Source organism: Cellulomonas aerilata (assembly GCF_007991755.1).
Classification (GTDB): Bacteria; Actinomycetota; Actinomycetes; order Actinomycetales; family Cellulomonadaceae; genus Pengzhenrongella; species Pengzhenrongella aerilata.
The window spans coordinates 1-57,671 of record NZ_BJYY01000023.1 but is presented as its reverse complement, the minus strand read 5'-3'; the positions used below and the strand labels follow the sequence as shown (position 1 = coordinate 57,671).

Sequence of the window (57,671 nt, the reverse complement as noted above, 5' to 3'; positions counted from 1 at the left end):
CGTCGTACGTCGTGGCGGCGACGAGCAGCTCGTCGGCGCGGGTGCGGTCCACCAGGTCCTGCAGCTCGTCCACCGCGCGCTCGGTCGTCGTGGCGATCTGGGTGCCCGGGAGCTGGGCGAGGACCTGCTCCAGTGCGCTGCCCTCCAGCTTTTCCAGCACCTCCGCGGCGGTGTCCGGGTCGGTGATCGGCCCCAGCCGACCGGTGCGCAGACTCAGCGCCATCACCCGGCTCGGGCCCGCGAGGTACCGGGCCTCGTCCTCCGAGTCCGCGATGATGACGGACGCGCTGATCATCGCGTGCGGCGCCGCGAGCTGGGCCGACGGCCGGAACTCGGCGCGGTACGCCGCCATCGCCTCCATCGTCTGGGTGGCGCCGAAGTGGTGGGCGTAGGCGAACCGGATGCCCAGCGCCGCCGCCAGCCGGGCGCTGAACGTGCTCGAGCCCAGCAGCCACACCTCGGGCGTGGAGCCCTGGACCGGCGTCGCGGAGAACCGGCGCACGAACGGCGACGGCGCGCGGCCGGTCTCCTCCTCGTGCTGCTGACCGAGCAGGCCGAGGACGTCGAGCAGCTCACGCGGGAAGTCCTCCGCGCCCAGGCCCTCGGTGGTGCGGCGCAGCGCCGCCGCGGTCGACGGGTCGGTGCCGGGTGCGCGCCCGATCCCGAGGTCGATGCGGCCGGGGTGCAGCGCCTCGAGCATGGCGAAGTGCTCGCCGACGACCAGCGGCGGGTGGTTGGGCAGCATGACCCCGCCGGACCCGACCCGGATGCGCTCCGTCGACGCGGCGAGGTGGGCGATGAGCACCGCCGGGGACGTCGACGCCACCGCCGGCATGTTGTGGTGCTCCGCCACCCAGAACCGGTGCAGGCCGAGCCGGTCGGCCGCGCGCGCCAGCTCGGTGGTCGCCAGCAGGGCGTCCCGGCTCGTGCCGTCGTCCGAGACCGGTGACAGGTCCAGCACCGACAGGGGCACGCGCGTGGCGGCGGACGGCGACGAGGGAGCGGTGGAGGCGAGCGGCGAGGCGAGGTCGTGGGTCACGACAGGGCCAACACGCCGGGCCGCCACCTCCTTCCCACCGGCACCGGCTCACCGGCACCTTCCCACCGGCACCGGCACCGGCACCGGCACCGGCACCGGCACCTTCCCACCGGCACCGGCTCACCGGCACCGGCACGGGCTCACCCGCCCGCCGCCCCTGTCACGGGTACAGCCCGCGGATCTGGTGCGCCTCGGCGACCCGTCGGACCCCGATGACGAGGGCGGCGTCGCGCAGGCTGAGGCCCTCCGCCCGGGCGACGTCGGCGACCGCGGCGTAGGCCGTGAGCATCCGGTGCTCGAGCCGGTCCTCGATCTCCTGCTCGGTCCACCAGTACGCCTGGTTCGCCTGGACCCACTCGAAGTAGGACACGACCACGCCGCCGGCGTTGGCGAGGATGTCCGGCACGACCACGACGCCGCGGTCGCGCAGCACGCGGTCGCCCTCCGCCGTCGTCGGCCCGTTCGCGCCCTCCACGACCCATCGCGCCTTGACGGTCTGCGCGGTGGTCTCGTCCAGGACGCCCTCCACCGCCGCCGGGACGAGGACGTCGACGTCCAGGGCGAGCAGCGTCGCGTTGTCGATGGGGTCCGCGTCCGGGAAGCCGGCGAGCCGTCCGGTGCGCGCCAGGTGCTCCATGAGCGCGGGGACGTCCAGGCCCTCCGGGTCGTGCACGCCGCCGTACTGGTCGCTCACCGCGACCACCTTCGCGCCCGCCTGGGCGTAGAAGCGCGCCGCGTGCGACCCGACCTTGCCGCAGCCCTGGACCGCGACGCTGACCTCGGCCAGCCCGACGCCGGCGTCGGCCAGCGCGGCCCGGGTGGCGTGCACGACCCCGCGCGACGTGGCGGTGGACCGCCCCAGCGAGCCGCCCATCGCGAGCGGCTTGCCGGTGGTGACCGCCGGGATCGTGTACCCCCGGTTGACCGAGTACGTGTCCATGACCCACGCCATGGTCTGCTCGTCGGTCCCGATGTCGGGCGCCATGATGTCCCGCTCGGGACCGATCATCGGCATGATCTCGCTGGTGTAGCGGCGGGTGACGCGCTCCAGCTCGGTGCGCGAGTACCGGCGCGGGTCGATCGTCACCCCGCCCTTCGCGCCGCCGTAGGGCAGCTCCACCACCGCGCACTTCCAGGTCATCCACATCGCCAGGGCGCGGACCTCGTCCGGGTCGACGCTCGGGGCGTACCGCAGCCCGCCCTTGCCCGGCCCGCGCGAGATGTTGTGCTGGACGCGGTAGCCGCTGAACAGCTCGGTCGTGCCGTCGTCGCGGCGCAGGGGGATCGCCACCGTGATCTCGCGGCGGGGGGTGGCGAGCATCGCGTGCAGCCCGGCGTCGTACCCCAGCAGCTCGACCGCGGTCGCGAGCTGCGCGCGCGCGGTGCCGAGCGGCGACTGGTCGGGGGACGTGCGAGAGGGATCGGTGAGGGTCATGGTCGTACCCGCGCCTTTCAGCGTGCGACCCGGCGCCGACGTCGTCGTCAGCCGGCCGGGGTCCATCGGCCCACACCCTGCCACGCGCCACCGTCACGCCGCACGAGCCCCCGGCGCACGTGCCCCGGACGTGCGACGGCGCCCCTCCACCGGGGAGGGGCGCCGTCGCGCGAGCGGGAGAGCCGGGCCGTCCGCGGTCAGAGGACCGTGCTGAGCCCGTCGATCCGGGCCACCTCGTCCTCGCTGAGCGTGAAGTTCGCCGCCTCGAGGTTGGAGTCGATGCGCTCCGGCGTCGTCGACTTCGGGATGACGACGATCCCGTGCTCGATGTGCCAGCGCAGGACGACCTGCGCGGTGCTCACGCCGTGCTCCTGGGCGATGGCGGTCAGCGTCGGGTCGTCGAGGTTCGTCCGCTTGAACGGGCTGTACCCCTCCAGCACGACGCCGCGCTCGGCGTGCGCCGCGACGAGATCGGCGTCGTAGTCGGCCGGTGACCACGGGATCTGGTTGAGGGCCGGCGCCTCGCCGGTGGCCTCGATCAGCTCGTCGATCTGCGCGACGGAGTAGTTCGACACGCCGATCGCACGCGTCAGGCCCTCGTCGCGGAGCGCGACGAACTGCTTCCAGGTCTGCGGGGTCGCCTGCTTGTTCGGCGGCCAGTGCACGAGCCACAGGTCCACCTGGTCGACGGCGAGGTCCCGCAGCGACGCCTCGAGCGTCTCGCGCTCGCGGCCGGCGCGGTCCGGCGGCAGCTTCGTGGTCACGAACACCTCGCCGCGGGCGACGCCGGACGACGCGAGCCCGCGGCCGACCTGGGACTCGTTGCCGTACGCGGTCGCCGTGTCGATGTGCCGGTAGCCGGCCTGCAGGGCGTGGTGGACGGCGCGCTCGGCGTCGTCGCCCTCGGACTGCCAGGTGCCCAGGCCGAGCACGGGGATCTCCGCGCCGCGCAGGGCGATGGTCAGGATGGTGGGGGGTGTCATGCGTCCATCCTCACCCGGCCTCACCGGCGGGTCGACCGGAGCGGCCCCGCCCGGATCTGCGGCGGAACTGGGCGGGGGTCTCCCCGGTGAGCCGGCCGAAGGTGCGCGTGAAGGCGGCCTGGTCGTAGAAGCCGCACGCCGTGGCGACGTCGGCGATCGGCCGGTCGGTGGAGGTCAGCAGCGACGCGGCGTGGTCGATCCGGGTGCGCAGCACCAGCTGCTGCGGGGACAGCGAGAACACCTTGCGGATGCGCCGGTCCAGCGTGGACGGCGAGCACCCCGCGGCGCGGGCGAGGTCCGCGATCGACACCGGCTCGGTGAGCCGCTCGTGCACGAGCGCGACCACCCGGGCCAGCGAGTTCACCGTCACGTCCCCCGCGTCGTGGGTGCGCAGGTCCTCCGACACGCTCAGCAGGCCGACGACGACGCCGTCGACCCGCACCGGGACCTTCGACGTCAGGTACCACCCGGGGACGCCGCCCGGACGCCGGATGAGCTCGAGCACGCCCCGCAGCGCCTGGCCGGTCGACAGCACCTCGTGGTCCTGGCGCGTGTAGTGCTCGGCGAGCTCGGGGACGAACAGGTCCTCGGCGCGGCGCCCGATCACCGTGCGCCGCGACCGCTCGCTCGTTCGGTCGACGAACACCTGGTTCACGGCGACGTACCGGCCGGTGACGTCCTTGGCGCAGAACATGGTCGCGGACAGGTCGTCCATCAGCGCCAGCATCTCGGGCGCCAGCGCCGCCAGGAGGGCCGCCGCCTCCGGGCGCACGTCGTCACGCGGGCGGACGTCGGCACGCGGGCCGGCTCCGGGCCGGACGGCGTCGTCGCGCGGGCGGTCGCCGGTGTGGACGGCGTCGTCGCGCGGGCCGTCGCCGGGCTGGACGACGTCGTCGCGCGGGCCGCGGTCGGGCGGGCGGCCGGCGGTGGGGGCGGGCGCGACGCCGGGCCCCGGGTCTGCGGTCAGGTCTGCGGTCATGTCAGCACGGGACGCTACAAGCCCGGCAGCCCGCCCCGGGGACCGGATCCGTACAAGACGCGCGGCGTCCCGGCCGCGACGATGACGCCATGTCGACCGACGCCCTGCCCACCGACGCGCCCACCGACGCGCCCACCGACGCGCCCACCGACGCGCCCACCGACCTCGCGTCCGTGACGGACGCCGCCCTCGCGCTCGCGGACCGGTGGGTCGCGGCGACCGCCGCGGGGGAGACGCCGGCCGAGCGGCGCACGACCGGGCGCCTGGCCGCGCTCGTCGCCGACCCGGCCGGGCTCGAGCTCGCCATGCACTTCGTGGACCGGGTGGCCCGGCCCGAGGACCTGCGCGTCGCCGCCCGCGAGCTCGCCGGGCTGGCGCAGGGCGCGTCCGCCGCGCGCGGGTTCCTCGGCCCGGTCGACCTCGCCCTGCTCCAGGTGGGCGCCCGGGTGGCGCCCGTGCTCCCCGGCGTCGTCGTTCCCGCGGCCCGGCTGCGCCTGCGCCAGCTGGTCGGGCACCTGGTCGCCGACGCCGGGCCGGGGCTCGGCCGGCACATCGCCGCGGCGCGGGCCGAGGGCTTCCGGCTGAACCTCAACCTGCTCGGCGAGGCGGTCCTCGGCGAGGCGGAGGCGACCCGCCGGCTGGACCGGGTGTCCGCGCTCGTGCGCCGCCCCGACGTCGACTACGTGTCCGTCAAGGTGTCCGCGGTCGCCAGCCAGCTGTCCACCTGGGACACCGCCGGCAGCCGCGACCGCATCGTCGCCAAGCTCCGGCCGCTGTACGTCACGGCCGCCCGGCACGGCACGTTCCTCAACCTCGACATGGAGGAGTACCGGGACCTGGCGCTGACGGTGGAGGTCTTCGAGGCGCTCGTCATGGACCCCGACCTGCTCGCCGCCGAGGCCGGCATCGTGCTCCAGGCGTACCTGCCGGACTCCCTCGCCGCGCTCGACGAGCTCACCGAGCTCGCCGCCCGCCGCCGCGCCGCGGGCGGGGCCCGCATCAAGGTCCGGCTCGTCAAGGGTGCCAACCTCGCGATGGAGCGGGTCGAGGCCGAGCTGCACGGGTGGCCGCAGGCACCCTTCGAGACCAAGGCCGAGGTCGACGCGCACTACGTCCGCCTCGTCGACCGCGCCCTGCGCCCCGACCGCACCCGTGACGTGCGGATCGGCGTCGCGAGCCACAACCTGTTCCACGTCGCGCTCGCGCACCTGGTGGCCGAGCGGCGCGGGGTGTCCGAGGCGCTGGACGTCGAGATGCTGCAGGGCATGGCGCCGTCCCAGGCGCGGGCCGTGCGCGACACGGTGGGCGGGGTGCTGCTCTACACCCCCGTGGTCGCCCGGGCGGACTTCGACGTCGCGATCTCCTACCTCGTGCGGCGCCTGGAGGAGAACGCCGCCCCGCAGAACTACCTGCACGCGCTGTTCGCCGACGACGCCTCCGCGCACGGCCTGGACCGGCAGCGCGAGGCGTTCCTCGCCTCGGTCCGGGACTCCACGCTGCCGCCGCCCGCGCCCCGGCGCGTCCCGCGTCCCGCCCCGGTCGAGCCCGAGCCGGGCGAGCCGTTCCGCAACGCCCCCGACACCGACCCGGCGGTCGCGGCGTCGCGCAGCTGGGCGGCCGAGGTGATCGGTCGCCGGGTCGCCGTCCCCGAGGCGGTGACCGTCACCACCACGGCCGACGTCGACGACGCCGTCGCCCGCGCGCAGGGGGTCGCCGCCACCTGGGCCGGCACCGACCCGTCCGCCCGCGCCGCGCTGCTGCGCCGCGCCGCCGTCCGCCTGGAGGAGGCCCGCGGCGACCTGGTCGCGACGATGGTGCAGGAGGCGGGCAAGACGGTCGCCGAGGCCGACCCGGAGGTCAGCGAGGCGGTGGACTTCGCGCGCTACTACGCCGACCGCGCCGAGGAGCTCGCCGACGGCCGCGTCCCGGGTGCGGTCTTCCGCCCCGACGGGCTGACGGTCGTCACCCCGCCGTGGAACTTCCCGGTCGCGATCCCGGTGGGGTCGGTCCTGTCCGCGCTCGCGGCGGGCTCTCCGGTGCTGGCCAAGCCGGCGCCCGCCACGCCGCGGTGCCTCCAGGTCGCCGCGGGGGCGATCCACCGCGCGACGGACGACCTCGGCGTCCCGCGCGACGTCCTGCAGGTCCTCCTGTCGCCCGAGGGCGACGTCGGCCGGCACCTCGTGACGCATCCCGCCGTCGCGCGCGTCCTGCTCACCGGGTCCATCGAGACCGCCGAGATGTTCTCGTCCTGGCGCGCGGACCTCGACGTGCTGGCCGAGACGTCGGGGAAGAACGCGCTGGTGGTGACGCCGTCGGCCGACGTCGACCTCGCCGTCGCCGACGCCGTGCGCTCCGCGTTCGGGCACGCCGGGCAGAAGTGCTCGGCCGCCTCGCTGCTGATCCTCGTCGGGTCGGCCGGACGGTCCCCGCGCATCGCGCACCAGCTGGTCGACGCCGTCCGGTCCCTGCGCACCGGCCAGCCGACCGACCTCGCCACGACCGTCGGCCCGCTCACGGAGCCGGCGAGCGGCAAGCTGCTGCGCGCCCTCACGACGCTCGAGCCCGGCGAGCGCTGGGTGGTGCAGCCCCGGCGCCTGGACGACGAGGGCCGGCTGTGGACGCCCGGCGTGAAGGACGGCGTCGCACCCGGGTCGTGGTTCCACCGCACCGAGGTGTTCGGTCCCGTGCTCGGCATCATGCGGGCCACGACGCTGGACGAGGCGATCGACCTGCAGAACGCCGTCGCGTTCGGGCTGACCGGCGGCCTGCACTCCCTCGACGAGGCGGAGATCGCACACTGGCTGGACCGCGTCGAGGTGGGCAACGCCTACGTCAACCGGCACATCACCGGGGCGATCGTGCAGCGGCAGCCGTTCGGCGGGTGGAAGGCCTCGGTGGTCGGCCCCGGCGCCAAGGCGGGCGGCCCGCACTACGTCGCCGGCCTGGGCCGGTGGGCCGACGCGGCGGACCTCCCGGCCGACGACGCCGGCTGGCTCGCGTGGGCGCGCGCCGACGACGAGCGCTGGTGGGGCGCCGAGCTCGCGGAGGAGCACGACCCGAGCGGGCTGGCGGTGGAGTCGAACGTGCTCCGGTACCGCCCGGTGCCGGACCTGACCGTCCGCGTCGGCGCGGGGGCCCGGCAGCGGGAGGTCACCCGGGTGCTGTCCGCCGCCGAGCGTGCCGGCGTCCCGGTGACCGTCAGCACGGTCGCCGACGAGGACGACGACGCGTTCGCCGGCCGCGTGCGGTCCGGCGCGGTGTCCGGGCGGGTCCGTGTGGTGGGTGCGGCGCCGGGTCTTCGCGAGGCGGCGCGCACCCGGGTGGGTCACGTGACGGTGCTCGACCACCCGGTGCTGGCGAGCGCGCAGCGGGAGATGCTCACGGTCGTCCGCGAGCAGGCGGTCAGCCGCACGAGGCACCGGTTCGGTCACCTGCCCGCGGAGCGCTAGGCGCGGCGGAGCAGCGCACCCCCTGGTGCGGCAGCCCGGCGCCGCAGGCGTCAGTCGCTGTTGCGGAACCAGATGGCCTCGGTGAGCGCCGTCGCGAAGACGGTCCACGCCAGGTACGGGAGCAGGGCGGCGCCGGCGGCGCGGTCGTGCCGACCGACCGCCCGGATCAACGACACGGTCGAGGCGTCCAGCGCCAGGGCGGTCCCGACCGCGAGCCCGGGCCGCCGGGCCCGGAAGAAGGTCCAGGTCCAGCCGGCGTTCAGCACGAGGTTGCGGCCGAGGGTGGACGCGACCGTCGCGCGTCGGCTGACCGGGGCGCGGTTCAGCGCACGCGTCGACGCCCACGCGATCGTGGCGTACAGCGCCGTCCACGCGATCGGGAACGCGGCGTCCGGCGGGTACCAGGCGGGCTTGCGCAGCGAGCGGAACCACGCGGTGTCCGCCCGCACGCCGACGGACCCGACCACGGCCGTGGCCACCACGGCCCCGGTGACCAGGACGGCGGTGCGACGGCGGCGCCGGCGCTCGGTCGGGGTGCCGGCGGGACGCCCGTAGGGCTGGAACGCGAGGTCCATGGCGCGACGCTACGCCGGTCGGGGTCGCCCGGTCGCGGCCGGGCGCCGCTCAGGCGGACTGACGCCGCACGAGCTCGGGCGGGAAGATCACCGGGTCCACGGCGACGGGTCGGCCGGCGAGCTGGTCGAGCAGCAGCTCACCGGCCCGTCGGGCCATCGCGACGACGGGGTTGACCACCGTGGTCAGCTGCGGCTTCGTCGACTCCGCGACCCCGAGGTTGTCGTACCCGACGATCGCGACGTCGCCGGGAACGGTGCGCCCCCGCTCGGCGAGGACGCCGAGCGCGCCCACCGCCATGAGGTCCGACGCGGCGAAGATCGCGTCGAGGTCGGGGTGCCGCTCCAGCAGCTCGGTCGCGGCCGCCGCACCCCCGGCCGTGGTGAAGTCGCCGAACGCGACGGCGTCGTCGGGCAGCCCGGCCTCGCGCAGCACGTCGCGCCAGCCACCGAGCCGGTCCAGGCCGGCGGCCATGTCCTGCGGGCCGGCGATGGTCGCGACCCGCCGTCGTCCCAGCCGCACCAGGTGCTCGGTGGCCAGCCGGCCGCCGAGGGCGTTGTCGAGGTCGACGTGCCGGACCTCCCGGTCCCGCTCCAGGGGGCGGCCCACGAACACGTGCGGCAGTCCCGAGTCGGCCAGCGCCCGGTCGAGGGAGTCGTCCTGGTGGTGGGACACCACGATGGCGCCGTCGACGTGCCCGTGGCGCAGGTACCGCGTGGCCCGGGCGTTGTCCCCGGGCCGGACGATCAGCAGCACGAGCTGCAGGTCGGTGCTGGACAGCGCCGCCGAGAGCCCGTTGAGCGTCCCGGCGAAGAAGGGGTCGGTGAGCACGCGCTCGTCCGGCTCCGGGATGACCAGCGCGACCGAGTCGCTGCGCCGGGTGACCAGCGACCGCGCCGCCCGGTTGGGCGTGAACCCGAGCTGGGCGATGGCGGACTCGACCGCGGCCTGGGCCTCGGGGGAGACCCGCAGCCCGCCGTTGATGGCCCGTGAGGCCGTCGACCGCGAGACGCCGGCCAGCTCGGCGACCTCCTCGAGGGTGGGCGCCCCACCCCGGCCGCCCCGGGGACGCGGGCCCCCGCCCGCTGCGGACGCGTCCGGCGAGGTCGGCGGCGCCGCTGCCGGCATCGTGGCCGTGCTGTCGGTCATGGCGGTCATCTCCGGGGCGCCGGGCGGGAGGTCGGACGCGTGCTCCGGAGAATACCCACCCTCGTGCCCGCCCCCCGCCCGGCGTCGTGGCTCACTCGCGCGGGGCCAGCGCGTTGTCGCCGGCGACCGTCGCGTACCAGCGAGCGCTCGCCTTGGGCGTGCGCTCGAGGGTGTCGTAGTCGACCCGGACGATGCCGAACCGCTTGTGGTAGCCCCATGCCCACTCGTAGTTGTCCAGCAGCGACCAGGCGAAGTAGCCGCGGACGTCGACGCCGCGGCGGACCGCCTCGTGCACCGCACGCAGGTGCAGGTCGAAGAACTCCAGCCGCTCGGTGTCCTGGACGTAGCCCTCCACGTCCGGGACGTCGTCGTAGGCGGCGCCGTTCTCCGTGACGTAGAGCGCGACCCCGGCCGGCCCGGTGTACTCCTCCTGCAGGCGCAGGAGCAGGCGGGTCAGGCCCTCGGGCTGGACCTCCCAGTCCATGCTGGTCACCGGCAGGTCCCGGGGGTGGTTGTGCACGCCGTCGGCCGCGGGGAACGGGCTCGACGTCGGGCGCTCCACCGGCGCGTCCCCGCGCAGGGTCGCCGGAGCGGGCTGCGCGCTGACCATCTCGCCGTGGTAGTAGTTCACGCCCAGGGAGTCGATCGGTGCGGAGATGACCTGCAGGTCGCCGTCCCGCACGTGGTCGAGCAGGCCGTACTCCGCGACGTCGTCGAGCACGTCCTGCGGGTAGGACCCGCGCAGGATCGGGTCGAGGAAGAACCGGTTGAACTGGCCGTCGATGCGGCGCGCGGCGTCGACGTCGGCCGGGTCCTGCGGGTCCACCGGGTCCGTGACCGTGAGGTTCAGCGTGATGCCGAGGTTGAGGTCGGCGTCGCGCGAGCGCAGGGCCTGGACGGCCAGGCCGTGGCCGAGCATGAGGTGGTGGGCCGCCGCGAGCCCGTCCGGACGGCTCTGCCGGCCCGGCGCGTGCACCCCGGCGGTGTAGCTGAGGAAGGACGAGCACCACGGCTCGTTGAGCGTGGTCCACACGTCGACCCGGTCGCCCAGGGCGTCGTGCACGCTCAGCGCGTACTCCGCGAACAGGTACGCGGTGTCGCGGTTGGCCCAGCCGCCGCGCTCCTCCAGGGCCTGCGGGAGGTCCCAGTGGTAGAGCGTCAGCCACGGCTTGATGCCGTTGGCCAGCAGCTCGTCGACGAGCCGGGAGTAGAAGTCGACACCCAGGGGGTTGACCGCCCCGCCGTCCGGCCGCACGCGCGCCCACGAGGTGGAGAACCGGTACGAGCCGAGGTTGAGGCCCTTCATCAGGGCGGCGTCCTCGCGGTACCGGTCGTAGTGGCCGCAGGCCACCTCGCCGTCGTGCGCGTCCAGGACGGCGCCGGGGACGCGGGCGAAGGCGTCCCAGATGGAGTCGGTCCGGCCGTCGCGGTGCGCCGCGCCCTCCACCTGGTACGCCGCGGTCGCCGCGCCCCACAGGAAGCCGGGCGGGAAGGTCAGCGCGCCCGGGTCGAGCGTGACGCCGGGCCCCGTGAGGAGGTCCGTGCGGTTGTCGGTGAGAGAGCTCATCCCTTGACTGCTCCTTGCATGATGCCGGTCACGAGCTGACGGCCCGCGACGATGAAGACCAGGACCAGCGGGATCGTCGAGACGACGACGCCGGCCATGATCAGCGAGTAGTCCTTGAAGTACGTGGCCTGCAGGAGCTGCAGCGCCACCGGCAGAGTCGGGTTGCCCGACCCCAGCACGATGAACGGCCAGAAGAAGTTGGTCCACGACCCGACGAACGTGAAGAGCGCCAGCATGGCCGCCGCCGGCCGGGCGGCGGGCAGCGCGACGTGCCAGAACGTCCGGATCATCGAGCACCCGTCGACGCGGGCGGCCTCGATCAGCTCGTAGGGCAGCGCCTCCTCCAGGTACTGGGTCATCCAGAAGACCCCGAAGGCGGTCACCATCCCGGGGATGATGACGGCCGCGAGCTTGCCGGTGAGGTCCAGCTTCGACATGACGATGAACAGCGGGACGATGCCGAGCTGGGTCGGGACTGCCATGGTGGCGATGACGAACACCAGGAGCGGGCCCCGGCCGCGGAACCGCAGCTTGGCGAAGGAGAAGCCCGCCAGCGTCGAGAAGACCACCACGGACAGCGCCGTCAGCGTCGAGACGATGATGCTGTTGATCAGCGCCGGCCAGAACTGGATGTCGGCGGTGAGGACCCGGCCGATGTTGCCGAAGAGGTTGCCCTCCGGCAGCAGCGAGGGGATGGGGTTCTGCGCGATGGTGATCGCGTCCGACGACGCCAGGAGGACGGCGTAGTAGATCGGGTAGGCAGCGACCGCGAGGGCCACCCCAAGGAACAGGTAGGTCACCCAGCCCGGCCGGCGGTTGGCGCCTCCGGTCAGGCCTCGCCTGCGGGCGGCGGCGCGCGCGGCGCCGGCTCCGGCGGTCTGCCGGATCATGGGGACCGAGGTGGTCATCGCGAGCCTCGCTTCGGCTTCTGGGTGGATCCGGTCGACGAGATCCGGCGGGTGATGGCGAAGTTGAGCAGCCCGATCAGCACGATGATCAGGAACAGGATCCAGGCGACCGCCGCGGCCCGTCCGAAGCTCTTCTGGGCGCCCCAGCCGAGCTCGTAGAGGTACATCGTCACCGTCATCCACTGACGGTCCGAGCCGCCCTGGCCGAGCTGGTCGAACATGCGCGGCTCGTCGAAGATCTGCAGCCCGCCGATGGTCGCCGTGATGACGATGAAGATGATCGTCGGCCGCAGCATCGGCACCGTGATGGAGAAGAACTGGCGCAGCCGGGTGGCGCCGTCGATGACGGCGGCCTCGTAGAGGTCGCGCGGGACGGCCTGCATGGCCGCGAGGAAGATCAGGGCGTTGTAGCCGGTCCACCGGAAGTTGACCATCGTCGCGATCGCGAAGTGGCTGGCGAACGGGTCGGCGTGCCAGCGGATCGCGTCGACGCCGACGGTCCCCAGCAGCGCGTTGATCATCCCGGACTGGTCGGCGAACAGCTTGGAGAAGATGAGCGAGACGGCGACCGGCGCCACCACGTAGGGCAGCAGGACGCCCATGCGCCAGAACGTCTTGGCGCGCAGGTTCGCGTCCAGCACCGCCGCGATCACGATCGCGAGGATCACCTGCGGCACCGAGGACAGCAGGAAGATGCTGAAGGTGTTGCGCAGCGCGGTCAGGAACCGCGGCTGCTGGACGACGTCGACGAAGTTCTGGAAGCCGACGAAGTCGCCCTGCCCGCCGATGAGGTGCCACTCGTGCACCGAGACGTAGGCCGTGTACACGAGCGGGAAGAGCCCGGTGACGGCGAAGAGCAGGAAGAACGGGGAGACGTACAGGTACGGGGAGAGCTTGACGTCCCAGCGGCCGAGGCGCTGGCTGAAGCCGACGCGGCGGGGCTGGGCGGCTTCCGGGGCCCGGGAGGGCTTCGGCGGGCTGATCACGGACATGCGACACCCTCTCGGGACGGACGAGCGACGATGGTCGGCCGGGCTGCGGTGCGTGCCGGGGTCGGGCGGGCGTGGCGCCCACCCGACCCCGGCACGTCGACGCGGGTCGGTCAGCTCAGGCCGAGGGACTCGTACGCGTCGAGCGCCTTCTGCCACGAGGAGGCGGCGTCGTCGGTCTGGTCCACGTCCACCCGGGTCAGGGCGTCGGAGACCGTCGTGTGGATCGCGAAGTAGTTCGGACCCTTGAACGGCGTCGCGGTGACGGCCTCGGCGCGGTTGGCGAGGATCTCACCGGTCGGCGCGTTGTTGAAGAACTCGTTCGTCTGGGCCTTGAGGTCGTCGCTCTCGAGCGCCTCGACCTGGCTCGGGAACGTGCCCTTGGCCTGGAACGCCTTGATCTGCTGCTCCGGCGCGGTCAGCCACGCCGCGAGGGCCTTGGCCTCCTCCGGGTGCTCGCTCTGTGCGGGGACGGTCAGGTAGGACCCGCCCCAGTTGCCGCCGCCACCGGGGAAGACGTCGGCGACGTCCCAGCCGGCCACGCCGGCCGCGTTGCCCTCGACGACGCCGAGCATCCACCCGGGGCAGAGCTGGGTCGCGAAGGCGCCGCTCTGGAACCCGGCGGCCCAGTCGTCGCTCCACTGCAGCAGGTGGGCGGAGAGGTCCTCGTCCACGGACGCGGTCAGGACGTCGTTGTAGATGTCCTTGACGGTGTCGTGGTCGATGCCGAGGACGTCGCCGTTGTCCTCCTCGTAGGCGTTCTCGACCTGGTTGATCATGCCCTGGTACGTGGCGCCGGCCGAGTCGAACCAGGCGGCGTCCGACTTGGCGACGAACTCGCGGCCGACCTCGAAGTAGCGGTCCCAGTCACCCTCGAGCAGCGCGGCGACCTCGGTGCGGTCCGTCGGCAGGCCGGCGGCGGCGAACAGGTCGGAGCGGTAGCAGATCGCCTCGGGGCCGATGTCCGTCCCGTAGCCGATGAGCGCGCCGTCCTCGGTGGTGGCGGCCGCGGTCTTCCACTCCAGCCAGCGGTCCTCGATCTCGGCGTCCGACAGGTCGACGAACATGTCCGAGTACTGCATGAGCTCGGGGAGCCAGTCGACCTCGACGCCCTCGATGTCCGACAGGCCGGAGCCGGCCGCGAGGCGGGTGTTGAGGTTGTCGCGCGCCTCGTCGGAGGTGGCGGCCTTCTTGTGCTCGACCGTGATGTTCGGGTTGAGCTCCATGTACTCCTCGATGAGGCCCTCGTACCCGAACTCGTTGAACGTCGCGACGGACAGCGTGACCTTCTCGTCGCCGCTGCCACCGCCCTCGCTGCTCTCGCCTGCCGCGGTGTCGGAACCGCCGCCGCAGCCGGAGGCGAGGAGGGCGATGCCGGTGACCCCGGCCATGAGCGCCCAGGTCTTGCTCGTGCGTGTGCGCACTATGACTCCCTTGTCAGCTCGTCGGCGTCGTCGCCGTACGGGTTGCGCCGAAGCCCTCGACAGGACGGCGGCGTGGCCAGAAGGCCGGTGCAGGAGCGCTCCCACACCGAGGTGCGGGAGCGGTTCCACGTGAGGACGATGGTTGGGTGCGCGTCGTCCCGGTGTCAACCGCCGAGCAGGATGGAAGCGGTACCACGGGGCGTCTGTGCAGGTCAGAGGCCCGGGGTGATGATCCGCGTTACGGAATCGTTACGGGAAACCGTGTGCCGTCGCCCCCGCCAGGGGGACGTGAGGGTTTTCCGGGCACGCGCAGCGGGCGGCCGGTCAGCGGGCGGCGAGCCAGCGGGCGCCCGCGTCCTGCTCCGCCTGGAGCGCCGACCGCACGGCACCGGCCGCCGCCTGCTCGATCGCCGCGGCGAACAGCGGGACCCCTGCCTTGAGCTCGCCGTCGTAGGTGAGGACCGAGGCGTCCGGTCCGTCGGGCTTGAGCGTGACCGTGCCGGTCAGCCGCACCGGTGCGCCCGGGATCTCCACGACCACGGTGCCCCGGCGGGCGCCGTCGTCCGCGGTCGGGGCCTCCCACGCCTCGACCTGACGGACCTCCAGCGTGGACCCGACGAAGGCCCGGGCCTGGGCGGGGATCTGGTCGCTCGGCGTCGACCGGCGGGTGGTGACGGTGACCGCGCCCGCGGCGGTGCCGCTGACGTCGGCCTGCAGCACGCCGGCACCGCTGGCCTCGACCCGGGCCCGCGTGTAGCCGACGTCGGCCAGCATCGCGGCGACCGCAGGGACCGGCGCGGCGTAGCGCAGCTCGACTCGCACGTGCACGTGGACCTCCTGGAGCACCGGGGCGGGCCGGGCGGCCACGCGGTCAGCCGGTGTGCGTCCTGCGAGGCTATCCGAGCGGCCGTGCGATGCTCGGCCGGCTCCCTGGCGGGTGGCGCACGCCACGCTGTCTAGGCTGGCGGCCGTGTCCACGCTCAGCGACCTGGTCTCCCGCCACTGCGACATCGACGCCGCGGACGTGGAGTGGCTGCACCTGCTGGTGGGGGACTGGCAGGTGGTCTCCGACCTCGCGTTCGCCGATCTCGTGCTGTGGCTGCCCACCCGCTCGGGGGACTTCGTCGCGATCGCGCAGTGCCGGCCGAGCACCGGCGCGACGGTCCACTACGACGACATCGTCGGCTCCAGCGCCCCGGAGGGGCAGCGCCCCCAGCTCGAGCGCGCGCTGACCGAGCTGCGTCCGCAGCGCTCGCGCGAGCCGCGCTGGTTCGGGTCGTACGCGGTCCGCGAGGAGGCGACGCCGGTGGTGCGCAACGGCCGGGCCATCGCCGTCGTGGCGCGCCAGACGAACCTCGGCGGGGCGCGCACCCCGAGCCGGCTCGAGCTCAACTACGTCGAGGCCGCCGACGACATCATGAGCATGATCGGCCGCGGGGAGTTCCCGGTGGCGAACTCCGCGACCGGCTCGCGCCGCGGCGCCCCCCGCGTGGGGGACGGGCTGATCCGCCTCAACTCCGAGGGAGAGGTGCTCTACGCCAGCCCGAACGCGCTGAGCTGCTTCCACCGGTTCGGGGTGATGGGCAGCCTCGTCGGCCGCTCGCTGATCGAGGTCACCACCGACCTCGTCGAGCACCAGTCGCCGGTCGACGAGTCGATGCCGCTGGTCATCATGGGCCGTGCGCCGTGGCGCACGGACCTGGAGGCGCACGGGGTCTGCCTGTCGCTGCGCGCCGTCCCGCTCACGGAGAACGGCGAGCGGATCGGCGCCGTGCTGCTGTGCCGGGACGTGTCCGAGCTGCGCCGGCGCGAGCGCGAGCTCATCACCAAGGACGCGACGATCCGCGAGATCCACCACCGCGTGAAGAACAACCTGCAGACCGTGGCCGCGCTGCTGCGTCTGCAGGCCCGGCGGATGACGTCGCCGGAGGCCAAGGAGGCGCTCGAGGAGGCGATGCGCCGGGTCGCGACCATCGCCCTGGTGCACGAGACGCTCTCGCAGACGCTGGACGAGTCGGTGCCGTTCGACGCCCTGGTGGGGCGCAGCCTGCGGCTCACCGCCGACGTCGCCTCCGCCGGCGCCCAGGTGCGGACCCGGACGACCGGCTCGTTCGGGATGGTCCCGGCCGAGGACGCGACCGCACTGGCGCTGGTGCTGACCGAGCTGGTGACGAACGCCGTGGAGCACGGGCTGTCGAGCACCGAGGGCGGCACGGTGGAGATCGACGCCACCCGGGACGGCCAGGAGCTGCGGGTCGTCGTCGCCGACGACGGGGTGGGGCTGCCCGAGGGGAAGGGTGCCGGCACCGGCCTGGGCACCCAGATCGTGTCGACGCTCGTCGCCAACGAGCTGCACGGGTCGATCGACTGGCTGCCGCGGGACGGCGGCGGGACGCAGGTCGTCCTGGACGTCAAGCTGCGGCTCCCGCAGGCGTAGGACCCCGGACGCACGGATGCCCGGGCGAGGAGCTCGCCCGGGCATCGCGTGGGTGGTGCGGTGCCGCCGCTCAGCTGGCCCGACGCTGGCGCGCGGTGCGGCGCTTGAGGGCGCGACGCTCGTCCTCCGACAGCCCGCCCCAGACGCCGGCGTCCTGGCCGGACTCGAGGGCCCACTTGAGGCACGTGTCCACGACGGGGCAACGACGGCAGACGGCCTTCGCGTCGTCGATCTGCAGGAGCGCAGGCCCGGTGTTCCCGATCGGGAAGAACAGCTCCGGGTCTTCGTCCAGGCACGCAGCGCGGTGGCGCCAATCCATGACAGCTCCTAGGCACAGGTGGAGCCGACCCCCGCAGGGGTTGTCGGCTCGCGTTGAGGGTTCGAACAAAACCTGCGTCAAGGTTCACATCTGACCGCGTAGTCCACAAGAGGTCACGGTGAGGTTTCGACCCGATCACGGCTGAGGTCTTGATCACACCCTGGCCTGCAGTTCTGTCCTGTGAGGGTGCCGTCGCCGCGCGTAGGGTCGACGCGTGAGCCGCTCCGCTCGTCGCCCCTCGGACCGGTCGCCGGACGGCGTTCCTGTTCCGGACGACAAAACAGCAGCCGTGCCCGACAATCACTCTTCCCGACGTCGCCCCGCCGCCCTGACGGTGGTGTGCGCGCTGGTCCTGGTGCAGGCCGGGCTGCTGGTCGGGCTGGCCTCGGCCTGGGTCCTCGGGCTGGTCCGCGGCGAGAGCCGGCTGCCCGGGGCGGCCGTCTTCCTGGTCCTGTTCGCGCTCGGTGTCGCCGCCGTGCTGGTCCTCGGCGTCCGCGGGCTGTGGGCCGGGCGCCGGTGGGCCCGCTCGCCGGTGATGACGTGGCAGGTGCTCCTCGTGGTGATGAGCGTGGGGTGGCTCGGCGTCGAGCTGGCCCCGTGGGCCACGGGTGTGCTGGTCAGCGCGCTGGCCGTCGGCGTCGGTCTGCTGCTCCCGTCCGTCGTGGCCGTCACGGCCGAGCGGCCACCCGCCTGAGCGGACGGCCGCCGGGCCCGGAGCGCCCTCTGGCGGGACCGGATCTCGGGCGCCCTCAGGCGGCCCCGGGCGGGTGGGCCACCTGGACGGGCACCGTCCGCCGCCCGAGGACGACGACGCCACGACCGGGGTCGTGCGGCCGGGCGACGTCGACGTCCCAGGACAGGTCCACGCCGAACACCTCGGCGCTGCCCGGCTCCTGCGGGGTGAGCACGAGCCCGCGTCGCCCGGTCCGCAGCGCGCCGATCGCCCCCCGGAACGACACGCACGCGGCCGACGTGTGCGCCGAGGCGACCAGGCTCCAGGCGGCGGGCATGCCTGGGCCGCCGGGCGGCGCGGTGACGAGCCGTGCCGCGGCCACGGGGTCCAGCTGCTCCAGGGCGTCCAGGTCGTCCACCAGCACGACGACCCGGCGGTTCCGCCGGTCCGGACGCAGGTGCCCGTCCGGGTCACGACGCAGGGCGTCGATGACGGCGTCGACCCGCCCGGCACCGAACCCGCACGTGCGGTCGGGCAGCCGATGCTCGCCCAGGTCGCGGAGCGGTCCGTCGCGCGCGACGACCAGCACCTCGTGCCCGCGGGCCAGCATCCCGTGCGCGAGGACCGCCAGCGCGGTCGAGCGACCTGAGCCCCCGGGGCCGACCACCAGCGCACCGCCCTCGACGGGCAGGTGAACCGGTCCGGCGTCGTCCCCGCCCAGCCCGATCGGGACGGCGGACCTCGGGTGGGCGGACGTGGCGGGCGCCGGAACGGTGGGGGTCGGGACGGCGGAGGTGTCCAGCGCCGGGACGTGCCCGGCGCGCGCGAGGTCGTCGAGCGTGACGCGGTGCGGGAGCGGCAGCAGACGCACGGCGGCCTGCGGGGTGGGGCGGCCCGTGGAGCCGGGCTCCCCGGGTGGTGGCACCGCGACCTGGCACAGCACCGGACCGCCGGCCCCGTCCGCCCCGTCAGCCCCGGGCTCTGCGCAGGCCCCGGGAGGCAGCCACACGCCACGGCCGGGTGGGCGGCGACCGCCCGCCAGGTCGCTCGGGACGCCCGCCATCGTCTCGGCCGGCGCGTCCCCCACCCGCAGGACGAGCCGGTACCCGAACAGTCCGGCGACCGCGTGCGGCAGCGCAGGGGACGACGACGCCGCCACGCACACCCCGCGCCGGCGGCCGTCGCGCACCAGCTCGACCAGCCGGTCGGCGGCTCGCCCGCGCGCGACCGTGCCGAGGACCTCGAGCACGGTCTCGAGCCCGTCGACGAGCAGCAGGTGCGGGCCGGTCGTGCCGGTCCCGAGCTCGGGTTTCGTGGTGCCGGCGGCGCCGGTCGGGCCAGTGGTGCCGTCGGCGCCGGTCGGGCCGGTGCCGCCGTCGGCGCCGGTCGGGCCGCCGGTGCCGTTCCAGCCGCTGGGACCGGCACCCGGTCGACCGGCCAGCACGGTGAGCAGCCGCGCCATCAGCCGGGGGTCGTCCGTGGACGCCCAGGTCCCGGCCGTGCGTGACACCGTTCCCGGTCCGAGGCCGACCGGCGTCCCGGCGGAGATCGTGTGCACCTGCCACCCCTGGGCAGCGGCGCGGGCGGCGAGGCTCTGCATCGTCGTGGTGCGTCCCGAGCCCGGGGCGCCGACGACCAGCAGCCCGCCGTCCCGCGCCGGCCACGCCACCACGCTGCGTCGTTGCGCGGCCGGCTCGTCGGCGAGCGCGACCGCGAGCGCGGCGTCCGGGCCGGCGTGCCGGTGCTCGGGGTCACCGGGCAGGTCGCGGCCGGCGGACGCGGCGTGCGACCACGCCCCAGCACGCTCCCCGGTCCGCGTGTGCGCCGTCAGGTCCGCCCAGCTCACGGTGGTGGGCAGCGCGGGCAGCCACGGGACGTCCGGGGCCGGCAGGCCGGCGTGCCGCGCCGCGGCGACCGCGGCGGCGACCCACGCCTGGGTCAGGTCCGGACCGTCGCGCACCGCGACGCGCCCGGGTGCCTCACGGACGGCGGCCGGTTGCGCCCCCGTGGGTCGCCGCGCGCCGACGACGCGTCGGACGGGCTCGGCCGCGGTCGACGGACGCGCGTCCGCGAGCGCGACCTGCAGGGGCTCGGGGACGCCGGGGCCGCGGCGCAGGAGCGCGCGACCGGGCAGGCCCGGGGGGATCCGGGCGGCGTCCGGCACGTCGAGGACGTCCAGCGAGTCCGCCGCGTCCGTCACGCGCAGGCACACCCGCACGGCGAGGTTGGCCCGCAGGTCAGGACCGACGGCGCCGCCGGGCCGCTGCGTCGCGAGCAGCAGGTGGACGCCGAGCGAGCGTCCCTGCGCCGCCACCCGCAGCAGGCCCGGGACGAACCCTGGCAGGTCGTCGAGCAGCGCGCGGAACTCGTCGACCACGACGAGGAGGCTGGGCGGAGCCTCCTGCGGCGCCCGGTCGCGCAGGGAGGCGAGGTCGGGCGCGCCGTGGGCGGCGAGGAGCCGCTCGCGACGGCGCAGCTCGGCGCGCAGGCCGGTCAGCGCGCGCTGCGCCAGGGACGGGTCGAGGTCCGTCACCTGGCCCACCACGTGCGGCAGGCGCATGCACGCGCCCAGCCCGGCGCCACCCTTGTAGTCGACCAGCAGGATCGCGAGCGCCGCCGGCGAGCAGGTCAGGGCCAGCGACAGCACCCAGGTCTGGAGCAGCTCGGACTTGCCCGCGCCGGTGGTCCCGGCGACCAGCGCGTGCGGTCCGTCCTGCACGAGGTCCAGCAGGACCGGGCCGTCAGCACCGGCTCCCAGGTGCGCCGTGAGCCCGCCCGGCCGGCGTCCGTGCGCGCCCTCCCACGCCGCCAGCACGGCGCCCTCGTCGGGCAGCGGGATCCCGGGCAGGTCCGCGAGGGCGACGGCGCGGGGGAGCGCCGCGACGGGTGGTGCGGCGCCGTGCCCGGTCGCCGTGCGCTGCTGGACCGCCGCGAGCAGGCGCGCCTGCCGTTGCGCCCACGCCGTCGACACCCCGCTGACCGCCCGCCCGCCCCGGTGGTCCGCCGTCGTGCGGTCACCGTCCCCCCGCAGGTCCGCGACCCCGTGCACCGTCGCGGCGACCCCGTCGGCGTGCACCTGCACGCGGGTCCGGCACCACGCCGGCACGCGCGCGGGGTCGTCCTCGACGACGACGACGAGCGGCTGACGGTCGTGGGCCCGATCGTCGTGGGCCGGTCGGTCGGCCGGCCACGGGAGCCCGGGGGCGAGGCCGGCGGACTCCCGCGCTGACCGGTCGTGCGCGCCGTCGACGACCACCACCGTCGGCGCAGGCCCCGGCGCGGACCCCGGCGCCGACCTGGACGCGCCGACCCAGGCGCACCACGCCCACGCCTCGGCCGCGCCGGTGCGCGGCCGGACCTCGACGTCGACCGGCCTGCCGTCCCGAGCCGCGGCGGTGAGCTCGGCGCACACCAGCAGGCGGGACACCGCGAGCGCCGCCGGACGCGGTCCGACGACGGCCACGGGCGCCCGGTGCGCGGGCCGGTCCCGCGGCGGGATCCCGCCCGCTCGCCCGTCGTCCGGGGCCCGGGCCATGCCGTCGGTCGGGCCGTCCCGGCGCCGCGCCGACCCCGCGTCGTCACCCCCGTGGACCGCCAGGAGTGCCCTGGTGCGCAGGTCCGACGCGAGTGGCGCCCGGAAGCCGTCGCCCAGCAGGCCGTCGTCCGGCAGGCGACCTTCGGGCAGGCGGTCGTCGGGCAGGCGGTCGTCCGGGACCGCGCGGTCCGGCCGGCGACGACCGGTGGGCAGGCCGCGGCGGACGGGCGTGCCGGACCGGACCCGGCGGCGTCGACCCACCGCGCGGTCGACGAGACCCCCGAGGACGGCGGTCAGCGGGCCGACGGCGGCGAGGGCCAGCATGGACGGGCTGCCGGTGACCACCGCGAAGACGACGCCGCCGAGGGCGCCGGCCAGCCAGGTCGACGCCCCGGCCCGCGGCACCGGGGGTGCACCGCCGGTAAGTGGGCCGTTCCGGTCGGGCGTGATGCCCTCCGGCCATCCGCGCAGCCGCTCGACGTCCCGGCGCGTCCGGACCTCCAGCACCGTCCCGCCGAGCACGACCCGGTCACCGCGGCGCAGGCGCCGGCGTCGCCGGCCGACGCGTCGCGGCCGGCCTCGGCCGCCGGCCCGCAGCAGGACGGTGCCGTTGTGGGAGCCCAGGTCCCGCACGGTCGGGCCCGTGGCCCCTCCGGCGCGTCGTCCGGTGCGGAGCTCGACGACCACGTGCCGCACGGACGCGTACCGGTCGTCGACGTCCAGCCGCCGGACGGGCACGCCCGGGGCGCCGCGACGGGCCGGGCCCCGCGCACGGTCTCCGCGCGCACCCGGACCCGCGCGCCGCCTGCCCGGACGGACCGGGCCCCGCGCACGATCCCCGCGGCCGCCCCCGGGCGCGTCCGGCGCACCCGGCTCGCCCGGCGCCCGGCCCTCCTCCACCGGCACCGCCCCGCCCACCTCGACCCGCGCCGGGCGGCCGACCTCCACGGCCCCCTCCAGGGCGACCAGCGCCCCGCTGTCCGGGCCGCCGACCACCGCCAGGTGCCACGGGGACCGCAGCGCGTGCAGCTCGGGGTCCGGCGAGCCACGCCCCAGCCGCAGGACCGCGCCGGCGACCAGCGGGGCACGCCCGGTCCGCTGGTCGTCGTCGAGCACCGCGTTGTCCACCGCGAGGACGGCCACGGACGCGCCGGGCGCCCGGAGGGCGAGCTCGGGCCGCCCGGTCGCCGCGGCCAGGTGCGGGCGCAGGTCGCCGAGGCGGGCGCCGTCAGGGACCTCGACGTCGAGGTCGGGGGAGCCGGCGTGACCGGCCACGGTGAGTCGCACGGTCCCACGCTGGCGGCGGCCGCCGACCGGCGGGACGACGACGGGCCCGTGGCCCGGGACAGCTCCCCGTTCCACAGGCCCGTCGGTCGGGTCGGTGTCAGTCCACCGCGAGCGCCGCCACCGGGGAGGTGCGGGCGGCCGAGCGTCCGGGCAGCACCGAGGCGAGCAGACCCGCCGCGAGGGACACCGCGAGCACCGCCGCCAGGTCCACCCACGGGACGTCCAGGTGCACGTCGCCGACCACCCCGAGCACGGTCGCCGCCCCGGCCCAGCCGTACAGCACGCCGAGCAGCACCCCGAGGGCGCCACCGACCCCGGCGATGAGCACGCCCTCGATCGCGAGCGACGCGCGCAGCCGTCGCCGGGACAGCCCGATGACCCGCAGCGTGGCCGACTCCCGGCGGCGCTCGATGACCGACAGGGACAGCGTGTTCGCCACCCCGATCAGGGCGATGACGACCGCCACCGCGAGCAGGCCGACGACGACGGCGAGCAGCGTGTCGATGATGCCCTCGTACATCGCGCGCTCGACCGCGGCGCCGACCACCTGGACGGCGATCTCGGACAGCTCGTCCTGGACGGCCGGCACCACCACCGCGGGGTCGGCGTCCGGTGACAGGCGCACCCAGGCCTCGTCGAGGGTCCCGCCCGCCGGGTCGACGGCCGAGCCGTCGGCTGACGCCCCCGCCGCCTCCAGGGGCAGGGCGGCGGCCGTGCTCGGCGTCAGGACGAGCCCGGAGAGGGCGGTCACCACGACGGTGCGCGCGGTGGGCTCCCCGGTCGGGGACCCGTCAGCGCCCTGCACGGACAGCGTCAGCGAGTCACCCGACACGACCCCGAGGTCCTGGGCGAGGGTCTCGCCGACCACGACGGTGCCGTCGGCGAGCCCGTCCACCACCGACGGAGTCCGCACGAGACCCGTGGCGACGGACGGCTCGAGCACCCAGGCCGTCGTCGACAGCGTCGTCCCCACGTCCCCGTGCGCCGGCGCCCCGGCGCCGACCACCAGCGGCACGCTCGGCACCGTCACGACCTGCTCGACCCCGTCGACACCCTCCACCGCGCGGACGAGCGTGGGCGTCACGAGGTCCAGCGCGCCGCCGCCCGCCGTGATCTGCACGTCGACCGGGAACTCCTCGTCCAGCTGCCCGGCCAGCGTGACGCGGGCGGACGCGGCACCGGTGCTCATCATCGTCACCAGGGTCACGCCGATCAGCAGCGCGGTGCTCGTCGCCGCGGTCCGCCGGGGGTTGCGGACCGTGTTCGCGGCGGCCAGCCGGGCGCTCGTCCCGCTGCGTCCCACGAGCCGGCCGCACGACCCGACCACCCGAGGGACCCAGAACACCGTGCCCACCAGGACTCCCACGAACGACAGCGCACCGCCCAGGACGCCCAGCCCGAGCGCCGCCACGGGGTCCACCACCCGGCCCGCGACCACGCCGAGCGCCAGCAGCGCGGAACCCACGAGCGTCAGCAGGACCGCGAGCACCAGCCGAGGACGGCTGCCCCGGTGCGTCACGGCAGGGGCGTCCGCCGGCCGCAGCGCGGCGAGCGGGGCGACCCGGGTGGCGGCCCGCGCCGGGGCGAGCGAGGCCAGCACGGTGACCAGGGTGCCCACCAGCAGCGGCACCAGCACGACCGCCGGCGTGACCGTCACGGCGGACGGCAGCGGCACGTCCAGCGCCAGGCCGCCGAGCGCCCACAGCGCCACCTGCGCCACGACGACGCCCAGCACGACCCCCACCGTGGACGACGCCACCCCGAGCAGCCCCGCCTCGAGCAGCACGGACCGGCGCAGCTGGCGGCGGTCCGCCCCGACGCACCGGAGCAGGGCCAGGGTCCGGGTGCGCTGCGCGATCATCACCTGGAACGTGTTGGAGATGACCAGCGCGGCGACCAGGAGCGCCACCGCGGCGAACCCGAGCACGATCATCGTGAAGACGTCCGTGCCGTCGGTCAGCTCGGCCGTCATGGCCCGGGCCTGGTCGTCCTTGGTGCGGACCTCGGCACCCGGCACCGCGGAGGAGACGGCGGACGCGACCGCGGGCAGCGTCCCGGCCGGGTCGGTGCCGTCGGCCAGGACGAGCAGCGCGTCGTCGTAGGAGGGCTCGCCGTCGACGGCGTCCTGGGCCGTCCAGCGGCGCGCGTCGTCGGCCGAGAGCACAGCGGCACCGCCCGACTGGGCGAACGCCCCGGCCGGGTCGTCGGTCAGACCGACCACGGTGAGCGGCTCGGGCCGCTCCACCCACTCCGCGTCCGGGGCGTCCGCGGGGACCCACGCACCGCGCTGGGCGGTGACCTCGTCGCCCAGCCCGACGCCGAGCCGCTCGGCGACCGGGCCCGGCAGGGCCACCTCTCCCGGAGCGGCCGGGAACGCGCCGTCGAGCACCGCCTGGGCCTCCAGGCGCGGGTCCGAGGCCACCGCGGTGGTCGCGGTGACCACGCGGCGGCTCCCCGCCGTGAGCTCCACCCACAGGCCCGACCGGCCGTCGACGGCGCGGACGCCGTCCACCCGGCGCAGCGCGGCGAGGTCGGGCTCGGTCAGGTCCTCGCCGGGCGTGGTGACCACCAGGTCGGCGTCGGCGTAGGACGCCGAGACGGCGTCGAGGCTGGTCCGCGTGATGACCGCGCCGGCGATCAGCGTCGCGGCGACGAAGGCCGTGCCGATGGCGATCGCGACGCCGGCGGCGGTCAGCCGGCCCAGGCTGCGGCGCATCTGGGCCAGGGTCAGGCGCAGCATCAGCGCACCCCCGACCCGGGTGCGGCGGGGGCGCCGGCGACCGTGGCGTCCAGCGACCGCAGCGCGTCGAGCCCGGTCAGGACCGACTCGGGGGTGGGGTCGGCGATGTCGCCGGCGATGCGGCCGTCGGCCAGCAGGACGACGCGGTCGGCGTAGGCCGCGGCGGCCGGGTCGTGCGTGACCATGATGACGGTCCGTCCCAGCTCACGGACCGACTGGCGCAGGAAGCTGAGCACCTCCGCCCCGGCACGGGAGTCGAGGTTGCCGGTCGGCTCGTCGGCGAACACCACCTCGGGCCGGGCGATCAGGGCGCGGGCGATCGCCACCCGCTGCTGCTGCCCGCCGGACAGCTCCGCCGGCCGGTGGCCGAGCCGCGCGGTCAGCCCCAGCGTGCTCACCAGGGTGTCGAACCAGTCCCGGGCCGCGGCGTCGACCTTCACCCCGGCGAGCTCCAGCGGCAGCAGGATGTTCTGCTCGGCCGTGAACATCGGCAGCAGGTTGAAGGACTGGAAGACGAAGCCGACCCGGTCCCGGCGCAGCTCGGTCAGGGCGGAGTCGCCGAGCCGGGTGATCTCGGTCTGCCCCAGGAAGGCGGCGCCGGACGACGCAGTGTCCAGCCCGGCCAGCAGGTGCATGAGCGTGGACTTGCCGGACCCGGACGGGCCCATGATCGCGGTGAACGCGCCGGCCCCGAAGTCGACGTCGACGGCGTCCAGCGCCCGGACCGCGGACCCGCCTGAGCCGTACACCTTGCTCAGCGAGCGGGCGTGCACGGCCACCCGGCCGTCCGGGGACGCCGGGACGGACGTGGGCGCCGTGGGCTCCGTGGGCAGGGTGGCGGGCGCCGTGACCGGCACGGAACCGGCCGCGCCCCCGGACGGGAGGCCGCCGCCGGCACCGGGCGGGTCGAGGGGGCGGTACACGGTCGTGTCCATGGCTTGCTCCTGTGGTCAGGCGTCGGAAGGGATGCTCCGAACCTATGGACCCGCAGGTCAGCGCCGCATCGAGCCCCGGTCGGGCACCGAGGTCATCCCCCGGGTGGACCCGTCGGCGCGCGTCTCGTCCCGGGGGCCGAGCCGGCCGCGCCGGTGAGCGCCGGGGGTCGGCGCCGTCCCGCCCCGCGCCCCACTCAGTGCACCATCACGCCCGCGCCCCATCACCCCCGCGCCCGTCACGCCCGCGCGACCGGCCCACCGCTCACCGCTCACTGGCCGGGGTGCACGAGCCCGGTCTCGTACGCCGTCACCACGGCCTGCACCCGGTCGCGCGCGCCGAGCTTGGCGAGGATCCGCCCCACATGGGTCTTGACGGTCGCCTCCGCGACGAACAGGTCCCGGCCGATCTCGGTGTTGGAGCGGCCCCGGGCCATCAGCACGAGCACCTCCCGCTCGCGGTCGGTCAACGCCGCCAGGGCCGCCCGGGCCTGCGCCGCCGCACCGTCGTCCGGGCGGTCGTCGGGCAGCACGGTGACCAGGTGCTCGAGCAGGCGCCGCGTGCTCGACGGCGCGATGACCGCGTCCCCGGCGTGCACGGTGCGGATCGCGGCGAGCATCTCCTCCGGCGGGGCGTCCTTGAGCAGGAAGCCGCTGGCGCCCGCGCGGATCGCCGCGAGCACGTACTCGTCGAGGTCGAAGGTGGTGAGCACGATGACGCGCGGCACCGCCCGACCGGGGTCCGCGACCGACGCCGCGGTGAGCCGCGCCGTGGCCGCCAGCCCGTCCAGCCGCGGCATCCGCACGTCCATGAGCACGACGTCGACCCCGCCGCGGGTCGCCTGGGCGTCCAGCACCCGCAGGGCCTCCTCGCCGTCCCCCGCCTCGGCGACGACGGTGAGGTCGGGCTGGGAGTCGATGACCATCCGGAAGCCGGCGCGGACGAGCTGCTGGTCGTCGACCAGGGCGACCCGCACGGGCGCGCCAGGGGTCGCCGGGGACGGGTCGACGGGGGACGAGGTGCTCACGGTGCGGCTCCAGGGCTCGGGGGAGGAAGAGGTGAGGGGCGACGCCGGGTGGACGGACGGGCCGACGGACCGACGGACGGCAGGGCGGGCGGCCGACCGACGGGTGGACGCGTCACGTCCCCGCCGGCAGCGGCAGCTGCGCCCGGACGCGGTAGCCGCCCCCGGCCCGGGGACCGGCGGTCAGCGTGCCGCCGAACATGGCCGCCCGCTCGCGCATCCCGAGGACCCCGTTCCCGGCCCCGTCGTCGATCGCCGCGGCGCCACGGCCGTCGTCGCTGACCTCCAGCACCAGGTCCGACGGCGTCCACTGCACCAGGACGGTGACGGTCGGGTCCGGCCCGGCGTGCTTGAGGACGTTGGTCAGCGACTCCTGGCAGATCCGGAAGACGGTCAGCCCGGCGCCGGGGGGCAGCGTGCGCGGGGTGCCCATGCGGACCAGCGAGACCCGGACCCCGGTGGCGCGCACCTGGTCGACGAGCTGCTCGACGTCCCCGGCGTCCGGCTGCGGGACGAGGGCAGGGGTGGCCGGGGCGCCGGGGCCGCCGTCCCGGTCGTCGGAGCCGTCGCGCAGCACCCCGAGCAGGCGCCGCATGTCGGCCAGTGCCGCGCGCCCGGTCTCCGCGATCGTCCCCAGCGACCGCGCGGCGGCCGCGGGGTCCGCCTGGGCGGCGTAGCGACCGCCGTCGGCCTGCGCGATGACCACGGACAGGGAGTGGGCGACGATGTCGTGCATCTCGCGCGCGATCCGGGCGCGCTCGGCGGCGGTGGCGATCTGCGCCTGCTGGTCACGCTCCACGCGCAGGCGCTCGGCGCGGTCCTGCCAGACCAGCAGCGTCTCGCGCCGCGAGCGCTTCACCAGCCCGGACGCCCAGACGACCAGCGCCGCCATGCCGGTGAACACCGTCACCCCGGCGCCACCGCCGACCCCGTACGCGGTGTCCACCACCATGAGGGCGACGCCGAGGACCGCGCACCCCACCAGCCCGGTGGCGATCGCGGTGCGGTGCGCCCAGCGCGGTCCGTAGACGGTCACCGAGTAGAGGGCGATCAGCACGGCGAGGTCGGCCGGGACGAGCAGCGGCAGCCCCAGGACCGTGTGCGCGAGGCCGGCGGCGTAGACGGCGACCGCGGACGCGACCGGACGGCGTCGTCGCCAGGCCAGCGGGGCCACGACGAGCACGGACCACGCCACCGCGGTCCAGCCGCCGATCGCGGAGATCACCACCGTCACCAGGACCGAGACGAACGCGAGGACGACGGTGGCGAGGGTGTCGAGGGTGTGGGCGCGCGACTCCAGCCAGCGGTTCCACCGCTCCCACCACCCCATGGGGACGGAGCCTAGGCAACCGGCGGACCACGGTCGTCGGACCGCGGGGGGAGCAGGAGGGCCGAGCACGGCGTCGGGCGTCCGACCACGGGGGGACGCGGTCCGGCGGACGTCCACCTGGACTCTGCCGCGCCGTGGGCTGCGCGTGACCTAGCATGGCGCGATGACGCAGGTGCTGCTGGCTGAGGATGACCCCGCCATTGCCGAGCCTTTGGCTCGCGCGCTCACCCGTGAGGGCTACGACGTGACCGTGCAAGGCACGGGTCAAGGCGCCGTCGACCATGCCGGCGAGGCGGACCTCGTCGTCCTGGACCTGGGACTGCCGGACATGGACGGGCTCGACGTGGCCCGCGCCATCCGCAACCAGGGGCTGACCACCCCGGTGCTCGTGCTGACCGCCCGAGCGGACGAGGTGGACCTCGTCGTCGGGCTGGACGCCGGCGCCGACGACTACGTCACCAAGCCGTTCCGGCTCGCGGAGCTGCTGGCCCGCGTCCGTGCGCTGCTGCGACGCACGCACGGCGAGCCGGTCGACGAGGACGAGGTGCACGCGCAGGACGTCCGGGTAGACGTCGCCGCGCACCGCGCCTTCCAGGACGGGCGCGAGCTGCACCTGACCGCCAAGGAGTTCGACCTGCTGCGCGTGCTGGTCGCCGCGGCCGGCACCGTGGTGGCCCGCGAGACGCTCATGCGCGAGGTGTGGGGCAGCGACCCGCTCGGCTCCACGAAGACCCTGGACATGCACGTGTCCTGGCTGCGCCGCAAGCTCGGCGACGACGCCAACTCGCCCCGCTACGTCTCGACGGTGCGGGGGATGGGTTTCCGGTTCGAGACCGGCGCCGACGCGGCGGCGTAGGTCGTGCGCCGGCGCGTCCTGCAGGCCACCATCGCGGCGGTCACGGTCGCCGTCGTCCTGCTCGGCTTCCCGCTGGCGTTCTTCGGGGCGCAGTACGCGCGTGACAACGAGGTGCGCGAGCTGGAGTCGCGGGCCGAGCAGCTCGCGTTCGCCGTCGACTTCCGGGTCGAGCGGGAGATCGAGCTGACCCAGTCCACGCTCGAGGCCTACACCGGTGGACGGACGTCCCAGGCGGCCGAGGTCACGGTCATCCAGCCGGACGGCACCCGCCTGCACGCCGGGGAGCCGATCGACGGACGACGCATCGAGACGCGCACGACCGCCCAGACCGGTGCGGTCGTCGAGCTGGTCATCTCCTGGTGGGACGTGTTCTGGCTCAGCGCGCGGGTCGTGGCGCTGGTCGTCGCGGCCGCGGTGGTGGCGTTCGGCGCCGGGATCGCGACCGCGATGTGGCAGGCCAACCGGCTGGCGGCGCCGCTGGTGTACCTGGCCGCGTCGGCCGAGCAGCTGGGGTCCGGGCAGGTCCGGCCGCAGGTCGAGCCGTCCGGCGTGGAGGAGATCGACCTCGTCGCGGCGGAGCTGGCCCGCAGCGCGGACCGCATGGCCGGGCGGCTCGCGGCGGAGCGGCAGTTCGCCGCCGACGCCTCCCACCAGCTGCGGACCCCGCTGACCGCGCTGTCCATGCGGCTGGAGGAGATCCACGACGCGACCGAGAAGCCCGAGGTCCGCGAGGAGGCCCGGATCTCCCTGGAGCAGGTGGAGCGGCTGGTCACCGTGGTGGACGACCTGCTCACCCGCTCGCGGCGGGCCCAGGGCGGGACGACCGAGGCCCTGCGCCTGATCGACGTCGTGCACCAGCAGGAGGAGGAGTGGGCGCCCACGTTCGCCGCCGCCGGACGCGAGCTGCGCATCGACGTGTCGCAGAGCGCGCACGTGCTGGCCACGCCCGGCGCGCTCGCCCAGGTGCTCGCGACGCTCATCGAGAACTCCCTCAAGCACGGCGGCGGGCGCACCACCGTCCGGTCACGTCAGAGCGGGCCGAGCGCCGCCATCGTGCTCGAGGTCGCGGACGAGGGTCCGGGCGTCCCCGACCACCTGGCCCCCCGGATCTTCGACCGCGGCACCACCTCGGGCGCCGGGACGGGGCTGGGCCTGGCGCTCGCGCGCGACCTGGTGGCGGCCGACGGCGGTCGTCTCGAGCTGGCGCAGCGCCGGCCGGCGGTGTTCGCGGTGTTCCTCGCCGGGGTGCCGCGCTCGCTCGACCCCGACGTCGTGCTGCCGAAGGGGTCGCTCATCTCCCCGCGGCGGATCGGTCGTCGGCGCCGGTGAAGACCAGGCGCTGGTAGCAGACGTACCGGAACGCGGTCCCGAGCACGAGCCCCACCACGTTCGCGGAGATGTTGTCCGCGAGCGGGGACCGCAGCCCGAGCACGTAGTGCGAGAACCCCAGGCACGCGAGCCCGACGGCGAGCCCTCCGAGGTTGACCAGGGCGAACCCGAGCAGCTCGCGACCGCGGGCGCCGGTCCGCCGGTGCGCGAAGGTCCAGTAGCGGTTGCCCAGCCACGCGACCACGGTGGCCACGGCGACGGAGAGGGCCTTGGCGGTGAGCGGCTTGGCCTCGAGCAGGTCGCCGGGACCGAACCGCAGCAGGTTGAAGAGGCCGACGTCGACCACGTACGCGACGGCGCCCACGGACCCGAACCGGGCCAGCTCGGCGACCCGCGCGACGGACCGGGTGCGCCACGCCGCTGCGGACGCTCCGCGGGCCGGCACCCCGGGTGCCGGGGGCTGGGCGAGGGTCCGCGGGCCGGTCCGGGCAGGGGGCGTCACGACCGGAGCGTAACCCGCGGGATCCCGGCCCCGGGTGGGTCCGGGTGGCTCCGGGGTGGACGGCGCGCCGGCGCCCACGCGGTCCCGGCTACCCTCGACCTCCGTGGCAGCACCTGTGGTGGCAGTGGTCGGCGGCGGTCAGCTCGCCCGGATGATGGCGCCCGCGGCGACCGCGCTGGGCGTGCACCTGAGGGTCCTGGTGGAGGGCCCGGCGTCCTCTGCGGCCCAGGTGGTCCCGGACTCGGTCGTCGGCTCGGCGTCGGACGTCGGCGCCGTCCGCGCGCTGGTCACCGGCGTCCCTGGTGCGGACGTGCTGACCTTCGAGCACGAGCACGTGCCCAACGACCTGCTCGAGCAGCTCGTCGCCGAGGGGCACCCCGTGCACCCGGCGGCGCACGCGCTCGTGCACGCGCAGGACAAGATCGTCATGCGGCAGCGGCTCACCGCGCTCGGCGTCCCCTGCCCGCGCTGGGCGCCGCTGCCGGACGCAGCCGCGCTGCAGCGGTTCCTCGACGAGGCCGGTGGCGCCGTGGTGGTCAAGACCGCCCGCGGCGGCTACGACGGCAAGGGCGTGCGGGTGGTGACACGCACCGACGAGGTCGCCGACTGGCTCGACGCGCTCGGGGACGGCGGCGTGCCGCTGCTGGCCGAGGAGAAGGTGCCGTTCGTCCGCGAGCTCGCGGTGATGGTCGGGCGCCGGCCCTCCGGCGAGGTGCGGGCGTGGCCCGTCGTGGAGTCGGTGCAGGAGGGCGGCGTCTGCAGCGAGGTCGTCGCGCCCGCGCCGGACCTGGACGCGACGGTCGCCCAGGAGGCGACGGCGCTCGCGGTGCAGGTGGCGCAGGGGCTGGACGTGACCGGCGTGCTGGCCGTCGAGCTCTTCGAGGTCCGCGACCCCGACGGCGGATCCCGCGTCCTGGTCAACGAGCTGGCGATGCGCCCGCACAACACCGGCCACTGGACCATCGACGGGGCGGTGACCAGCCAGTTCGAGCAGCACCTGCGCGCGGTCCTGGACCTGCCGCTGGGCGCCACCCGGGCGCGCGCGCCGTGGTCGGTCATGGTCAACGTCCTGGGCAGCCGCCACGCCGACCTCGCCGACGCGCTGCCGGCGGTCGCCGCGCTGGACGCCGACGCCAAGGTGCACCTGTACGGCAAGGAGGTCCGGCCGGGCCGCAAGCTCGGGCACGTCACCGTGACCGGGGACGACCTGGCCGACGTCCGGGCGCGGGCGCGCGCCGCCGCCGCGGTCCTGCGCGGCGAGGAGCCGGCCGGACGTCCGGCCGCAGCGACGGCCTCGACGGCCACGAGCGGGGGAGCAGCATGAGCGGGCAGCCGCAGGTCGGGATCGTCATGGGGTCGGACTCGGACTGGCCGGTCATGCAGGCGGCGGCCGACGCGCTGGCCGAGTTCGGCGTGCCGGTGGAGGTCGACGTCGTCTCCGCGCACCGCATGCCGCAGGACATGGTCGACTACGGCCGCGCCGCCGCCGACCGCGGGCTGCGCGTGGTGATCGCCGGCGCCGGCGGCGCCGCCCACCTGCCCGGCATGCTCGCCGCCGTCACGACCCTGCCCGTCATCGGCGTGCCGGTGCCCCTGAAGTACCTCGACGGCATGGACTCCCTGCTGTCCATCGTCCAGATGCCCGCCGGCGTGCCGGTGGCGACCGTGTCCATCGGCGGGGCCCGCAACGCGGGACTGCTCGCCGTGCGGATCCTGGCGGCGGGGGTCGACGACGACGCCCGCCGGCTCGCCGGGGCGATGGTGGCGTTCCAGGACTCCCTGCGCGCGCAGGCGAGCGAGAAGGGCCGCCGGCTGCGCGAGCGGCACGCGGCCGATCGGGCCCCGGCGCCCGGGGCCTGACGGGCGGGGCCTGACGGGCGGCGTCAGCCGGCGGAGGTCAGCCGGCGGGGACCCCGCCGACCGGACCGGCCGGCAGGTCGCCGTTCATCACGTCGCGGAAGAACGCCGGCGACGCGTCCGGGTCCAGCCGGACGGTCGAGCCGATGCCCCCGGGCCGGTAGTCGGCGTCGATGATCGGCGGCGTGCCGCGGATGCCCTCCGGCCCGGACGCGCTGCGGAACGCGAGTGCGAGCCGGCCCAGGTCGGTGATGTCCGTCCCGTCGCTCACGTGCAGCGCCCCGATGCCGGCCGACACCAGGCCGACCTGCCGACCGGGGTTGAGCACGGTGGACGGGGTGGCCGCCGCCGACGACAGTGCCGCGATCAGCTGCTGCTGGCGCTTGGCGCGGCCAATGTCGCCCTCGCGGTCCGCCTTGCGCATGCGGGCGAAGGCGAGGGAGGTGTAGCCGTCGACGACCTGGCAGCCGGGGGCGGCCCAGACGAGCCCGGAGTCCGGGTCGTCCAGCGGGAAGCTGACCTGGTTGACCGCCGGGTCCAGGCACAGCTCGACGCCGCCGACGGCGTCCACCACCTGGGCCACCCCGCCGAGGCCGACCTCCACGTAGTGGTCGACGTGCATGCCGGTCAGCCCCTCCACCGTCTCCACGAGCAGCGGGGCGCCGCCCCAGGAGTACGCGGCGTTGAGCTTGTTCGCGCCCTGCCCGGGGATCTCGGCGAGGGTGTCGCGCGGCAGAGAGATCAGCGCGGCCGGCCCGCCGGACGGGACGTGCAGCAGCATGATCGTGTCGGTGCGGGCACCCTCCGTGCCGTCCTGGGCGATGCCGCCCTCCCCGCCGCGCAGGTCCGACCCGGCGAGCAGGTAGGTGATGCCGGGGGTGTCGGCGCCGCCGGACAGCGCCGGCACGTGCTGGATCTTGCCGTTGGCCCACACCAGCAGGCCGACGGGCCACGCGAGCAGGAGCACCGCGACGACCGCGACCCCGAGCAGCAGCCGTCGGCGCCGCTCGCCGTGACCGCCGAGCAGCCCCGCGCGTGGCGTGGCGGACGGCGCCCCGGGAGCCCCCGCGCCGGGCGCGAGGCCGGGGGCGACGGTGCCCGGGCGTGCGGACGCGACCCGGGCTGGGCCGCCGACCTGCACCGGTGCGCCGCCGACCTGCACCGGTGCGCCGAGGGCCTGGGCCGACCGCGGCGGGATCTGCACGGCCGGCCGGCCCACGGGCTGGGCGGTGCCAGTCCGCTGCGGGCCCCCGGTGCGGGGTGGCACCTCCACCGGGTGCGCGGTGCCCACCGGCTGGGCGGACCCGGCCTGCCGCGCCGGCGCCGCGCGCGGCGGCAGGGGGCGGGCCGGGACCGCGCGCGGCGGGACCGTGCCCACGGGGTCGGCGTCGTCGACGGCCGGGGCCCGCCGTGCCGGGCCCCCAGGGGCGAAGCTCGGCGGCGGCGCGCTCGGACCCGCATCGGCGCGGGCGTCCGCAGCGGGCCGTCGGGGGTCCCGGGGAGCCGTCGGGCGGGGCGGGCCGCCGACCGGACGGGCCGAGCCGCCGGCACGGGCGCGGCTGCCGCCGCCCCCGCCCGCCGCGTCGGGGGCGTCCTCGCGGCCGGTGGGACGCTCAGCCACAGACGGTCGAGACGTCGTCGGCGGTGATCGGGTCCTTGCCGGGAGTGGGCGGGGCGGCCTCGACCGGCGGCGTGGTGACGGCGGGGTCGGGCGTCGCAGCCGGGTCAGGCGTCGAGGCGGGGTCGGGGGTGGCCGGGGGCTCGGCGACCAGGGGCAGGTCGGCGGACATGTTCGACCACAGCAGGTCCGCCTCGTCCGTCATGACGACCCGGTTCGGGTCCGACGGCGCGGTGGCGAACGGGACCGTCATGAAGGCGATGTTGCCACCCAGCGTGGCGCGCAGGCTGAAGGCGAGGCCGGTCATGTTGGGGATCGACGCCAGGTTCGGGCTGGCGGTGATCGACGACGTCGCGGCGTTGAGGAAGCTCAGCAGCTGCGGCACGTCGGTGAGCAGGTTCTTGGACTGCACGGTCTGCACCGTCGCGGCGAGCAGCTGCTGCTGGCGGCCCAGGCGGTCGGTGTCCGAGCCGTCGCCGACCCCGGTGCCGGTGCGTGCCCGGGCGAAGGCCAGTGCGGTCGAGCCGTCGAGCACGTGGTTGCCGGCGGTGAGCTCCAGCCCCGCCTTGGGGGAGCTCATGTCGTTCGGGATGCACATCGGCACCCCACCGAGCGCGTCGATCATGCGGATGAACCCCGCGAAGTCGATGACCACGTAGTCGTCGATGAAGACGCCGGTGTTCTCCTCCACGGTCGCGATCGTGCACACCGCGGCGTCGGAGACCTGGCCGCTCTCGGACCCGATCGAGAAGGCCGCGTTGAACTGGCCGCGCTGGGAGCGGGAGGCGGTGCCGTCGGATCGGTTGCACGCCGGGATGTCCACCAGCGTGTCGCGGGGGATGGAGACGAGCTCGACCCGGCTGCGGTCGGCGGACACGTGCATGACGATCGTCGTGTCCGACCGCATGCCCTCGACCTCGCCGCCGATCTCGGCGTTCTCGCCCTCGCGCACGTCGGAGCCGATGAGGAGGATGTTCAGCGCCCGGCCCGCGTTGGGGTCGTCGGGGTCGGGGGCAGCCGACGGCGTCGGGCGGTTCTCGCCGAGCAGCTCGGTGACGTCGACGGACCGGATGTTGCCCTGCAGCCGCGTGTACGCGCTCGCAGCGCCGGTGACGCCGAACGCGAGCAGGGCCGTGACGCCGAGCGCGGTGCCGTACAGCACCCGGTGGGACTCCGGGCGGCGGGCGTGGCGGGCGACGCGCGGGCGCGCGGCATGGCGAGAGGGCACGCAGGGAGTTTAGGCGTGCGGGTCTCACGGGACGGCGGAGCGGCAGCGCCGATCGGGTAGAGACGTTGTGAAGCCGGCCGCACGCGACCGGGACGTGGCGGGCACCGCCGCCGGCGCCCGCCCCGGCGACGTCGGCCGGCGTCGGGTGAAGTCGGCCGTCCGGTCCTCAGGACGTGGTCCGGGCTGCCGAAGGGACGGACGCAGGCGTGCGCGCACGGACGCGGCGCGCCGACACCACTCGAGAAAGCGGTCCGATGCGTAGGTCCCACGCCTCACCCCCCTCCCACCTGCGCCTCGCGCAAGCCCTTGTCCCGGCGCTCGTCGCCGCCGTCGCACTCACCGGTGCGGCGCCGGCCGCCTCCGCGGCCGACGGTGACCGGCCCGAGGGCTCGCGCACCGCAGCGGCCGACGGTGGCCGCCCCGAGGGCTCGCGCACCACAGCGGCCGACGGCTCGCCGACCGATTTCTCGTCCCCGCTCCAGGCTCCCCTCGACCCCGCGACCCTCGCCGACCGGGTGGCCGAGACCGAGGCCGCCGAGGCCGCCGCCCGGGCCGCTGCGGACCAGGCCGCGAACCCGGGCTCGGTCGTCGTCCCCGAGGAGCACCGCGACCAGGCCGCGCCGGCGCTCCCCGACGCCGCCGCGCTCGTCACCGAGCAGCCGCCGACGCAGGCGGACACCGCCGCGACCGGATCGGTCCTCGGTGTCGTCACCGGACCGGCGGGGCCGCTCGCGGACGTCTCCGTCATCCTCAGCCCGCGGGCGGGCGCTGGCCTGATCGGCGCGCACGCGCGCACCGACGTCCACGGCCGCTACACGGTCGCAGGCGTGCAGCCGGGCGACTACCACGTCTTCTTCCTCGCCGGATCCATGTCGGGTCTGATCAACGAGTACTGGGAGAACAGCCCGACCACGATCACGGCGACGCCCGTGACGGTGACGGCGGGCGGGACGGTCGCCGGCATCGACGCCGAGCTCGAGGCCGGGGCGACCATCACCGGGCGGGTCACCGACGACGCGGGCCGGCCCGTCGCCGGCGTGGGTGTCTCCGCCGACTCCGCGAGCTCGATGACCTACGGCGGCTGGACGAGCACGAAAGCGGACGGGACCTACTCGCTCGCCGGCATCGCGGGCGGCTCGTACGTCCTCAACTTCGTGGCGCCCCCCACGTCGGGCGTGATCTCCGAGTACTGGAACGACACCCCGGAGCGGTCCAAGGCCACGGTGCTCGAGGTCCCCCCGGGCGCGACCGTCCCGCACATCGACGCCGAGCTGACGACCGGCGGTGTCATCACGGGCACCGTCACCGGCCCCGGAGGGGCACCGCAGCAGGGCGTCCAGGTCACCGCCGCGCACGCGGACGGGTCGGGCTGGGGGCAGCCGGCGACCACCGGCGAGGACGGGACGTACCGGCTCGCCGGTCTGGCGGGGAGCGTCTACACGGTCTCCTTCGGCGCGCGGGAGGGTAGCGGGCTGCTCGACGAGCACTGGCCCGACGCCCCCACCGTCCACACCGCGACCGAGGTCCCCGTGGCGCTGGGCCGGACGGTCGAGCGCGTCGACGCGCAGCTGGCGCCGGGCGGTGCCATCAACGGCACGGTGACGGGTCCCGGCGGCGTGCCGGCCGGGACGACCGTCACCGTCTCGGGATCGGGCACCTACCGGCAGGTCCACACGGCGGCGGACGGCACCTACACCGCCGACGGCCTCCCGACCGGGAAGTACACGGTCGAGTTCCAGGGCGACGGCTCCCTGGCCGGCGAGTTCTGGGACGACGCGCCCCTGTGGGTCGACTCGTCGCTCGTCCCCGTCGAGATCGGGAGGACGACGCCCGCGAGCGCCGAGCTCGCACCGGGCGGGACGATCACCGGGACGCTCACGGGCCCGACCGGCGCCCCGCTGGCCGGGGCGCAGGTCTCGCTCTCCGGCATGAACGCCTACGACTGGCGCTTCCTGACCACCGACGCCGACGGCCGGTACTCGGCCACCGGGCTGCGGGCCGACTCCTACAGCATCTGGTTCACCGGCGGCACCCAGAACGGCAACCTCGTCGGCGAGTACTACGGGGACGGGGCGGACTGGGACGCGAGCGCGAAGGTCGCGGTCACGTCCGGCGCCACCGCGGTCGCGGACGCCGGCCTCGCGGCGGGGGCCACCTTCACCGGCACGGTGACGGACAGCCAGGGCGACCCGGTCGCCCACGCAGCGGTGCACGCCATGCCGTTCGACGGCGTCGGGGGCGGGGGCTACGCGACCACCCGCCCGGACGGCACGTACGAGGTGGACGGCCTGCGCGGTGACGACTACGTCGTCGCCTTCTACGGTCCAGCCGGCAGCTACGCCTACGAGTACTGGCAGGACGCCGGCAGCCCCGACACCGCCACCCCCCTGGTCGTCCCGACGGCCGGCGCCGTCGGGGACGTCGACGCACGGCTCGAGGCCGCGGCGAGCGTGTCCGGGTCCGTGGCCGACGCGTCGGGCACGGCGCTCTCCGGCGTCGCGGTCGAGGTGCTGAACGAGCGCGGGGAGTACGAGAACGCCGGCAGGACCGAGGGCGGCGCCTACTCGCTGGACGGTCTGCGCGCCGGCGGTGTCAAGGTCGCCTTCGCGCGGGCGAGCGGCACGACCCCGTACGTCCCGCAGTTCTACTCCGGCGCCACGACGTTCGAGGCGGCCCGCACGGTGCCGCTGACGCAGGGCGTCGCGAGCACGGGTCTCGACGTCGTCATGGCGACCGGCGCCACCATCTCCGGCCGGATCACCAACGCGGCTGGTGTGCCGCTGCGAGGGGTCGACGTCCGGGCCTTCGCCCCGGACGAGGAGTCCGTGCCGACGCGTGGTGGCCGGACCAGGCAGGACGGCACCTACGTCATAGAGGGTCTCCTGCCGGGGAGCTACCTCGTCGCCGCGCTGCGCATGGCCGACGACGCCGCAGGCTCGGACGTCTTCCACCGGACCGGGACGACGCGACCGGGCACCGGGACCGTCGCCGTGACGGGCACCGCCGCTGCCACGGGGGTCGACATCGTGGTGGGCGGCCCTCAGCCGGTCCGGTTCGCCGATGTGGGGCCGGGTGCGCCGTTCGCGGTGGAGATCGACTGGCTGCGGGCGCGGAGCATCTCCATGGGGTCGGTCGACCCGACGACCGGCGAGGTGCGCTTCGACCCGGCCGGCGCGGTGCGTCGCGAGGCGATGGCGGCGTTCCTGTACCGGGCTGCGGGGTCGCCGGCGTTCGAGGCTCCGGCGACGTCGCCGTTCGTCGACGTGCAGGCTGGTGCGCCGTTCTACCGGGAGATCTCCTGGTTGGCGGCGCAGGGGATCTCCAAGGGGACCGACGTCGGTGGTGGGAGGTTCGAGTTCCGGCCGGCGGAGTCGGTGACGCGTGAGGCGATGGCAGCGTTCCTGTACCGGGCCAAGGGCAGGCCGGTGTTCACCGAGCCGGCGGTGTCGCCGTTCGCGGACGTGGTCGCGGGCGCGACGTTCTCCAAGGAGATCGCGTGGCTGCGGGCGGCGGCGATCTCCCAGGGGACGCAGGTGGGCAGCACGCTGGAGTTCCGCCCGGCCGAGCCGGTCCGGCGGGAGGCGATGGCCGCCTTCCTCTTCCGGGCGTACGAGCCGGCGAAGTGAGCACGGCGACGTAGGCACGACCGCACCGGCGGTGCTCACCCGCCGGTTACGACGAGCGCCCTCCACCCCTGCCGGGGTGGGGGGCGCTCGTGCGTGCGCCCGCGACGTCCGGTGCTGCAGGGGCCACCACGGAGCTCCACCGGGGCCGCCAGGGGTGAAGCGCCCTGGAGCCCCGGGGAGGGCTCGGACACGTTCCACGGGGCGGGTGAGCAGCGCCCCTCCGCGGGGCGACGTCGTGGTGACGGGCACCGCGACGACGTCGGGGGTGGACGTCGTGGTGGGCGGCCCTCAGCCGGTCGGGTTCGCCGATGTGGGGCCGGGTGCGCGGTTCGCGGGGGAGATCGACCGGCGGCGTGCTCGGAGCAGGTCCACGCGTCGGTGGACCCCACGACCGGGGAGGCGGGTGCGTCGTGAGGCGATGGCCGCGTCCCTCCTCGGGGCGTACGAGCCGGCGACGAGGACGGCGACGTCGGCACGACCGCACCGGCGGTGCTCACCCGCCGGCGGCGACGAACGCCCTCCACCCCTGCCGGGGTGGAGGGCGCTCGTGCGCGTGCGGCGTCGGGCCGTGCCCGGCCCAGAGGCCGGCGGGCTCGCGTGCCCGGGCGGCCCCGGGGTCAGCCGATCGTCGCGGAACGGTGCAGGAAGGCAGCCATGGCCTCGCGCATCACCGGCTCGGCGGGGCGGAACTCCGTGCCCGCCGGCGTGGCGGTGCCGCGGGAGATGCCGCGCTCCCGCAGCCACGCGATCTCCTTGGCGAACGGCGCGCCCGCGGCCACGTCCAGGAACGGCGACACCGCCGGCTCGGTGAAGGCGGGCCTGCCCTTGGCCCGGTACAGGAACGCGGCCATGGCCTCGCGCGTGACGGACTCGGCCGGACGGAACTCACGCCGGTCGCCGACGACCGTGCCGGTCGAGATCCCCCGCTCGGCCAGCCACGTGATCTCCCGGTGGAACGGCGCACCCGGGGGGACGTCGACGAACGGCGACGCGGTGGTCACCGCGGGCGAGCCGGCCTGGCGGTAGAGGAAGGCAGCCATGGCCTCCCGGGTGACCGGCGCGCTCGGGTCGAACAGGAGCGACCCGTCCGGGGCCGCCGAGCCGAGGCTGATACCGGCCGTGCGGAGCCAGGCGATGTCGGCCGCGAACGGGTGGTCGGCCGGCACGTCGCCGAACGGGCCCGCCGGGGCGGGGGGTGAGACGCGCACCCGGGCGGAGGTCGCGCTCTGGGTCAGCACCGTGAGCGTGTAGCCCGACCCCGGGATCGCCCAGCGGGAGCCCAGGGGCGCGGACACGACGGAGAACCCGGTGCCGGTCGGGGCGCGGAGGTCGAGCAGCTCGGACGTCGCGCCGAGGGTGCCCTCGGGGGCGACGAGCCGGTGCGCCTGGACCCCGGCCCACGCGGCCTTGCGGGTGTCCCGTCCCACCGCGGGGCGGTAGTCGACGAACAGGTCCCCGTGGTCGGTGGGCACCCGGATCGCCCGGACGGCAGTCGCCGACCCCAGCGGCGCGAGGTCGACCTCGACCGTGCGGTCCGGCGACGCGTCGACGGACCGGACCAGCCCGAGGGCCGAGGCGAGCGCGGTGTTGAGGTTGCCCGGCGCGGCACCGGTCGAGATCCCCATGACGTCCGAGACGTCCAGGTACTCCTTCAACGTGCAGGTCGCCGACAGCGGGACCCGCTGCCCTCCCTCGGTGCAGCTCGTGCCGTTGGCGTGCCCGACGCCGAGGTTGTGGCCGAGCTCGTGCGCCAGGACGTCGGTCCGCGCGAGCCCGTTGATCCAGATGTCGTTGCCGCCGACCTCGCCGAGGCCGACCCACCCGCCGCAGTCGGAGCGGGTCGGGAAGTACACGGCGACGTGGTCGCGGTGCGCGGTCGACGGGGTGACGCCGTGCGCGGCGAGGGCCGCGGTGCGCAGGTGCGCCGGGGAGCAGGTCCCGGGGTCGGCGATGAGCGCCGACGGCCGGACGGTGACCGCCGTCGTCATGGCGCCGCCCGTCTGGTCGGACCAGAACGTCGCCGACTCCTCGGCCACCGCGCGCAGCGTCGCGTCCGACGCGTCGCGGGCGCCCCAGTGCACCGGCAGGACGAGCAGCGTGTGCGGCCCCGCCGGCTGGGTGGCGGACCGCGCCGCCGCGAGACCCGAGGGTGCCCGACGCACGTCGACGACCTCCACCCCGGTGGGGTCCGTGGCGGCCGACTCGACCGCCTCGGCGGCGCTCATGCCCGCCGGGGCGTCGAGCGTCGCGGTGACGGGCTGCCCGGCGGGGATGGACGTCCCGAGCCCCGGGGGCAGGTCCAGCAGCGTGCCGTCCACGTCCAGGAGCCGGATCGACGCGGGGTGCTCCTCCTCGGTCGCGTGCGGCGTCCCGTCCGGTGCGGAGCCGTGCCCGGTGGCGAACTCGTCCCCGCCGTCGACCACGACCTCCCGCAGCACTCCCTGGGCGGTGACGTCGCCGTCGTCGGCCGCGGCGGCGCCGGCGCCGGTCAGGCCGAGGGTGGCGGAGAGGCACAGGGCCGCCAGTGCGGCGGCGCTCCGTCCGAGGGCAGCGGGTGCGCGGGTCGGGGTCATCGGATCTCCGGGCGTGGGTGAGGAGCAGGGAACAGGTCTGCCCCATCGGCAGCAGGGCCCGGTCTATGAGGGTCTGTCGGTGCTCATCCGCTTCTGTCCCCTCCGAGACGACGGGCGGTCGCCTCGGCCGCGGCCGCGAGGTCCGGCCGGCCGGTGAACCGGTAGACGATCGCCAGGTTCTCCCACGGCAGCGGGTCCGCCGGGGCGTACCGCGCCGCGGTCCGGAAGTGCTCCTCCGCCGCGCCGGTGTCCCCGCCCTGGGCAGCCAGCACGCCGGCCGCGAGCCGGACGTCGGGGTGCCACGGGGCCCGCGCCGTCAGGAGGTCGAGCTCGGCGCGTGCGGGACCGACCTGGCCGACGACGCCGCGCGCGTAGCCGTGGACGAGCGCCGCCTCGAGGGAGTCCGGAGCGGCGGTCAGGGCCCGCTCGGACCAGGTCAGCGCCGCTGCGCCGGAGGCCGGGTCCCCCGCCAGCGAACCGGCGTGGAACGCCTGCGCGGCGATCAGGGCGACGTCGCGGTCCCACGGGCGCAGCCGTGCCGCGGCGTCGAACCCGGCGGTGGCGCGCTCGGTGTGGCCGGCCGCCGCCGCCGTCACCGCGCCGGCGAGCGGCACCTCCGCCGCGGTGCCGGCGGCGAGCGCGAGGCCCCACACGCCGGCACCCGCCGCGACCAGGCGCGACGTCCGGCCGCGCGGTGCGCCGAGCCCGGCCGGGGACCCGTGGCCCGGCTCGCGGCTCGCCGCCGGCGCGGTCGCGACCATCGCCCCCACGAGCAGCGCCACCACGGGCGTCGTCCCCGGCGTCGTGAAGTGGGTCAGCAGCGCGAGCCCGTAGCCTCCGGTCGCCGCGAGCGCGCCGGGGACGAGGTCGGCGCGCGAGGTTCCGGCGGACAGGCGCCAGGAGCGAGCGCCGAGCCGCACGACCGTCACCGCGAGGACGACCGCGAGCACCAGGAGCGGCATGCCCCCGGCGAGGAGCGCCTGCAGCGGCCAGGCGTGCGGCGAGTCGGGCGGGTCGGCGCTGCCCACCTGCAGCGCCCACGCCTGGGAGTGGCGCCCGGCGACGGCGTCGACGAAGCCGCTGGGGCCGACGCCCAGGAGCGGGTGGTCCGAGGCCAGCGAACCTGCGTCCGCCCACAGCAGCCGGCGGCCCCCGACCGTCCCGCCCGACAGGTCGCCGAGGCGCAGCAGCCGGTCACGGGTGGCGGGCACCGCCGCGAGCGCCGCAGCCAGGGCGGCCCCCGCCGCGAGGCACGCCAGCGCGGCGGGCGGCAGCCGCCACGACCGCGGGCCCGGTGCACCACGGTGCCGCAGGACCTCGGACGCGGCGAGCACGACGACCGCCGCCAGCGCGGCGAGCGCGGCGGCGCGCGAGCCGGACGCGACGACCGCCGTGGCCGCCGCGACCGCACCGAGCACGACCACCGGGCGCCGCTCCCGCCAGGCGGGCAGGAGCAGCACGGCGAGGACGACCGTGCCGACCAGGCCCAGGTCGGTGGCGTTGCCCAGCAGGGACCCGGGCCGTGCGGCGTCCCCTCCGAGCGGCCGCCCACCGCCCGCCTCGACGGCGCCGACGACGCCGACGACCGTCGCGACGACGGCGAGGGCGGTCCGCAGGGTGCGCAGGCGGGTGACCGGTGCGGCCGGACCGAGCAGGCGGGCGCCCGCCCACAGGGCGCCCACGTACACGGGCAGGGCGACGAGCCCCTCGTACCGGGGCCATCGACCGAGCAGCTGGGCGGCCGGGGCGGCGGAGGACAGCGCCGACGTCACCAGCACGAGCGCGCCGACGCCGAGGACCACCCCGACCGGCCGGGGCAGTCGGCCGGCGGGCCGGGCGAGGGCGGCCAGACCGACCGCGACGACCGCGACCAGGAGCTTGGCCACCGCGAACCGGAACAGGCCGCCCGGGACCATCGCGACCGGGACCAGGGCGAGCGCCCAGAGCGCCGGCCGTGCCCACGGGTCACCGGCGCCCCCGGCACGCACGCCACCGTCCGCCGCACCGGGACCGGCCGCGCCGCCGCGACCGGCCGCACCGCCCCGACCGGCCGCACCGCCCCGACCGGCCACCAGCCTCGCGCCCACCCGGCTCAGCACCCGCCGCCCGCCCTCTCCCACACGGTCACGGTCCGCCCGTCGGGCGTCGCCACCCGGTCGACGGCCCGGAAGCCGACGCGGGCCGCGGCCGCCTCGAGCTCCCCCGTGTCGGGGACCGGGGCGAACTCGTTGACCGTCCCGGGCGAGGTCAGCAGGTGGCAGCTGGCCGCCGCGGAGCCGCTGGTCAGCCAGGCCTCGTAGGCCGGGAGGTCCTCGCCGAGCGTGACGGGGTCGATCTGGACCACGGCGACGCCCACCCCGGTGCGCTCGAGCACCTCCAGCTGCAGCGTGTTCACGTTGACGAAGTAGCCGCGGAATCCGAGGGCGACGTCCGGCCGGGCGGTGGAGCCGTCGAGCACGTGCGTGGTCAGCCGGTCCACCGAGCGCGCCCACTCCACAGCCATGGCGGGGTGGTCCCGCAGCACGCCCCGACCGGTCGTCACGTACGCGGGGTGCAGGTTCTCGCCCTCGGTGACGATCAGCGCGGGGGTGCCGGGCACCGAGACGTACCGCGGCTCGGCGAGCACCGACCCGCGGTGGAACGACGGGACGGCGAGCACCACGCAGACGGTCACGAGGAGCGCGAGACCCACGGGACGCGCGGCGCCGACGCGGCCGCGCAGCAGCCGGTCCCAGCCGGCGGCGGCGATCACCGCGGCCGGACCCAGCAGCGGCAGCGCGAACGCCGAGCCGGCGTTCCGCGACGACATCAGCGCGGCGCAGCCCCCGGCGACCACGAGGGCCGGCGCAGCCAGCGGGTGCCGGGCCACGCGCCGCAGGTCGTCGCGCGAGTGCCGGGCGCGCAGCGCGCGGAGGGCCGGCCATGCGGCCGCCGCGCACCCGGCCAGCCCGAGCACGAAGTGGGGGACGAACGTCTCCTTGGCGACCATCCCGAGCAGCGCCAGGGGCGGGGACGCGGCGCCGAGGCTGTACGCGGCGCTCTGCGCGCCGTACCCGTAGCTCGTCAGGTAGCCGAGCACCAGCTCGCGACTGGGGACCAGCCAGGTCGCCGCCACGCCCGCCGCGGCGAGGCACGCGAGCAGGAGCGCGAGCGCCTGGCGCCGGCGGTCGCCCGGGGTCGCGAGCGCCTGCACGACGGCGACCACGAGGAGCACGGGCACGAAGGCGAGGGTCATCGTCCGGGTGAGCGGCAGCAGCCCGACCGCGACCCCGAACGCGAGCGACCACGGGGTGCTGGTGAGCCCGCGGGACCGGGCCAGCGCCAGGAGCGCCGCGAGCACGAGCGCCGTGGCGGGGACCGCGAAGCTCACGTTGCGGGAGTAGGCGAGGAAGCCGGGCGTCGTCGCGAGCAGCACGAGGGCGAGCCCCACGACGGCGCGGCGCCGCAGCCGGGCCGCGAGCAGCGCCAGCAGCACGAGCGTGAGCGCCCCGGACGCCAGCACGACCGCCATCCCGGCCCGTTCGGGGCCCCACCCGAGGAGCACGACGAGCGACGTCACGGCGGGGGTCAGCGGCGCGTGCATGCTCGGGCCGAGGACGGCGTCCAGCCAGCCGGTCGGGCCACCGAGCTCCCAGCCGCGGGCGTAGGTCAGTGCGATCCCGAGGTACCCGGCCTCGTCGATGTTCAGCGGTCGCCCGGCCCGGTGCGTCGCCAGCCACCAGGCGTTCGCGGCGGTCCAGCCGGTGATCCCCAGCAGGGTGACCAGCGGGATCACCACGGCGGGCAGCGGAGCTCGGGCGCGCTCGCGAGCCTGGGGGGACGTCATGCGGGACTCTCTCGGACGGGTCGTCTCGGGGAGTCGTTCAGCCCGGCAGGGCATCCGGGGCCCGACTCGGGCGGCTGGTAGCGTAACGCGCGATTTGTCGAGGGAGGACCAGCGTGCGTTCAGGATCTACGGGCGGGGTCGTGCAGGCGCTCCGTCCCGGGCAGCCGGTCGACCGCCTGCCGCATCCGCGCGGGGAGAGCTCCGCCCGGATCGGCCGCGGGTCGAGGGCCGTCGTCCTGGGCGGTACCGGCTTCGTGGGCAGCGCGGTCGCGCGCCGCCTGCTGGCCGACGGGTTCGACGTGACGGTCGCCGCCCGGCGCGCCCCGCGGGACCCGGGCCGGCTGGCCGGCGCGCGCGTGCTCACGCTCGACGCGAGCGACCCCACCGTCCACGACGAGCTCCTCGAGGGTGCGTCCGCGGTCGTGTACGCGGTCGGCTGCCTGTTCCCGCAGGAGTCGAACGCGAGCCCGCTGGCCGACATCCAGGACTCCCTCACCCCGCTCATCCACCTGCTCGAGGCGCTGCGCCGGCGGCCCTCGGTCTCGCTGGTCTTCCTCTCCTCGGGCGGCACCGTCTACGGCAACCCCCGGACGCTGCCCGTCACGGAGGACCACCCCACCGACCCCACCACGTCCTACGGCATCCTCAAGCTCGCGGCCGAGAAGTACATCGGCATGTACCGGGAGCTGTACGGCATCGACGCCCGGGTGCTGCGCGTCGCCAACGCCTACGGGCCGTTGCAGCCCGTCGGGCGCGGCCAGGGCGTCGTCGGCGTCTTCCTCGAGCAGCTCCTCCAGGGCGCGCCCGTGACGGTGTTCGGCGCCGGCCGCAGCGTGCGCGACTACGTCCACGTCGACGACGTGGCGCGCGCCGTCAGCGTGTCCCTCACCGCGGCCGGCCCCGCGACGCTCAACGTGGGCACGGGCGTCGGGACGTCCCTCCTGCAGATCGTCCAGCTGCTCGAGCAGATCACGGGTCGGGGGATCACCGTCCGGCACGAGCCCGCGCGCGGGTTCGACGTCGAGTCGATCGTCCTCGACGTGTCGGCGTACCGGGCGCTCGCCGGCCACGATCCCGTCGGGCTGCACGCGGGCCTCGCGGCGACGTACGCGTCCGCGGTCGAGGTGGCCGACCTGCGGCGGCGCGGCGTCCCGGCCGCGGTGCCCGGCGGCGCGCCGGCCGACGCGTCGGTCGCCGCGGCAGGTCGGAGCCGGTGACGGCCCAGCCGCCCGGGTCGCGACCGGCTGCGCTCGACCGAGCCCTCCAGCGCACCCGCGCGCACGTCGCCCGCGCGCGCCGCGCCGTCGTGAGCGCCGGCCCGGGCCGGCTCGCCGGGGTGGTCACCGACGTCCGGGTGGACGCCGACCGCATCACCGTGCGCGGGTGGGCGGCGCTGCCGTCGCAGGGCATCGCGGCGGTGTGGCTGACGGTCGACGGCGTGCCGCTGGCGCTCGCCGACCGGGGCCGGACGACGCCGACCGACGCCGGTGGCCGGCCCCTGACGGGACGGTCCCCGCACGCCGGCTGGGTCGCGAGCATCGAGCGCTCGCGTCTGCAGCCCGGCTACCACCGGGTGGGTGCGCTCGCGCTGCTCGGCTACGGGCTGGTCGAGCAGCTGGTGCCGCTCGACGTCGACCTGCCCTCCGCCGACCCGCCGGGCGCCCTCGACCTGCCCGCCGAGGGCGAGCAGGTCAGCGGCATGCTCGCGGTCCGCGGCTGGTTCCTCACGTCGCGCGGGTACGACCGCGTCGAGGTGACGACCGACGACGGGCCGCCCCGGCCCGCCCAGCTGCTGCACCATCCGCGGCCCGACATCGCCGCGGTGGTCGACGACGCGGACGCCCCCCTCTCCGGCTGGGAGGTGCTCGTCCCGCTCGGCCAGACCGCGCGCGAGGTCCGCGTCGTCGCGGAGGCCGTCGGCCCGCACGGGCGGATCCTGCTCGGCAAGCGCACCGTCCGCTCGGTGCCCGTGGACGTGACCGTCCACGACCCGGGGCGCGCGGCGGTCCTCGCCGCTCGGACCGACCTCCTCGCGCGCGGGCACCGACCCGACGAGCAGGGGCTCAACCTGCTCGTCCTGACCCACCACCTGGGTCTGGGCGGCGGACAGCTCTACCTCCAGGAGCTGCTGCGGCGGCTGCTCGAGCGCGAGGGCGTCACCTGCACGGTCATGTCCCTGTCCGACGGGGTCCTGCGCGAGGACCTCGAGGCGATGGGCGCCCGTGTGCACGTGGTGGCGAACCCCGGCTGGACGGGCGTCGGGTACGAGGAGTGGCTGCAGCTGGTCACCGGGATCGCCGTCACCACCGGCGCGAACCGCGTCCTGGCGAACACCGCCGGGTGCTACTGGGGCGTCGACCTGGCCGCGCGGCTGGGCGTCCCCTCGGTGTGGGCGGTGCACGAGAGCTACCCGCCCGAGGTGTACCTGGCGGTCGGCTTCCCCGGTCCGCCGGACGAGTGGGTCCGCCGCCGGTTCCTCGACGCGTTCGAGCAGGCGGGCGCGGTGGTGTTCGAGGCGGACGCCACGCAGCGCCTGTTCGAGCACCTCGTGCGGCCGGGCCGCGCGGTGCGCGTGGACTACGGGATCGACCTCGAGCGCGTCGCCGAGGTCGTCGCCGGGCACCCGCGGGACGCCGTGCGGCGCCGGCTGGGCATCGGTCCGGACGAGGTCCTGCTCATGTGCTTGGGGACCCTCGAGCCCCGCAAGGCCCAGGCGCTGCTCGCCACCGCGTTCGCGCAGGTCAGCCGCACGCACGCCGAGGCGGTGCTCGCGCTGGTCGGCGACCGGGGTGACGTGTTCTCCGCGATCGTCCACCAGCTCGTCGACCGCCTCGGGGTCGGGGACCGGCTCCGGCTGCTCCCCGTGACGCCCGACATCGAGGACTGGTACCTCGCCGCGGACGCGTTCATCCTCGTCTCCTCCGTGGAGTCGCTGCCACGGTCGATGCTCGAGGCCATGGCGTTCGGCACGCCCGTCATCGCCTCCGCGGTCTTCGGGGTGCCGGAGGTGATCCGGGACGGCGTCAACGGGCTGCTGGTCGACAACTCGTCCGTCCCCTCGGTCGCCGCCGTGCTGCGCCGACTGCTCCAGATGCGTCCGGACGAGCGGCAGCGGATCGCGACCGCCGGGCGCCTGACGGTCGAGGCCAACCGGTCCTCGACCCTCTACGCGCACGACTACCGGACGCTGTTCGACGTGGCCGGGTCCGCCGACCCGGTCGACCTCGACCAGGCGCTGGGGCGCGGGTGATCTGGGACCACGCACGGGGCTGGCCGGCAGGCGGTCCTCGCGTCCTGCTGACGGACTGCTGGCTGCAGAACGCCGGGGACGCCGCGATCGCGATCGCGACCCAGCGCATGGTCGAGCAGCTCGCCCCCGGCGCGGTCGTCGTGCACGCCGCGTACGGCAGGGCCGCCGTCGGGCACCACTACCCGGACCTGCGGCTCGCCCCGCCGCTCGACGCCCTGCTCGGCACCCGGTGGGCCGAGCCGGCGGCCGGGGACCGGGAGGCGGGCCGCGCGTTCGTGGCCGACGCGGACCTCGTGATCAGCCAGGGCGGCGGGTTCCTGCGCGAGGGGTACAGCCCGTGGGCGCGCGTGGACTCGCTCGCCCGCGCGGTCGACCTCACGGGGTCGGTCGCCCTGCTGGGCCAGACCGTCGGCGTGTTCCGCACGGCGTTCGGCCGCCGGCTGCTCGGTGCCGGCGTCCTCTCCCGGGCGAGCGTCGTCCTCGTGCGCGACGCGGGCTCCCGCGCGAGCGCCGTCGAGCTCGGCGCCGACCCCGCCCGCGTGCACCTCGGGACCGACTTCTCCCTGGAGCTGGTCGGCGCGGACCTGGGGGCCGGCCCGACCGCACCTCCGGCGGACCCCGGGACGGTCGGCGTCGTGCTCAGCGACCACGTGGTGCCGGGGGAGTCGGCGGACCGCGGCCTGCTGGCCGCCCGGTTCCTCGCCGCCGTGCTCGAGCGCAGCGGGGACCGGCCGGTCACCGCGTGGTCGAGCTCGCAGGGCGTCCCGGGCGACTCCGACGACGACGTCGTCGCCCGCACCGCGGTGGAGCGGCTGCCGGCCCACCAGCGGGACCGGGTCACCGTGCCGGCCGGCCACCTCGACGCCTACGACCTGTACCGCTGGTCTGCCGCGTTCGGGTCCCTGGTGTCCATGCGGTTCCACCCCGCGCTGCTCGCCGCGGCGCAGGGCATCCCGAGCGTCCTGGCGATGTCCGACCCCAAGGTCGCGTTCTTCGACGGCTCGCCCCTGCGCGCGCGCGTGGTCACCGGGCACGACGCGGCGTCCGCCCGGCACGCCGCCGGTCTCGTGCTGCCCACGCCGGGGCGTGCGGACCCGCGGGACCTGCTGGGGCCGGTGGCCGACCGGCTGGCCGTCAACCGTCGCGTCGTCGCCGACCTCCTGGCGGGTCTGGGCTGACGGCCGGCGCCGGGCGCGGCCCCTGCGCCGGTGCGCCCGCCGCCCAGCCCGTGCGCCGCCCGCGCGGCCTAGCGCCCGAGCTCGGCGTACTTCGCCTCCGTGGCGTCCTTCTGCGGGCGCCACCACGCCTCGTTGGCCTGGTACCACTCGATGGTCGCGGCGAGGCCGTCGCGGAAGCTGTCGTACCGCGGCTCCCAGCCCAGCTCGGTGCGGAGCTTGCTCGAGTCGATCGCGTAGCGCATGTCGTGGCCGGGACGGTCGCTGACCAGGTCGTAGGCGTCGCGGGGGCGGCCCGTCAGCTCCAGGATGAGCTCGACGACGTTCTTGTTGTTCTCCTCGCCGTCCGCGCCGATGAGGTACGTCTCGCCGATCCGGCCGCGCTCGATGATGGTCCAGACCGCGGTGTTGTGGTCCTCGACGTGGATCCAGTCCCGCACGTTCTCGCCCTTGCCGTAGAGCTTGGGGCGGATGCCGTCGATCACGTTGGTGATCTGGCGGGGGATGAACTTCTCCACGTGCTGGAACGGCCCGTAGTTGTTGGAGCAGTTCGAGATCGTGGCCTGGACCCCGAACGACCGCACCCACGCGCGGACGAGCAGGTCGCTCGCGGCCTTGGTCGACGAGTACGGGCTGGACGGGTTGTACGGCGTCTCCGGCGTGAACCTCGCCGGGTCGTCGAGCTCGAGGTCGCCGTAGACCTCGTCGGTCGAGATGTGGTGGAAGCGGGTCGAGTGCCGGCGCACCGCCTCGAGCAGCGTGTAGGTGCCGACCACGTTGGTCTGCACGAACGGCCACGGGTTCGTCAGCGAGTTGTCGTTGTGGGACTCCGCGGCGAAGTGGACGACGACGTCGGCCTCCGCGACCAGCGGGTCCACCACCGCCGCGTCCGCGATGTCCCCACGGACGAGGGTGACCCGGTCCGACACCGCCGCGAGGGAGGCCTCGTCGCCCGCGTAGGTCAGCGCGTCGAGGATCGTCACCTGCACGTCGGGGCGCTCGCGGACCGTCTGGTGGACGAAGTTGGAGCCGATGAAGCCGGCTCCGCCGGTGACGAGCAGGTGCACGGGTTCCTCCTGGTCGGTGTGCTGTCCGGGGCGAGCCTACCGGGGTGCCGCTGCACGGCCCGGTCGCGGGCCGGCCGCCCCGGTCACGCCCGGTACCCGCCCGTCGCCGTGGACGGCGGGTCGACGAGCAGCCGCTCCACCTCGCGGCGGGGCACGCGGGCGGCGCGCCCGATCGCCCTGCGGCGGCGCAGCGCGGCGGGGAGCAGGCGGGCGTAGGAGCCGAGCACGCGGCCCCGCAGCAGCACGTGGTCCCACGGCTGGCTCCGCCGGACCGCGATCGACGCCGTCGTCAGCACGTACCGGCCGACGGCGCGCGCGGCGCGGGCCGCCGTGGCGTCCTTGGTGAGCATGAGCAGCCGGTTGCGGCCGTCGTGGAACCGGAACAGCGGGCTGCCCTCGCCGGTGGACGCCGCGTGGACGTGGTGGACGACCGCAGCTGCGCAGTGCTGGACCCGGTGGCCCGCGAGCCGCAGCCGCCAGGAGAGGTCGGAGTCCTCGTAGTAGAGGAAGAAGTCCTCGTCGAAGAGCCCGACGTCGGCCAGTGCCGAGGTCCGCAGGATCGCCGCTGCGCCGCAGAACCCGAAGACGTCCGGCTCGGGGCGGTGCCGCGCGGCGTCCGCCAGCCAGCCCCGGTCGACCCCGTAGCCGTCCGTGCGCAGCACGTTCCCCGTGGAGTTCACGAGCGTCACCGGCCCGCGCGGGTCGCGGACCCACGTGCCGTCGGGGCCGTGCACGAGGTCGGCGGCGGGGTCGTCCGCCGTCGGCGGGCGGAAGCGGTCCGCGAGCAGCACGGTCGCCGTGAGCGCCGCGACGTCGGCCGGTGCCGCGCGCAGCGCCCGGACCAGGGCGGCGACGGCGTCGGGACCGGGCACGGCGTCGTTGTTGAGCAGGATCACGAACGGCGTCGCGACCTCGCGCAGCGCGACGTTGTTGCCCCCGGCGAACCCGCGGTTGACGTCCCCTCGGACCACCCGCACCTGGGGGTACGTCTGCTCGACCAGGTCGGCCGTGCCGTCCGTCGAGGCGTTGTCCACGACGACGACGTCCATCGCGAGGTCGCCGAGCCGCTGGGCCGCCAGCCCCGCGAGGCAGTCCAGGACCAGGTCGGCGGCGTTCCACGTCACCGTCACCACCGTCACGTCGGCGGGGCGTGCCGCCGGCGCGCTCACGCGAGCCCGTAGGCGTCGAGGGTGGCGTCGGCGCACGCCGCCCAGGTGAACGTCGCCGCCCGGGCGCGGCGGGCGGCGCGGTCCGCGGCGGTGTCGCCGGCCGCCAGGACCCGCGCGAGCGCGTCCGCCAGGGCGTCGGGGTCGGTGGGTGGTGCGCCGACGGCGTGCTCCCCGGCGACCTCGCGCAGCGCCGGGATGTCCGCGACCACGACGGGGCGCCCGCACGCCAGCGCCTCGAGCACGGGCAGGCCGAACCCCTCGTCGAGCGAGGGCAGGACCAGGGCGCGCGCACCGGCGACGAGGCGACGGAGGTCGGCGTCGTCGAGCCAGCCCGTCAGGTGCACGCCCGGCACGGCCGCCAGGGCCTGCTCGCGCCCGGCGGGACCGGCGAGCACGAGCCCGGGGGCGTCCGGGACGTCGGCCCGCAGGCCCTCGTAGGCCCGCAGGAGCGTCGGCAGGTTCTTGCGCGGGTCGAGCGACCCCACGAAGACGAGGTAGTCCGCCGGCAGCCCGCGCCCGGCCAGCCAGCTCGCGGCGGGCGGCTGTGCCCGGGACCACTCGGGGTCCACGCCGAGCGGCGTCGCCGTGACCCGGTCGTCCGGGAGGCCGTACTCGGAGGCGACGGCGGCCGCGACCGTGCGGCTCGGCGTCACGACGTGCGCCCCGCGGGCCAGCGCACGGGGCACCAGCTCGCGGTAGAGGAGGCTGGCGGCGCCCACCGTGGCGGTGTGGTGGAGGTAGGTGAGGTCGTGCACGGTGAGGACCTCGGCGGCACGGCGGGTCGGCGGGGACACGAAGTTGGTCCCGTGGAACACGTCCGTGCGCCCCACCAGCGCCTCGATGGGCGGCACTCCGCCCCGTCGCCACAGCTCACGCAGGGCACGCGCCGGCACGCGGGGGCCGACCTGGTGCACGCCGGGCGGCAGGTCGCGCAGGGCGCCGCCGCGCGCGGTCCACGTGGTCGCGCGCACCTCGGCGTCGGCGCCGCGGCGGGCGAGCGCTCCCGGCAGCTCGGCGACGAGGTGGTGGACGTAGCGCCCGATCCCGGTGCGCGGTCCGAGCAGCGGGGTGGCGTCGAGGGTGATCCGCAATGGGGGGCCTATCGGAGCGGCTCGGGCTGGGGCTGGGGCTGTGGCTCGGGCTGCGGCAGCGACCCGGGTCGGGCGTGGTGCTGCGGCTCGGGGGAGTCCTGCGGCGTGCCGGACCTCCGGCTCGTGACCAGCGCCAGCGCCACCAGCGCGACCACGAGCGCCGCGTGCAGGCCCACGGCGGGCAGGTAGCCGAGCGGAGAGGTCCACGTGGGCTGCTCGGTGAGCAGCTCCCGGGTCTCCCCGACGCCGTACCGGCGCATCGCCCAGTAGAAGGCCAGCACGTGCGCCACGCCGAGCAGGGGCAGCAGCACCCCGGCCAGGCGTCGGGCCAGCGTGAGCGCCTCGGTGCGGGCGCCCGTCAGCAGGGCACCGGCGAGCAGGGGCACGCCGACGGCGACGGGGAGCGTGTAGCGCCCCTGCCAGACCAGTCCGGTGTCCTCCACGCTCGGGAGCTGCGCGACCATCGGCCCGACGCACACCCCGACGACGAGCACTCCGAGCGCGAGCCGACCCCGGACCGCCCCGGGGAGGGCGAGCGCGAGCGCACCCGCAGCACCCACGGCGCCGGTCCACAGGTAGACCGTGAGCGGCGGCGACGGGGTGTCGAACCAGCCGAAGTTGCCGATCATCTGCAGGTAGAGCGTCTCGCCGCCCCACAGCATGTCCCGCAGGGCGCGCCCGGTGTCCCGGTACTGCGGCCAGATGTCCTCGCCGTGGAGCAGGGCGCCGTGCCGCACGGTCCAGGCGACGCCAACCGCCGACGCGGCGACCATCACCAGGACCGCGGGCACGGCCCACCTCGAGCCCACGGCCCGCCGCAGCGCCCCCCGGTCCGCCGCCAGGAGGCACAGCGCGAGGACGACCGCCGCCCACAGGGCAGACAGGGCACGGATGTTGACGAGCACCGCCGCGGAGACGGCGACCTGGAGCCAGCGCGAGCCCAACGGCTGCGTGCTCCGCCCCGACAGCAGCGCGAGGCCGGCGGCCCACAGACTGAACGCGGCGGCGATCTCGAGCCCGTTGGGGTTGACGGTCCCGGCGAGGAACAGGGACATCGGGGTCAGCGCGACGGCGGCGCTCCACGCGGCGATCCGCGGTGAGCCACGGCCCCACAGGGCGCGCAGGCCCCACACGATCATGAGGGAGGCGGCCGCCGCGCTCACGAGCCGCATGGCGTGCATGCCGCGGTCGGGCGCGAGCACGAGGCTCGGCAGGCCGACGAGCCAGTAGTACAGCGGGGGGTACTGCCCGGCGGGCGTGGTCGCGTCGACGAGAGGGCCCGCGTCGGTGCGCAGCGGGGCCTGGCAGGCGGCGCTCTCGTCGGGCTGCCGCGCGTAGCAGGTGTCGGACGCCGCGGCGTAGCCCGACGGGATCTGGACGGTGGTGAGCGCGCCGGGGACCGTCCAGTCCACCGGCACGGGCCCGAGGTCGCCGGACAGCTGACCGCGCGCGACGGCCAGCGCCTTGATCGTGTGGGCCGGCTCGTCGGGCGACGCGGACAGGGGGGTGCCCAGCGACCAGGTCGCGGTCAGACCGAACAGCAGCAGCCACGCGAGCACCAGGCCCGCGGCCCGCCCCCACGAACCGGCCCGCCCCCGGGACCCGGCCTGCCCGCGCGTCCCGGCCCGCACCCGCGGCCTGCGCGGCGGGCGGACGGCGCCGGCGGCGGCGGTGCTCACGTCCGAGCCGGTCCGGTGCCGTCCGGGAGGTCGTCGGGCGGGCCGGGAGGCGCCGCGGCCGGGACGAGCCCGCCTGCCGCGGGGAGCGGGTGGGGGTCTGGCTCGGGCGCGCCGGCCGAGGCCTCCTGGCGGGCGACCCGCTCCGTCAGGTGGCGCAGCTCGAGCCGGACCATGGCGACCTCCTCGCAGAGGACGCGGCGGTCCTCCTCGAGGCTGGACAGCTCCGTGCTGAACTGGACGCAGACCGCCAGCAGGACGAACCCGCTGGCGAAGAACAGGAGGTTCGTCGGGACGACGATGCCGACGACGTCCGCCGCCCACTCGAGGATGCGCGGGTTGAGCGCGAGCAGGATGACGCCGACCGCCAGCAGCGCCCACCACAGCGCGTACTTCTCCCGCATCCGCCGCGTGCGCAGCAGGTTGACCATGAGCGCCAGGGTCGCGACGGACAGCAGCAGCGCGAACGTGTAGGCGCTCACGTGAGCCCTCCTCCGAGCGGTGCCGCCTTGGGGCGCAGCAGGGCCATCACGAGCGCGACCATGGCGCGCACGAGGAACACGGCGGCCTTCAGCGGACCGTGCGACGGCTGTCCCGCCGCGCGCGGGCGCATCTCGACGCTCACCTGCCGCACCCGCAGACCCGCGCGCGCCGCGATGACCAGCGACTCGACGGTGTCGCCGAGGTACTCGGCCGGGTAGTTCGTGGCGAACAGCGCGACGGCCCGGGGACCGGCCGCCTTGAAGCCGCTCGTGGTGTCCGTCAGGGGGGTCCGGGTGACCCGGGACAGCAGCACGGACAGCGCGCGCATGGCCCAGCGGCGCGGTCCGTTCGCGGCGTAGTCGCCCCGCCCGGCGAAGCGTGCGCCGATCACCAGGTCCGCCCCGGTCGCGTCCAGGGCTTCCAGGAGCAGGGGGACCTCGCGCGGGTCGTGCTGGCCGTCGGCGTCGAGCTGGACCACGACGTCGAACCCGTAGCGCCGCGCGTAGCGGTAGCCGGCGCGCATCGCCCCGCCGACGCCGAGGTTCATGGGCAGCTCGAGCACGTCCACGCCGGCCGCCCGGGCGACACCGGTCGTGTCGTCCGTCGAGCCGTCGTTCACCACCACGACGGAGGCGCCGAGGTCGGACGCGGCCACCTCGCGCAGGACGCCGGGCAGGGCGTCCTGCTCGTTCCAGGCGGGGATGACGACCAGGACCCGCTGGCGCTGGTCTCGGGGCATGGCGGTTACCCTAACGTGGCACCGGCGGACGGACGGACGACGGAGCGACCGAGCGGGCGTCGTCGAGCGCCGCCGAGAGGTGGAGCGAGGATCGTGCGGTGAGGCCCCGTGACCTGCGCCGCGACGCGTCGACCGCCCCGCCCGGAGCCGCCGCCCTGCCCGTGGCCCCCGCGTCGGGTTCACCCTCCGACCCTGCGCCGCCGGCCGGGCCCGCCGGGCGCGGCGCACCCTGGTGGCGCCACCCCCTGGTGCACTACCTCGTGATCGGCGGTCTGAGCTTCGTCGTCGACATGGGCTCGCTCCTGCTGCTCTCCGGTCCCGCCGGTCTACCCGTGTGGCTCGCCGCGACGGTCGGGTACTGGGCCAGCCTGCTGGTGAACTTCGGGCTCAACCGGCGGTCGATGGCGGGGACCGGTGGGCGGCTGCGGGTGCAGTCCGTCCGGTACGCCGTGCTGCTCGTGGGCAACTTCCTCATGACCCTGCTCGTGCTGCAGGTCGGTGCCGGTCTCGGGCTGCCCACGGCGGCGGCGAAGTGCGTCGCCGTCGTGGTGGCCACGGCGTCGAACTACGTGCTCTACCGGCGGTGGGTCTTCGCCTGAGGCCGGCGGCCGCGGAGCCGGCCGGTCGACGCGACCCGGCGCTCCCGGGTGAGCGGGAGCGCCGGCGGTGACGTCACGGTGCGGTCGTCCCCGCGCCGGCGGTGCTGCCCCGCACAGCCTCGCCCGTGCGCGGCTCGTCGGCCGGCGTGCCGGGCGCGCCCGTGGTGGGGGTGGGGCCGGGTGTGGCGGGCCCGGCGGGCTCCGTGGGTGTGGGCGTCGGGACGGGGGTCGGCG

General features: G+C 76.0%; 41 protein-coding genes (1 of these 41 running past the window's edge). 12 read left to right on the top strand and 29 right to left on the bottom strand.

What is annotated here, in order from left to right:
- From CAE01nite_RS17810 to CAE01nite_RS17795, 4 genes are all read right to left on the bottom strand, one after another.
- A protein-coding gene (locus CAE01nite_RS17810; RefSeq protein ID WP_246131331.1) for an LLM class flavin-dependent oxidoreductase crosses the window boundary here: on the bottom strand, positions 1 to 1,039 show its 5' portion. The gene continues 50 nt to the left of window position 1, outside the view; only the first 1,039 of its 1,089 coding nucleotides appear in the window; its start codon is at positions 1,037 to 1,039; its stop codon lies beyond the left edge, outside the window.
- 160 nt (positions 1,040 to 1,199) lie between these two features.
- The gene (locus CAE01nite_RS17805) at positions 1,200 to 2,474 is read right to left on the bottom strand and encodes a Glu/Leu/Phe/Val family dehydrogenase (protein ID WP_146906886.1); all 1,275 of its coding nucleotides are present in this window, start codon (positions 2,472 to 2,474) and stop codon (positions 1,200 to 1,202) included.
- Between the two features lie 197 nt (positions 2,475 to 2,671).
- A complete protein-coding gene (locus CAE01nite_RS17800; protein WP_146906885.1) occupies positions 2,672 to 3,457 on the bottom strand; it encodes an aldo/keto reductase in 786 nt (261 codons plus the stop codon).
- Between the two features lie 10 nt (positions 3,458 to 3,467).
- On the bottom strand, positions 3,468 to 4,436 hold the full coding sequence (locus tag CAE01nite_RS17795) for a helix-turn-helix domain-containing protein (protein WP_246131330.1): 969 nt from the start codon (positions 4,434 to 4,436) through the stop codon (positions 3,468 to 3,470).
- A gap of 89 nt (positions 4,437 to 4,525) precedes the next feature.
- On the opposite strand from CAE01nite_RS17795, the gene CAE01nite_RS17790 reads away from it, so the two are divergent.
- Entirely contained in the window at positions 4,526 to 7,885 is a 3,360-nt protein-coding gene (locus tag CAE01nite_RS17790; protein ID WP_146906884.1) for a proline dehydrogenase family protein, read from the top strand.
- Between the two features lie 50 nt (positions 7,886 to 7,935).
- Here CAE01nite_RS17790 and CAE01nite_RS17785 read toward each other — a convergent pair whose 3' ends face one another.
- From CAE01nite_RS17785 to CAE01nite_RS17755, 7 genes are all read right to left on the bottom strand, one after another.
- Complete coding sequence (locus tag CAE01nite_RS17785; protein WP_146906883.1) at positions 7,936 to 8,460, bottom strand: TspO/MBR family protein; 525 nt, start codon at positions 8,458 to 8,460, stop codon at positions 7,936 to 7,938.
- A 49-nt stretch (positions 8,461 to 8,509) separates the two neighbouring features.
- The gene (locus CAE01nite_RS17780) at positions 8,510 to 9,607 is read right to left on the bottom strand and encodes a LacI family DNA-binding transcriptional regulator (RefSeq protein ID WP_246131329.1); all 1,098 of its coding nucleotides are present in this window, start codon (positions 9,605 to 9,607) and stop codon (positions 8,510 to 8,512) included.
- A gap of 91 nt (positions 9,608 to 9,698) precedes the next feature.
- Complete coding sequence (locus CAE01nite_RS17775) at positions 9,699 to 11,174, bottom strand: GH1 family beta-glucosidase (RefSeq protein ID WP_146906882.1); 1,476 nt, start codon at positions 11,172 to 11,174, stop codon at positions 9,699 to 9,701.
- On the bottom strand, positions 11,171 to 12,082 hold the full coding sequence (locus tag CAE01nite_RS17770) for a carbohydrate ABC transporter permease (RefSeq protein ID WP_146906881.1): 912 nt from the start codon (positions 12,080 to 12,082) through the stop codon (positions 11,171 to 11,173). Before CAE01nite_RS17770 ends, CAE01nite_RS17775 begins: the two co-directional genes overlap by 4 nt.
- On the bottom strand, positions 12,079 to 13,074 hold the full coding sequence (locus CAE01nite_RS17765) for a carbohydrate ABC transporter permease (RefSeq protein WP_146906880.1): 996 nt from the start codon (positions 13,072 to 13,074) through the stop codon (positions 12,079 to 12,081). The genes CAE01nite_RS17770 and CAE01nite_RS17765 overlap by 4 nt, the downstream gene beginning before the upstream one ends.
- Positions 13,075 to 13,184: 110 nt before the next feature.
- Positions 13,185 to 14,495, bottom strand: a complete 1,311-nt coding sequence (locus tag CAE01nite_RS17760) for an ABC transporter substrate-binding protein (RefSeq protein WP_246131328.1) — start codon at positions 14,493 to 14,495, stop codon at positions 13,185 to 13,187.
- A 324-nt stretch (positions 14,496 to 14,819) separates the two neighbouring features.
- Entirely contained in the window at positions 14,820 to 15,323 is a 504-nt protein-coding gene (locus tag CAE01nite_RS17755) for a DUF2505 domain-containing protein (protein ID WP_246131327.1), read from the bottom strand.
- 142 nt (positions 15,324 to 15,465) lie between these two features.
- Between CAE01nite_RS17755 and CAE01nite_RS17750 the strand changes: the two genes are divergently transcribed.
- Entirely contained in the window at positions 15,466 to 16,932 is a 1,467-nt protein-coding gene (locus CAE01nite_RS17750; RefSeq protein ID WP_146906878.1) for a sensor histidine kinase, read from the top strand.
- A gap of 70 nt (positions 16,933 to 17,002) precedes the next feature.
- Here the strand turns inward: CAE01nite_RS17750 and CAE01nite_RS17745 are convergent, their stop codons facing one another.
- Positions 17,003 to 17,251, bottom strand: coding sequence for a WhiB family transcriptional regulator (locus CAE01nite_RS17745; protein ID WP_146906877.1), 249 nt, complete (start codon positions 17,249 to 17,251; stop codon positions 17,003 to 17,005).
- A 289-nt stretch (positions 17,252 to 17,540) separates the two neighbouring features.
- Here CAE01nite_RS17745 and CAE01nite_RS17740 point away from each other — a divergent pair, with 289 nt between their 5' ends.
- Positions 17,541 to 17,945: a hypothetical protein gene (locus CAE01nite_RS17740; RefSeq protein WP_146906876.1), complete on the top strand. Its 405-nt coding sequence runs from the start codon at positions 17,541 to 17,543 to the stop codon at positions 17,943 to 17,945.
- Positions 17,946 to 18,000: 55 nt separating this feature from the next.
- On the opposite strand, the gene CAE01nite_RS17735 is transcribed toward CAE01nite_RS17740, so the two are convergent.
- The 5 genes from CAE01nite_RS17735 to CAE01nite_RS17715 all read right to left on the bottom strand — a co-directional run bounded on the left by CAE01nite_RS17735 (position 18,001) and on the right by CAE01nite_RS17715 (position 28,773).
- Positions 18,001 to 22,746, bottom strand: coding sequence for an FtsK/SpoIIIE domain-containing protein (locus tag CAE01nite_RS17735; protein WP_146906875.1), 4,746 nt, complete (start codon positions 22,744 to 22,746; stop codon positions 18,001 to 18,003).
- A 97-nt stretch (positions 22,747 to 22,843) separates the two neighbouring features.
- Positions 22,844 to 25,486 carry an ABC transporter permease gene (locus tag CAE01nite_RS17730; protein ID WP_146906874.1) on the bottom strand — a complete coding sequence of 881 codons (2,643 nt, stop codon included), beginning with the start codon at positions 25,484 to 25,486 and terminating at the stop codon, positions 22,844 to 22,846.
- On the bottom strand, positions 25,486 to 26,421 hold the full coding sequence (locus tag CAE01nite_RS17725; RefSeq protein WP_146906873.1) for an ABC transporter ATP-binding protein: 936 nt from the start codon (positions 26,419 to 26,421) through the stop codon (positions 25,486 to 25,488). The genes CAE01nite_RS17730 and CAE01nite_RS17725 overlap by 1 nt, the downstream gene beginning before the upstream one ends.
- Before the next feature lie 269 nt (positions 26,422 to 26,690).
- Positions 26,691 to 27,446: a response regulator gene (locus CAE01nite_RS17720; RefSeq protein ID WP_146906872.1), complete on the bottom strand. Its 756-nt coding sequence runs from the start codon at positions 27,444 to 27,446 to the stop codon at positions 26,691 to 26,693.
- A gap of 112 nt (positions 27,447 to 27,558) precedes the next feature.
- Positions 27,559 to 28,773 carry a sensor histidine kinase gene (locus CAE01nite_RS17715; RefSeq protein ID WP_146906871.1) on the bottom strand — a complete coding sequence of 405 codons (1,215 nt, stop codon included), beginning with the start codon at positions 28,771 to 28,773 and terminating at the stop codon, positions 27,559 to 27,561.
- Positions 28,774 to 28,936: 163 nt separating this feature from the next.
- On the opposite strand from CAE01nite_RS17715, the gene CAE01nite_RS17710 reads away from it, so the two are divergent.
- Entirely contained in the window at positions 28,937 to 29,629 is a 693-nt protein-coding gene (locus CAE01nite_RS17710) for a response regulator transcription factor (RefSeq protein WP_146906870.1), read from the top strand.
- 3 nt (positions 29,630 to 29,632) lie between these two features.
- A complete protein-coding gene (locus CAE01nite_RS17705; RefSeq protein ID WP_146906869.1) occupies positions 29,633 to 30,958 on the top strand; it encodes a sensor histidine kinase in 1,326 nt (441 codons plus the stop codon).
- On the opposite strand, the gene CAE01nite_RS17700 is transcribed toward CAE01nite_RS17705, so the two are convergent.
- On the bottom strand, positions 30,921 to 31,460 hold the full coding sequence (locus CAE01nite_RS17700) for a GtrA family protein (protein WP_307725012.1): 540 nt from the start codon (positions 31,458 to 31,460) through the stop codon (positions 30,921 to 30,923). The genes CAE01nite_RS17705 and CAE01nite_RS17700 overlap by 38 nt on opposite strands.
- Before the next feature lie 103 nt (positions 31,461 to 31,563).
- On the opposite strand from CAE01nite_RS17700, the gene CAE01nite_RS17695 reads away from it, so the two are divergent.
- Together CAE01nite_RS17695 and purE are read left to right on the top strand one after the other, a co-directional pair.
- Positions 31,564 to 32,784 (top strand): 5-(carboxyamino)imidazole ribonucleotide synthase, encoded by a 1,221-nt coding sequence (locus CAE01nite_RS17695; protein WP_146906868.1) that lies wholly within the window; start codon positions 31,564 to 31,566, stop codon positions 32,782 to 32,784.
- Entirely contained in the window at positions 32,781 to 33,320 is a 540-nt protein-coding gene (gene purE, locus CAE01nite_RS17690) for a 5-(carboxyamino)imidazole ribonucleotide mutase (RefSeq protein ID WP_146906867.1), read from the top strand. Before CAE01nite_RS17695 ends, purE begins: the two co-directional genes overlap by 4 nt.
- A 37-nt stretch (positions 33,321 to 33,357) precedes the next feature.
- On the opposite strand, the gene CAE01nite_RS17685 is transcribed toward purE, so the two are convergent.
- Both CAE01nite_RS17685 and CAE01nite_RS17680 read right to left on the bottom strand, forming a co-directional pair.
- On the bottom strand, positions 33,358 to 34,695 hold the full coding sequence (locus tag CAE01nite_RS17685; protein ID WP_246131326.1) for an LCP family protein: 1,338 nt from the start codon (positions 34,693 to 34,695) through the stop codon (positions 33,358 to 33,360).
- A gap of 235 nt (positions 34,696 to 34,930) precedes the next feature.
- A complete protein-coding gene (locus CAE01nite_RS17680; protein WP_246131325.1) occupies positions 34,931 to 36,163 on the bottom strand; it encodes an LCP family protein in 1,233 nt (410 codons plus the stop codon).
- Positions 36,164 to 36,417: 254 nt separating this feature from the next.
- On the opposite strand from CAE01nite_RS17680, the gene CAE01nite_RS17675 reads away from it, so the two are divergent.
- Positions 36,418 to 39,789 (top strand): carboxypeptidase regulatory-like domain-containing protein, encoded by a 3,372-nt coding sequence (locus CAE01nite_RS17675; protein ID WP_146906866.1) that lies wholly within the window; start codon positions 36,418 to 36,420, stop codon positions 39,787 to 39,789.
- A 617-nt stretch (positions 39,790 to 40,406) separates the two neighbouring features.
- On the opposite strand, the gene CAE01nite_RS17670 is transcribed toward CAE01nite_RS17675, so the two are convergent.
- The 3 genes from CAE01nite_RS17670 to CAE01nite_RS17660 all read right to left on the bottom strand — a co-directional run bounded on the left by CAE01nite_RS17670 (position 40,407) and on the right by CAE01nite_RS17660 (position 46,188).
- On the bottom strand, positions 40,407 to 42,362 hold the full coding sequence (locus tag CAE01nite_RS17670) for an S-layer homology domain-containing protein (protein WP_146906865.1): 1,956 nt from the start codon (positions 42,360 to 42,362) through the stop codon (positions 40,407 to 40,409).
- Between the two features lie 83 nt (positions 42,363 to 42,445).
- Complete coding sequence (locus tag CAE01nite_RS17665; RefSeq protein ID WP_146906864.1) at positions 42,446 to 44,350, bottom strand: O-antigen ligase family protein; 1,905 nt, start codon at positions 44,348 to 44,350, stop codon at positions 42,446 to 42,448.
- A 104-nt stretch (positions 44,351 to 44,454) separates the two neighbouring features.
- Positions 44,455 to 46,188, bottom strand: coding sequence for a glycosyltransferase family 39 protein (locus tag CAE01nite_RS17660; RefSeq protein WP_186816650.1), 1,734 nt, complete (start codon positions 46,186 to 46,188; stop codon positions 44,455 to 44,457).
- A 113-nt stretch (positions 46,189 to 46,301) separates the two neighbouring features.
- Between CAE01nite_RS17660 and CAE01nite_RS17655 the strand changes: the two genes are divergently transcribed.
- The 3 genes from CAE01nite_RS17655 to CAE01nite_RS17645 are packed head-to-tail and all read left to right on the top strand — an operon-like array spanning position 46,302 to position 50,616.
- Complete coding sequence (locus CAE01nite_RS17655) at positions 46,302 to 47,405, top strand: NAD-dependent epimerase/dehydratase family protein (RefSeq protein WP_186816649.1); 1,104 nt, start codon at positions 46,302 to 46,304, stop codon at positions 47,403 to 47,405.
- Positions 47,402 to 49,438: a glycosyltransferase family 4 protein gene (locus tag CAE01nite_RS17650; protein WP_146906861.1), complete on the top strand. Its 2,037-nt coding sequence runs from the start codon at positions 47,402 to 47,404 to the stop codon at positions 49,436 to 49,438. Before CAE01nite_RS17655 ends, CAE01nite_RS17650 begins: the two co-directional genes overlap by 4 nt.
- Positions 49,435 to 50,616 carry a polysaccharide pyruvyl transferase family protein gene (locus CAE01nite_RS17645; RefSeq protein ID WP_146906860.1) on the top strand — a complete coding sequence of 394 codons (1,182 nt, stop codon included), beginning with the start codon at positions 49,435 to 49,437 and terminating at the stop codon, positions 50,614 to 50,616. Before CAE01nite_RS17650 ends, CAE01nite_RS17645 begins: the two co-directional genes overlap by 4 nt.
- Positions 50,617 to 50,684: 68 nt before the next feature.
- Here the strand turns inward: CAE01nite_RS17645 and rfbB are convergent, their stop codons facing one another.
- The 6 genes from rfbB to CAE01nite_RS17615 all read right to left on the bottom strand — a co-directional run bounded on the left by rfbB (position 50,685) and on the right by CAE01nite_RS17615 (position 56,838).
- The gene (gene rfbB / locus CAE01nite_RS17640; protein ID WP_146906859.1) at positions 50,685 to 51,680 is read right to left on the bottom strand and encodes a dTDP-glucose 4,6-dehydratase; all 996 of its coding nucleotides are present in this window, start codon (positions 51,678 to 51,680) and stop codon (positions 50,685 to 50,687) included.
- A gap of 83 nt (positions 51,681 to 51,763) precedes the next feature.
- Complete coding sequence (locus tag CAE01nite_RS17635; RefSeq protein ID WP_281285619.1) at positions 51,764 to 52,819, bottom strand: glycosyltransferase family 2 protein; 1,056 nt, start codon at positions 52,817 to 52,819, stop codon at positions 51,764 to 51,766.
- A 26-nt stretch (positions 52,820 to 52,845) separates the two neighbouring features.
- A complete protein-coding gene (locus CAE01nite_RS17630; RefSeq protein ID WP_222595982.1) occupies positions 52,846 to 53,940 on the bottom strand; it encodes a glycosyltransferase family 4 protein in 1,095 nt (364 codons plus the stop codon).
- 8 nt (positions 53,941 to 53,948) lie between these two features.
- Positions 53,949 to 55,619 carry a DUF2142 domain-containing protein gene (locus CAE01nite_RS17625; protein WP_146906857.1) on the bottom strand — a complete coding sequence of 557 codons (1,671 nt, stop codon included), beginning with the start codon at positions 55,617 to 55,619 and terminating at the stop codon, positions 53,949 to 53,951.
- Positions 55,616 to 56,098, bottom strand: coding sequence for a DUF2304 domain-containing protein (locus tag CAE01nite_RS17620; protein WP_146906856.1), 483 nt, complete (start codon positions 56,096 to 56,098; stop codon positions 55,616 to 55,618). The genes CAE01nite_RS17625 and CAE01nite_RS17620 overlap by 4 nt, the downstream gene beginning before the upstream one ends.
- Positions 56,095 to 56,838 (bottom strand): glycosyltransferase family 2 protein, encoded by a 744-nt coding sequence (locus tag CAE01nite_RS17615; RefSeq protein WP_146906855.1) that lies wholly within the window; start codon positions 56,836 to 56,838, stop codon positions 56,095 to 56,097. Before CAE01nite_RS17615 ends, CAE01nite_RS17620 begins: the two co-directional genes overlap by 4 nt.
- 98 nt (positions 56,839 to 56,936) lie before the next feature.
- Here CAE01nite_RS17615 and CAE01nite_RS17610 point away from each other — a divergent pair, with 98 nt between their 5' ends.
- Positions 56,937 to 57,437: a GtrA family protein gene (locus tag CAE01nite_RS17610; protein ID WP_146906854.1), complete on the top strand. Its 501-nt coding sequence runs from the start codon at positions 56,937 to 56,939 to the stop codon at positions 57,435 to 57,437.
- The last annotated feature ends 234 nt before the right edge of the window (positions 57,438 to 57,671 follow it).

Coding starts and splice junctions, on each gene's coding strand:
- CAE01nite_RS17805 (WP_146906886.1), bottom strand. CDS start 2,474: ATGACCCTCACCGATCCCTCTCGCACGTCCCCCGACCAGTCGCCGCTC.
- CAE01nite_RS17800 (WP_146906885.1), bottom strand. CDS start 3,457: ATGACACCCCCCACCATCCTGACCATCGCCCTGCGCGGCGCGGAGATC.
- CAE01nite_RS17795 (WP_246131330.1), bottom strand. CDS start 4,436: ATGACCGCAGACCTGACCGCAGACCCGGGGCCCGGCGTCGCGCCCGCC.
- CAE01nite_RS17790 (WP_146906884.1), top strand. CDS start 4,526: ATGTCGACCGACGCCCTGCCCACCGACGCGCCCACCGACGCGCCCACC.
- CAE01nite_RS17785 (WP_146906883.1), bottom strand. CDS start 8,460: ATGGACCTCGCGTTCCAGCCCTACGGGCGTCCCGCCGGCACCCCGACC.
- CAE01nite_RS17780 (WP_246131329.1), bottom strand. CDS start 9,607: ATGACCGACAGCACGGCCACGATGCCGGCAGCGGCGCCGCCGACCTCG.
- CAE01nite_RS17775 (WP_146906882.1), bottom strand. CDS start 11,174: ATGAGCTCTCTCACCGACAACCGCACGGACCTCCTCACGGGGCCCGGC.
- CAE01nite_RS17770 (WP_146906881.1), bottom strand. CDS start 12,082: ATGACCACCTCGGTCCCCATGATCCGGCAGACCGCCGGAGCCGGCGCC.
- CAE01nite_RS17765 (WP_146906880.1), bottom strand. CDS start 13,074: ATGTCCGTGATCAGCCCGCCGAAGCCCTCCCGGGCCCCGGAAGCCGCC.
- CAE01nite_RS17745 (WP_146906877.1), bottom strand. CDS start 17,251: ATGGATTGGCGCCACCGCGCTGCGTGCCTGGACGAAGACCCGGAGCTG.
- CAE01nite_RS17730 (WP_146906874.1), bottom strand. CDS start 25,486: ATGCTGCGCCTGACCCTGGCCCAGATGCGCCGCAGCCTGGGCCGGCTG.
- CAE01nite_RS17725 (WP_146906873.1), bottom strand. CDS start 26,421: ATGGACACGACCGTGTACCGCCCCCTCGACCCGCCCGGTGCCGGCGGC.
- CAE01nite_RS17715 (WP_146906871.1), bottom strand. CDS start 28,773: ATGGGGTGGTGGGAGCGGTGGAACCGCTGGCTGGAGTCGCGCGCCCAC.
- CAE01nite_RS17710 (WP_146906870.1), top strand. CDS start 28,937: ATGACGCAGGTGCTGCTGGCTGAGGATGACCCCGCCATTGCCGAGCCT.
- purE (WP_146906867.1), top strand. CDS start 32,781: ATGAGCGGGCAGCCGCAGGTCGGGATCGTCATGGGGTCGGACTCGGAC.
- CAE01nite_RS17675 (WP_146906866.1), top strand. CDS start 36,418: ATGCGTAGGTCCCACGCCTCACCCCCCTCCCACCTGCGCCTCGCGCAA.
- CAE01nite_RS17670 (WP_146906865.1), bottom strand. CDS start 42,362: ATGACCCCGACCCGCGCACCCGCTGCCCTCGGACGGAGCGCCGCCGCA.
- CAE01nite_RS17660 (WP_186816650.1), bottom strand. CDS start 46,188: ATGACGTCCCCCCAGGCTCGCGAGCGCGCCCGAGCTCCGCTGCCCGCC.
- CAE01nite_RS17615 (WP_146906855.1), bottom strand. CDS start 56,838: ATGCCCCGAGACCAGCGCCAGCGGGTCCTGGTCGTCATCCCCGCCTGG.